At 71.8% G+C, this 46,548-nt stretch carries 36 protein-coding genes and 1 pseudogene (1 of these 37 only partly in view); 24 read left to right on the top strand and 13 right to left on the bottom strand.

Going from position 1 to position 46,548, the window contains the following annotated elements; translation table 11 throughout:
• The 5 genes from ACIQF6_RS31350 to efeU all read left to right on the top strand — a co-directional run.
• Positions 1 to 82, top strand: an 82-nt coding sequence (locus ACIQF6_RS31350) for an acyl-CoA dehydrogenase family protein (RefSeq protein WP_157882129.1), incomplete at its 5' end; no start/stop codon positions are given.
• A gap of 857 nt (positions 83 to 939) precedes the next feature.
• Positions 940 to 13,068 (top strand): hypothetical protein, encoded by a 12,129-nt coding sequence (locus ACIQF6_RS31345; RefSeq protein WP_400901063.1) that lies wholly within the window; start codon positions 940 to 942, stop codon positions 13,066 to 13,068.
• Between the two features lie 381 nt (positions 13,069 to 13,449).
• Positions 13,450 to 14,601, top strand: a complete 1,152-nt coding sequence (gene efeO / locus ACIQF6_RS31340) for an iron uptake system protein EfeO (protein WP_400901061.1) — start codon at positions 13,450 to 13,452, stop codon at positions 14,599 to 14,601.
• Positions 14,602 to 14,669: 68 nt separating this feature from the next.
• The gene (efeB, locus tag ACIQF6_RS31335) at positions 14,670 to 15,962 is read left to right on the top strand and encodes an iron uptake transporter deferrochelatase/peroxidase subunit (RefSeq protein ID WP_400901059.1); all 1,293 of its coding nucleotides are present in this window, start codon (positions 14,670 to 14,672) and stop codon (positions 15,960 to 15,962) included.
• A 51-nt stretch (positions 15,963 to 16,013) separates the two neighbouring features.
• Complete coding sequence (gene efeU, locus ACIQF6_RS31330; protein WP_400901057.1) at positions 16,014 to 16,862, top strand: iron uptake transporter permease EfeU; 849 nt, start codon at positions 16,014 to 16,016, stop codon at positions 16,860 to 16,862.
• 150 nt (positions 16,863 to 17,012) lie between these two features.
• On the opposite strand, the gene ACIQF6_RS31325 is transcribed toward efeU, so the two are convergent.
• Together ACIQF6_RS31325 and ACIQF6_RS31320 are read right to left on the bottom strand one after the other, a co-directional pair.
• Positions 17,013 to 17,366 carry a hypothetical protein gene (locus ACIQF6_RS31325; RefSeq protein ID WP_400901055.1) on the bottom strand — a complete coding sequence of 118 codons (354 nt, stop codon included), beginning with the start codon at positions 17,364 to 17,366 and terminating at the stop codon, positions 17,013 to 17,015.
• Positions 17,367 to 17,551: 185 nt separating this feature from the next.
• On the bottom strand, positions 17,552 to 18,136 hold the full coding sequence (locus ACIQF6_RS31320) for a TetR/AcrR family transcriptional regulator (protein WP_400901053.1): 585 nt from the start codon (positions 18,134 to 18,136) through the stop codon (positions 17,552 to 17,554).
• Positions 18,137 to 18,242: 106 nt separating this feature from the next.
• Here ACIQF6_RS31320 and ACIQF6_RS31315 point away from each other — a divergent pair, with 106 nt between their 5' ends.
• The gene (locus ACIQF6_RS31315; RefSeq protein ID WP_400901051.1) at positions 18,243 to 20,420 is read left to right on the top strand and encodes an MMPL family transporter; all 2,178 of its coding nucleotides are present in this window, start codon (positions 18,243 to 18,245) and stop codon (positions 20,418 to 20,420) included.
• Positions 20,421 to 20,484: 64 nt separating this feature from the next.
• On the opposite strand, the gene ACIQF6_RS31310 is transcribed toward ACIQF6_RS31315, so the two are convergent.
• The 3 genes from ACIQF6_RS31310 to ACIQF6_RS31300 form a co-directional block, all read right to left on the bottom strand.
• The gene (locus ACIQF6_RS31310; RefSeq protein ID WP_400901049.1) at positions 20,485 to 20,958 is read right to left on the bottom strand and encodes a hypothetical protein; all 474 of its coding nucleotides are present in this window, start codon (positions 20,956 to 20,958) and stop codon (positions 20,485 to 20,487) included.
• 283 nt (positions 20,959 to 21,241) lie between these two features.
• Positions 21,242 to 21,802: a dihydrofolate reductase family protein gene (locus ACIQF6_RS31305; RefSeq protein WP_400901047.1), complete on the bottom strand. Its 561-nt coding sequence runs from the start codon at positions 21,800 to 21,802 to the stop codon at positions 21,242 to 21,244.
• A 46-nt stretch (positions 21,803 to 21,848) separates the two neighbouring features.
• Positions 21,849 to 22,415 carry a dihydrofolate reductase family protein gene (locus ACIQF6_RS31300; protein ID WP_400901045.1) on the bottom strand — a complete coding sequence of 189 codons (567 nt, stop codon included), beginning with the start codon at positions 22,413 to 22,415 and terminating at the stop codon, positions 21,849 to 21,851.
• Positions 22,416 to 22,582: 167 nt separating this feature from the next.
• Here ACIQF6_RS31300 and ACIQF6_RS31295 point away from each other — a divergent pair, with 167 nt between their 5' ends.
• Entirely contained in the window at positions 22,583 to 22,870 is a 288-nt protein-coding gene (locus tag ACIQF6_RS31295; RefSeq protein ID WP_400901043.1) for a hypothetical protein, read from the top strand.
• 7 nt (positions 22,871 to 22,877) lie between these two features.
• On the opposite strand, the gene ACIQF6_RS31290 is transcribed toward ACIQF6_RS31295, so the two are convergent.
• Positions 22,878 to 23,864 (bottom strand): sigma-70 family RNA polymerase sigma factor, encoded by a 987-nt coding sequence (locus ACIQF6_RS31290; RefSeq protein ID WP_400901041.1) that lies wholly within the window; start codon positions 23,862 to 23,864, stop codon positions 22,878 to 22,880.
• 56 nt (positions 23,865 to 23,920) lie between these two features.
• Here ACIQF6_RS31290 and ACIQF6_RS31285 point away from each other — a divergent pair, with 56 nt between their 5' ends.
• The 6 genes from ACIQF6_RS31285 (at position 23,921) to ACIQF6_RS31260 (ending at position 29,721) form a co-directional block, all read left to right on the top strand.
• Positions 23,921 to 24,826 carry an RNA polymerase subunit sigma-70 gene (locus ACIQF6_RS31285; protein WP_400901039.1) on the top strand — a complete coding sequence of 302 codons (906 nt, stop codon included), beginning with the start codon at positions 23,921 to 23,923 and terminating at the stop codon, positions 24,824 to 24,826.
• 111 nt (positions 24,827 to 24,937) lie between these two features.
• Entirely contained in the window at positions 24,938 to 25,489 is a 552-nt protein-coding gene (locus ACIQF6_RS31280; RefSeq protein WP_400901037.1) for a dihydrofolate reductase family protein, read from the top strand.
• A gap of 226 nt (positions 25,490 to 25,715) precedes the next feature.
• Positions 25,716 to 26,954 (top strand): cytochrome P450, encoded by a 1,239-nt coding sequence (locus ACIQF6_RS31275; RefSeq protein ID WP_400901035.1) that lies wholly within the window; start codon positions 25,716 to 25,718, stop codon positions 26,952 to 26,954.
• 112 nt (positions 26,955 to 27,066) lie between these two features.
• Positions 27,067 to 27,237, top strand: coding sequence for a hypothetical protein (locus ACIQF6_RS31270; RefSeq protein ID WP_400901033.1), 171 nt, complete (start codon positions 27,067 to 27,069; stop codon positions 27,235 to 27,237).
• Between the two features lie 151 nt (positions 27,238 to 27,388).
• Complete coding sequence (locus ACIQF6_RS31265) at positions 27,389 to 29,137, top strand: MFS transporter (protein ID WP_400901031.1); 1,749 nt, start codon at positions 27,389 to 27,391, stop codon at positions 29,135 to 29,137.
• A complete protein-coding gene (locus ACIQF6_RS31260; protein ID WP_400901029.1) occupies positions 29,134 to 29,721 on the top strand; it encodes a MarR family winged helix-turn-helix transcriptional regulator in 588 nt (195 codons plus the stop codon). Before ACIQF6_RS31265 ends, ACIQF6_RS31260 begins: the two co-directional genes overlap by 4 nt.
• Before the next feature lie 26 nt (positions 29,722 to 29,747).
• Here the strand turns inward: ACIQF6_RS31260 and ACIQF6_RS31255 are convergent, their stop codons facing one another.
• Together ACIQF6_RS31255 and ACIQF6_RS31250 are read right to left on the bottom strand one after the other, a co-directional pair.
• Positions 29,748 to 30,230: a hypothetical protein gene (locus ACIQF6_RS31255; protein WP_400901027.1), complete on the bottom strand. Its 483-nt coding sequence runs from the start codon at positions 30,228 to 30,230 to the stop codon at positions 29,748 to 29,750.
• Positions 30,231 to 30,834: 604 nt separating this feature from the next.
• Complete coding sequence (locus ACIQF6_RS31250; protein ID WP_400901025.1) at positions 30,835 to 31,329, bottom strand: ricin-type beta-trefoil lectin domain protein; 495 nt, start codon at positions 31,327 to 31,329, stop codon at positions 30,835 to 30,837.
• 164 nt (positions 31,330 to 31,493) lie between these two features.
• On the opposite strand from ACIQF6_RS31250, the gene ACIQF6_RS31245 reads away from it, so the two are divergent.
• A complete protein-coding gene (locus tag ACIQF6_RS31245) occupies positions 31,494 to 31,688 on the top strand; it encodes a DUF1737 domain-containing protein (RefSeq protein ID WP_400901023.1) in 195 nt (64 codons plus the stop codon).
• Between the two features lie 6 nt (positions 31,689 to 31,694).
• Here the strand turns inward: ACIQF6_RS31245 and ACIQF6_RS31240 are convergent, their stop codons facing one another.
• The 3 genes from ACIQF6_RS31240 to ACIQF6_RS31230 all read right to left on the bottom strand — a co-directional run bounded on the left by ACIQF6_RS31240 (position 31,695) and on the right by ACIQF6_RS31230 (position 35,494).
• A complete protein-coding gene (locus ACIQF6_RS31240; RefSeq protein WP_400901021.1) occupies positions 31,695 to 33,029 on the bottom strand; it encodes a serine hydrolase domain-containing protein in 1,335 nt (444 codons plus the stop codon).
• The gene (locus ACIQF6_RS31235; protein WP_400901019.1) at positions 33,026 to 34,282 is read right to left on the bottom strand and encodes a helix-turn-helix domain-containing protein; all 1,257 of its coding nucleotides are present in this window, start codon (positions 34,280 to 34,282) and stop codon (positions 33,026 to 33,028) included. The genes ACIQF6_RS31240 and ACIQF6_RS31235 overlap by 4 nt, the downstream gene beginning before the upstream one ends.
• 444 nt (positions 34,283 to 34,726) lie before the next feature.
• A complete protein-coding gene (locus ACIQF6_RS31230) occupies positions 34,727 to 35,494 on the bottom strand; it encodes a hypothetical protein (RefSeq protein ID WP_400901076.1) in 768 nt (255 codons plus the stop codon).
• Between ACIQF6_RS31230 and ACIQF6_RS31225 the strand changes: the two are divergent.
• The 9 genes and pseudogenes from ACIQF6_RS31225 to ACIQF6_RS31185 form a co-directional block, all read left to right on the top strand.
• Positions 35,459 to 35,908: pseudogene (locus ACIQF6_RS31225) on the top strand (transcriptional regulator); the annotation flags it as partial. The gene ACIQF6_RS31230 and the pseudogene ACIQF6_RS31225 sit on opposite strands and share 36 nt — an antisense overlap.
• Before the next feature lie 337 nt (positions 35,909 to 36,245).
• Positions 36,246 to 37,652, top strand: a complete 1,407-nt coding sequence (locus ACIQF6_RS31220) for a family 2B encapsulin nanocompartment shell protein (protein WP_400901017.1) — start codon at positions 36,246 to 36,248, stop codon at positions 37,650 to 37,652.
• 217 nt (positions 37,653 to 37,869) lie between these two features.
• Positions 37,870 to 38,757: a hypothetical protein gene (locus ACIQF6_RS31215; protein WP_400901015.1), complete on the top strand. Its 888-nt coding sequence runs from the start codon at positions 37,870 to 37,872 to the stop codon at positions 38,755 to 38,757.
• A gap of 115 nt (positions 38,758 to 38,872) precedes the next feature.
• Positions 38,873 to 39,637, top strand: coding sequence for a DUF4239 domain-containing protein (locus ACIQF6_RS31210; protein ID WP_400901013.1), 765 nt, complete (start codon positions 38,873 to 38,875; stop codon positions 39,635 to 39,637).
• Positions 39,638 to 39,810: 173 nt separating this feature from the next.
• Positions 39,811 to 40,428 carry a hypothetical protein gene (locus ACIQF6_RS31205; protein ID WP_400901011.1) on the top strand — a complete coding sequence of 206 codons (618 nt, stop codon included), beginning with the start codon at positions 39,811 to 39,813 and terminating at the stop codon, positions 40,426 to 40,428.
• A 121-nt stretch (positions 40,429 to 40,549) separates the two neighbouring features.
• A complete protein-coding gene (locus ACIQF6_RS31200; RefSeq protein ID WP_400901009.1) occupies positions 40,550 to 42,001 on the top strand; it encodes an amidase in 1,452 nt (483 codons plus the stop codon).
• A gap of 181 nt (positions 42,002 to 42,182) precedes the next feature.
• The gene (locus ACIQF6_RS31195) at positions 42,183 to 42,635 is read left to right on the top strand and encodes a MarR family winged helix-turn-helix transcriptional regulator (RefSeq protein ID WP_400901071.1); all 453 of its coding nucleotides are present in this window, start codon (positions 42,183 to 42,185) and stop codon (positions 42,633 to 42,635) included.
• Between the two features lie 129 nt (positions 42,636 to 42,764).
• The gene (locus ACIQF6_RS31190; RefSeq protein WP_400901007.1) at positions 42,765 to 44,174 is read left to right on the top strand and encodes an MFS transporter; all 1,410 of its coding nucleotides are present in this window, start codon (positions 42,765 to 42,767) and stop codon (positions 44,172 to 44,174) included.
• 90 nt (positions 44,175 to 44,264) lie between these two features.
• On the top strand, positions 44,265 to 44,873 hold the full coding sequence (locus ACIQF6_RS31185) for a DJ-1/PfpI family protein (RefSeq protein WP_400901005.1): 609 nt from the start codon (positions 44,265 to 44,267) through the stop codon (positions 44,871 to 44,873).
• Between the two features lie 89 nt (positions 44,874 to 44,962).
• Here ACIQF6_RS31185 and ACIQF6_RS31180 read toward each other — a convergent pair whose 3' ends face one another.
• Positions 44,963 to 45,373: a nuclear transport factor 2 family protein gene (locus tag ACIQF6_RS31180; protein ID WP_400901003.1), complete on the bottom strand. Its 411-nt coding sequence runs from the start codon at positions 45,371 to 45,373 to the stop codon at positions 44,963 to 44,965.
• Positions 45,374 to 45,520: 147 nt separating this feature from the next.
• Here ACIQF6_RS31180 and ACIQF6_RS31175 point away from each other — a divergent pair, with 147 nt between their 5' ends.
• The gene (locus ACIQF6_RS31175) at positions 45,521 to 45,721 is read left to right on the top strand and encodes a hypothetical protein (protein ID WP_400901001.1); all 201 of its coding nucleotides are present in this window, start codon (positions 45,521 to 45,523) and stop codon (positions 45,719 to 45,721) included.
• A 131-nt stretch (positions 45,722 to 45,852) separates the two neighbouring features.
• Here the strand turns inward: ACIQF6_RS31175 and ACIQF6_RS31170 are convergent, their stop codons facing one another.
• On the bottom strand, positions 45,853 to 46,548 hold the 3' portion of the coding sequence (locus tag ACIQF6_RS31170; RefSeq protein ID WP_400900999.1) for a hypothetical protein. It continues 651 nt past the right edge of the window; 696 of the gene's 1,347 nt are visible here — the last part of the coding sequence; its start codon lies off the right edge, out of view; its stop codon occupies positions 45,853 to 45,855.

Below are 46,548 nucleotides of genomic sequence, written 5' to 3'. Positions count from 1 at the left end.
GATGCGGGACGCGAAGATCACCCAGATCTACGAGGGCACCAACCAGGTCCAGCGCATCGTCATGGCCCGCAACCTGCCCTAGCGGGCGGCCGGAGGGCACGAACCGGGGGCACGGGGAGACTCGCGCGGGCGGTTGGGCATGAACCGGTGGCGCGGGGAGACTCGCGCGGGCGGTTGGGCATGAACCGGTGGCGCGGGGAGACTCGCGCGAGCGGTTGGGCATGAATCAGGGGCGCGGGGAACTGCGCGAGGCGGAAGGCATCCGTCAGCAAGATCGCGACGCAGGGCAATGACCTGCACTTGATCGCGACCTTGCGGACGTGACTTGCGCTTGTCGCGCAGTTCCCCGCGCCCCTGTTTTCGCGCCCACCTGCTCGCGTGAGCCTCCCCGCGCCTCTGTTTTCGTGCCCGCCTGCTTGTGCGAGTCTCCCCGCGCCTCTGTTTTCGTGCCCGCCTGCTTGTGCGAGTCTCCCCGCGCCTCTGTTTTCGTGCCCACCTGCTTGTGCGGGTCTTGTCGTGTCGGTCGTTTTCGTGCCCGTCGTGCGTGGGTCTTGCGGTGTCGGTCGTTTTTGGGCCGGCCCGCGCGGGAGTCTCGCAGAGGCGGTCGTTTTCGGGTCTGCGTGCTCGTGCGGGTCGCGCCGAGGTGGCTGTTTTCGCGGCCGCCAGAGTGAATGCGATCAGCGGGTGGTCCATTGAGCGTATTTGACGGATTTTCAGACGAGATGCCCGCTTGTATGGTCGCGGTGAGTGATGACTCATGTGCATTGCGTGATGCCATGGCCCGCCCGACCGAGAGGATCCGTCATGAGACGCCGTCGACCCATCAGCGAGCGCGCGCCCGGACGCCATGGGCCGGCCGCGATCCGCGGCCGTCTCGCGGGGAAGGTGCTGCCGCTCGCTGTCGCGTTCGCCACGGCGACGGCGTCTCTCGTCGGGCTTGTGACGGTGCATCCGCCGGCGGCCGCGCGCCCCGCGGCCCCGGTGCCGGTGACGCTGTCCAAGACCGGTACCGACGTCGCCACCGGGAGTACGACCGACACCACGCACGGAGGCACCGTCCGGTGGGTGGTCTCCAAGACCAACCCGGGCACCACCCCGGTCGATGTGACGGTCACCGATGTGATCCAGGGCGGACCGGGCAGCACCCCGCAGAGCCAGACGTACGTGCCCGGCTCGCTCCAGGCGCCGCCCGGCTTCACCAAGCAGTGGTCGACCGATGGCGGCGCGTCCTTCACCGGCACCGATCAGGGCGTCGCGACCAACGTGGTCCAGGCCCACAACCCCGAGTTCTCGGCGCCCGCGACCGGCCTGGTGGTCCAGATCCCGCCGCCGTTCACCCCGGTCAACACGGCCACCGGCGGCGACGGCTTCACGCCGATCCTGTACACCGCCACGATCAACGGCGTCCGGACGCCCGAGATCTGGAACATCTACCACCACGGCTTCGCCGACCCGGCCAGCGTGGTCTGCACCGACCTGCTCACCAACGGCGGCTGTCCGGCCCCGGACGGATCCCCCGCCACCTGGCCGCAGGCGCTGAACTCCGCGGCCCCCGGGGCGACCACCGGTGACCTCGGCAGCACCCGCACCCCGACCTACGTGCAGATCGGCTCCAAGCTGTACTACGCCGCGATCAGCCGGGTCGCGTTCGCCGAGATCGGCGTCGGCTGCATCGACCTCCAGGCGCAGGCCAGCTGCGGCTTCACCGAGCTCCAGAACGGCACCGGACAGGTGGTGGGCGGCGTCGTCCAGGCACCGAACCAGCACCTCTACGTGGTCTCAGGAACCGGCGAGATCCTCTGCTACGATGCCGGCGCCAACGCCCCCTGCGGCACCTTCGACATCGGCCTGCCGCCCAACGAGGGCCAGGTCGCCTTCACCGGCGACTACGCCGGCATCATGCGGACCATCGACGGCAAGATCTACATCACCGACAATCAACTGTCCCCGCTGCCAACGGTGATGTCCTGCTTCGACCCGTCCACGAACGCCGCGTGCGCCGGCTGGGCCACCCCCAAGACCATCGTCACCCCGACCAACTCGGATGCCGTGGCCCGGGCCGACAACATCTTCGAGATGTACGACCCGGCGGGCACCGTCACCGGCGTCTGCACGATCGTCGGCGGCCTCTACCAGGAGGTCGACCCGGTCGTCGGCACCGTCACGTGCTTCGACCTGCTCGGCAACGCCATTGCCGCGCCGCCCGGCCTCAGCGCCCTGGTCAGCACCAATGTCGCCCTGGGCGAGGCCAACTTCCAGGTGCCGCTGACGATCACCGCCCCCAACGGGCACCTGGAGACCGAGTTCCCGTTCTGGATCTACCGGGGCATCACGCCGACCCTCAACAGCACCTCGTACTGCTACGACTGGACCACCCAGGCCCCCTGTGCCCAGTACGGCACCAACGGCGTCGTCAACGGCCCGCCCAACGTCAACGGCGGCAACACCAGCCCGTACGGCTACGCCTACGACGGCCAGTGCAAGTACGGCCTCGGCGACACCGGTTACCTGTTCTCGATCGACCCCGTCACCGGCGCCTCGCCCTGCCAGAAGACCCGGGCCCAGGGCACCCTCGACCCCGCCGCGTACTACTGCGACGGGCTGACGGGGCACGTCAGGTCGTACGGGGCGGTGAGTCTGCTCGGCATCGACCCGACCACCGTCGACTTCACCCAGTCCTCGGTGACGGTGCTCGCCGCGGACGGCACCACCGTCGGCACCTTCCCGTTCGACCCGGTGACCGAGAAGGCGGACATCTCGTCCGTCCCGATCGCCGACTCGCCGATCCAGGTGATCGCCAACCTCACCTTCACCGGCGGGGCGTCCTTCCCGCCCGGAGCGCGGATGGAGGTCACCTTCGACGGCGACGCGCCGCAGATCTGCTTCGAGACGACGGTGGCAGCCGACTGCTCCATCACCTCCGTCTCCGACCAGGCCTCCGCCGTCACCGACGGCCAGGCGCCCGTCCTCTCCAACACCGCCACCCTCCGGGTGGCCGCCGGCCCCGAGTGCGCCGCGGCGCTGACCATCGTGAAGGAGGTCTGCACCTCCACCAACCCGCTCGACTGCGGCTCGGGCGGCCCAGGCCCATGGGCGGCAACAACCACCCTCCCCCCGGGATCCACCGCCTACTGGCGCATCACCGTCACCAACGTGGGCCCCGTCGCCGTCAACGGCATCACCATCACCGACCCCGTCACCCCCATCTGCGCGGCGATCGCCGGCTCCTTCAGCCTGGCACCCGGTGACTCCCATCAGATCTTCTGCGATCTTCCGGGTGTCACGCAGACCACCACCAACACCGCCACCGCCACCTTCACGGGCCCGGACGGCACCACCGTGACCACGCCGCCGGCGGACGCGACCGTCGTCGTGCAGGGCGTCGGGGCGTTGACCCTCCAGAAGACACCGGATTCCCCCGGACCGTTCCGCCTCGGCGACACGGTCTCGTACACCTACACGGTGACCAACACCGGCACCGCGACCGTGCACAACGTGACGGTGACCGACGACCGAGTGACGCCGGTGACGTGCGACACGACGACGCTGGACCCGGGCCAGAGCACGCTCTGCCACGGCACGTACGTCATCACGGCGGCCGATGTGACGGCCGGTCAGGTGACGAACACCGCCCACGTGACCGGCACCACCCCCGACGGCGACCAGGTGGTGAGCCCGCCGACCAAGGCGGTCGTCCCGGTGGTCGGCGACGTGGTGCTGACGCTCACGAAGGCGGCGGACAGCCCCGGTCCGTTCCGCCTCGGGGACACCATCAGCTACACGTACACGGTGACGAACTCGGGCACGGCGCGAGTGGACAACCTCGTCGTCGTGGACGACCACGTCGTGACGGTGACGTGTGGCGCGACCTCGCTGAACCCCGGCGAGAGCACCACCTGCCACGGGACGTACGTCGTCACCGAGGCCGATGTGACGGCCGGTCATGTGACGAACACCGCGCACGTCGAGGGCACGGACCCGGTGGGCGACACGGTGCAGAGTCCGCCGGTCCAGGTGACCGTTCCGGTGATCGGCGAGGTGCTGCTGGTCCTGGAGAAGACTCCGGACAGCCCCGGCCCGTTCCGCCTCGGCGACACGGTGGCGTACACCTACACCATCACCAACAAGGGCACCGCGACCGTGCACGACCTGGCGCTGAGCGACGACCACGTGGGGTCGGTGACCTGCGACGCCACGACGCTGGACCCGGGTCAGAGCACGCTGTGCCACGGCACGTACGTCATCACGGCGGCCGACGTGACGGCGGGCCATGTGACGAACACCGCGCACGTGACGGGCACGGATCCGCAGGGCGAGGCCGTGGAGAGCCCTCCTGTCCAGGCCACCGTCCCGGTGATCGGCACCGCGGAGCTGACCCTCCAGAAGACTCCGGACAGCCCCGGCCCGTTCCGCCTCGGTGACACGGTCTCCTACACCTACACGGTGACCAACACCGGCACCGCGACCGTGCACAACGTGATCGTGACGGACGACCACGTGGTGTCCGTGACGTGCGACCTCACGACGCTGAACCCGGGCGAGATCACCCACTGCCACGGCACCTATGTGGTGACGGCGGCGGACGTGACGGCCGGTCATGTGACGAACACCGCGCACGTCGAGGGCGCGGATCCCGAGGGCCAGCTGGTGACGAGCCCGCCGGCCGAGGCGACCGTCCCGGTGATCGGCGAGGCCGTGCTGGTGCTGGAGAAGACCCCGAACAGCGCGGGTCCGTTCCGGCTGGGGGAGGTCGTGCCGTACACGTACACCGTCACCAACACGGGCACGGCCGCCGTCCACGATCTCACCGTGACGGACGACCACATCGCGCCGGTGACCTGCGACACGACGGTGCTGAACCCGGGCGAGAGCACGCTCTGCCACGGCCTGTACGTGGTGATGAGCGCCGATGTGGCGGCGGGTCACGTGACCAACACCGCTCACGCGAGCGGCACCGACCCGGAGGGCCAGACGGTGGTGAGCCCGCCGGCCGAGGCGACCGTTCCGGTGGTCGGCGAGGTGGTGCTGTCGCTCACGAAGGCGGCGGACAGCGCGGGCCCGTTCCACCTCGGTGAGACGGTCTCCTACACGTACACCGTCACCAACACCGGCACCGCCGCGGCGACCAACCTGGTGGTGAACGACGACCACGTTGCGTCCGTGACGTGCGGGACGACGACGTTGAACCCGGGCGAGAGCACGGTCTGCCACGGTTTGTACGTGGTCACGGCGGCGGATGTGGCGGCCGGTCATGTGACGAACACGGCGCATGCGGAGGGTACCGACCCGGAGGGTCAGACGGTGCCGAGTCCGCCGGCCGAGGCGACCGTCCCGGTGGTCGGCGAGGTGGTGCTGTCGCTCACGAAGGCGGCGGACAGCCCTGGCCCGTTCCGCCTCGGAGACACGGTTTCGTACACCTACACCGTCACCAACACCGGCACGGCGGCCGTGCAGAACCTGGCCGTGATCGACGACCACGTGGCACCGGTGACGTGCGACGCGACGGCGCTGAACCCGGGCGAGGGCACGCTGTGCCACGGCACGTACGTCGTCACGGCGGCGGACGTGGCGGCCGGTCATGTGACGAACACGGCGCATGCGGAGGGTACGGACCCGCAGGGCCAGGGCGTGAAGAGCCCGCCGGCCGAGGCCACCGTCCCGGTGATCGGCAGCGCGGAACTGACCGTCCAGAAGACGGCGGACAGCGCGGGCCCGTTCCACCTCGGTGAGACGGTCTCCTACACGTACACCGTCACCAACACCGGCACCGCGGCCGTGCACAGCCTGACTGTCGCCGACGACCATGTCGCGTCGGTGACATGCGGGGTGACGACGTTGAACCCGGGCGAGAGTACGACCTGCCACGGTTTGTACGTGGTCACGGCGGCGGACGTGACGGCTGGTCATGTGACGAACTCCGCGCATTCGGAGGGCACGGATCCCGAGGGTCAGACGGTGGTGAGTCCGCCGGCCGAGGTGACCGTTCCGGTGGTGGGCGAGGCGCTGCTGGCCATCGAGAAGACTCCGGACAGTGCGGGCCCGTTCCGCCTCGGTGACTCGGTTTCGTACACGTACACGGTGACGAACACGGGTACCGCTGCGGTGACCAACCTGGCTGTGGTCGACGACCATGTCGCGTCGGTGACGTGCGGGGTGACGACGTTGAACCCGGGCGAGAGCACGACCTGCCACGGTTCGTACGTGGTCACGGCGGCCGATGTGACGGCCGGCCATGTCACGAACACGGCGCATGCGGAGGGTACGGACCCGCAGGGCCAGGCGGTAACGAGTCCGCCGGCCGAGGCCACTGTCCCGGTGGTCGGTATCGCGGAGCTGACCGTCCAGAAGGCGGCGGACAGCGCTGGTCCGTTCCATGTGGGTGAGACGGTCTCCTACACCTACACCGTCACCAACACGGGGACGGCGGCGGTCAACAACCTCACGGTGAGCGATGACCACGTCGCGTCGGTGACGTGTGCGGTGACGACGTTGAACCCGGGCGAGAGCACGACCTGCCACGGTTCGTACGTGGTCACGGCGGCGGATGTGACGGCTGGTCATGTGACGAACTCCGCGCATGCGGAGGGGACGGATCCCGAGGGTCAGACGGTGGTGAGTCCGCCGGCCGAGGTGACCGTTCCGGTGGTGGGCGAGGCGTTGCTGGCCATCGAGAAGACTCCGGACAGCGCGGGCCCGTTCCGCCTCGGTGACACGGTTTCGTACACGTACACGGTGACGAACACGGGCACCGCTGCGGTGACCAACCTGGCCGTGGTCGACGACCATGTCGCGTTGGTGACGTGCGCGGTGACGACGTTGAACCCGGGCGAGAGCACCACCTGTCACGGTTCGTACGTGGTCACGGCGGCCGATGTGACGGCCGGCCATGTCACGAACACGGCGCATGCGGAGGGTACGGACCCGCAGGGCCAGGCGGTAACGAGTCCGCCGGCCGAGGCCACTGTCCCGGTGGTCGGTATCGCGGAGCTGACCGTCCAGAAGACGGCGGACAGCGCGGGCCCGTTCCATGTGGGCGACACCGTCAGCTACACGTACACGGTGACCAACCCGGGTACCGCTGCGGTGACCAACCTGACCGTCGCCGACGACCATGTCGCGTCGGTGACGTGTGCGGTGACGACGTTGAACCCGGGCGAGAGCACCACCTGCCACGGTTCGTACGTCGTCACGGCGGCGGACGTGACGGCCGGAAGCGTGACCAACACGGCGCACGCCGAGGGCACGGACCCCGAGGGTCAGACGGTGGTGAGCCCGCCGGCCGAGGCGACCGTCCCGGTGGTGGGCGAGGCGCTGCTGGTCCTCCAGAAGGCGGCCGACAGCGCAGGCCCGTTCCACGTGGGCGACACCGTGCCCTACACGTACACGGTGACGAACACGGGCACGGCCACCGTGACCAACCTGACGGTGACGGACGACCACATCACGTCCGTGACCTGCGACACGACCACGCTGACCCCGGGCGCCAGCACGTTCTGCCACGGCACGTACGTGATCACCGCGGCGGACGTCACGGCCGGTTCGGTGACCAACACCGCGCACGCGAACGGCACCGACCCGCAAGGTCAGTCGGTGCAGAGCCCGCCCGGTGAAGCCACCATCGAGATCGCGGGCGACGCCGCGCTGACCATCGAGAAGGTGGCGGAGAGCGCGGGCCCGTTCCACCTCGGCGACACGGTGACGTACACGTACACGGTGACCAACGCGGGCACCGCTGTCGTGACCAACCTGGTGGTGACGGACGACCACGTTGCCCCGGTGACGTGTGACTCGACCACGCTGAACCCCGGCACGAACACGCTGTGCCACGGCACGTACGTGATCACGGCGGCAGACGTCGCAGCCGGTCACGTGACCAACACCGCGCACGCGGACGGCACGGACCCGCAGGGGCAGACGGTCACCAGCCCGACGACCGAGGCCACCGTCCCGGTGGTGGGGGAGGGCGTGCTGACGCTGCAGAAGGTGGCGGACAGCGCCGGTCCGTTCCACGTGGGCGACACCGTGAGTTACACGTACACGGTGACGAACACGGGCACGGCGGCGGTCAGCAACATCACCGTGAGTGACGATCACGTCGCGTCGGTGACGTGTGCCGCGACCTCGTTGAACCCGGGCGAGAGCACGACCTGCCACGGTACGTACGTGGTGACGGCTGCCGATGTGACGGCTGGTCATGTGACGAACTCCGCGCACGCGGAGGGCACGGATCCGCAGGGTCAGACGGTGACCAGCCCGCCGGCCGAGGTGACTGTGCCGGTGGTGGGCGAGGCGCTGCTGACCATCGAGAAGGCGGCGGACAGCGCCGGTCCGTTCCACGTGGGCGACACCGTGAACTACACGTACACGGTGACGAACACGGGCACGGCCGCAGTGAACGCCCTCACGGTGACGGACGACCATGTCGCTTCGGTGACGTGTGCGGTGACGACGCTCAACCCCGGTGACAGCACGCTCTGCCACGGTTCGTACGTGGTGACGGCTGCCGATGTGACGGCCGGTCATGTGACCAACACCGCGCACGCGAACGGCACGGACCCGCAGGGCCAGTCGGTGACCAGCCCGCCCGGTGAGGCCACCGTTCCGGTGGTCGGCATTGCGGAGCTGGCCATTCAGAAGGTGGCGGACACCGCTGGTCCGTTCCACGTGGGTGACACCGTGAGTTACACGTACACGGTGACGAACACTGGGACGGCGGCGGTCAGTAGCCTTACCGTGAGTGACGATCATGTGGCGTCGGTGACGTGTGCAGCGACTTCGTTGAACCCGGGCGAGAGCACCACCTGCCATGGTTCGTACGTGGTGACGGCTGCCGATGTGACGGCTGGTCATGTGACGAACTCCGCGCACGCGGAGGGCACGGACCCGCAGGGTCAGACGGTGACGAGTCCGCCGGCCGAGGTGACTGTGCCGGTGGTGGGCGAGGCGCTGCTGACCATCGAGAAGGCGGCGGACAGTGCCGGTCCGTTCCACGGGGGCGACACCGTGAACTACACGTACACGGTGACCAACACGGGTACGGCGGCGGTGACCAACCTGGTGGTGACCGATGACCATGTCACGTCGGTGACGTGCGACTCGACCACCTTGAACCCGGGTGCGAGCACGCTGTGCCACGGTTCGTACGTGATCACGGCAGCGGATGTGACGGCCGGTCACGTGACGAACTCCGCGCACGCGGAGGGGACGGATCCGCAGGGCCAGCTGGTGACCAGCCCGCCCGGTGAGGCCACCGTTCCGGTGGTCGGCATTGCGGAGCTGGCCATTCAGAAGGTGGCGGACAGTGCTGGTCCGTTCCACGTGGGCGACACGGTGAGTTACACGTACACGGTGACGAACACGGGTACGGCGGCGGTGAACGCCCTCACGGTGAGTGACGATCATGTCGCGTCGGTGACGTGTGCCGCGACTTCGTTGAACCCGGGCGAGAGCACCACCTGCCACGGTTCGTACGTGGTGACGGCTGCCGATGTGACGGCGGGGCATGTGACGAACTCCGCGCACGCGGAGGGCACGGATCCGCAGGGTCAGACGGTGACCAGCCCGCCCGGTGAGGCCACCGTTCCGGTGGTCGGCGAGGCGCTGCTGACCATCGAGAAGGTCGCGGACGGCACGGGCCCGTTCCACGTGGGTGACACCGTGAACTACACGTACACGGTGACCAACACGGGTACGGCGGTGGTCAGCGCCCTCAAGGTGGTGGATGACCACGTCGTCTCGGTGACGTGTGCCGCGACCACGTTGAACCCGGGTGCGAGCACGCTGTGCCACGGTTCGTACGTGGTCACGGCGGCCGATGTGACGGCCGGCCATGTGACCAACACTGCTCACGCGAGCGGCACGGACCCGCAGGGTCAGTCGGTGACCAGTCCGCCTGGCGAGGCCACCGTTCCGGTGGCGGGCATTGCGGAGTTGGCCATTCAGAAGGTGGCGGACAGCGCTGGTCCGTTCCACGTGGGCGACACGGTGAGTTACACGTACACGGTGACGAACACGGGTACGGCGGTGGTGAACGCCCTCACCGTTGCGGACGATCACGTTGTGTCCGTGGCGTGTGCCGCTACGACGCTCAACCCTGGTGAGAGCACGACCTGCCACGGTTCGTACGTCGTTACGGCTGCCGATGTGACAGCGGGGCATGTGACGAACTCCGCGCACGCGGAGGGCACGGACCCGCAGGGTCAGACGGTGGTGAGCCCGCCGGCCGAGGCGACCGTCCCCGTGGCGGGCGAGGCGCTGCTGACCATCGAGAAGGTCGCGGACGGCACGGGCCCGTTCCACGTGGGTGACACCGTGAACTACACCTACACGGTGGCCAACACGGGTACCGCCGCCGTTCACGGCCTTACCGTGACGGACGACCACGTTGCTTCGGTGACGTGCGACTCGACCACGTTGAACCCGGGTGCGAGCACGCTGTGCCACGGTTCGTACGTGATCACGGCGGCGGATGTGACGGCCGGTCATGTGACCAACTCCGCGCACGCGGACGGCACGGACCCGGATGGCAAGCCGGTGACCAGCCCGCCCGGCGAGGCTACCGTTCCGGTTGCCGGCGTTGCTGAGCTGGCCATTCAGAAGGCGGCGGACAGTGCCGGTCCGTTCCACGTGGGCGACACCGTGAACTACACGTACACGGTGACGAACACGGGTACGGCGGTGGTGAACGCCCTCAAGGTGGTGGACGATCACGTTGCCTCGGTGACGTGTGACTCGACCACGTTGAACCCGGGTACGAGCACGCTGTGCCACGGTTCGTACGTGATCACGGCGGCGGATGTGACGGCGGGTCATGTGACGAACTCCGCGCACGCGGAGGGCACGGACCCGCAGGGCCAGACGGTGACGAGCCCGCCTGGTGAGGCGACGGTCCCAGTGGCCGGCGAGGCCTTGCTGACCATCGAGAAGACGGCCGACAGCGCTGGTCCGTTCCACGTGGGTGACACCGTGAACTACACGTACACGGTGACGAACACGGGTACGGCCGTGGTGAACGCCCTCAAGGTGGTGGATGACCACGTTGCCTCGGTGACGTGTGCCGCCACCACTCTCAACCCGGGTGCGAGCACGCTGTGCCACGGCAGCTATGTGATCACGGCGGCGGACGTCACGGCCGGTCATGTGACGAACTCCGCGCACGCGGAGGGCACGGGCCCGGACGGCCAACTGGTGACGAGCCCGCCCGGCGAGGCCACTGTCCCTGTTGCCGGCGTTGCTGAGCTGGCCATTCAGAAGGCGGCGGACAGCGCTGGTCCGTTCCACGTCGGCGACACCGTCAGCTACACGTACACGGTGACGAACACGGGTACGGCCGTGGTGAACGCCCTCAAGGTGGTGGATGACCACGTCGTCTCGGTGACGTGTGCCGCCACGACGTTGAACCCGGGTGCGAGCACGCTGTGCCACGGCAGTTACGTGATCACGGCGGCGGACGTCACGGCCGGTCATGTGACCAACTCCGCGCACGCGGAGGGCACGGACCCGCAGGGTCAGACGGTGACGAGCCCGCCTGGTGAGGCGACGGTGCCGGTGGTCGGCGAGGCCTTGCTGACCATCGAGAAGACGGCCGACAGCGCTGGTCCGTTCCACGTGGGTGACACCGTGAACTACACGTACACGGTGACCAACACGGGCACGGCGGTGGTGAACGCCCTCAAGGTGGTGGACGATCACGTTGCCTCGGTGACGTGTGACTCGACGACGTTGAACCCGGGTACGAGCACGCTCTGCCACGGTTCGTACGTGGTGACGGCGGCCGATGTGGCGGCCGGTCATGTGACCAACTCCGCGCACGCGGAGGGCACGGACCCGGATGGCAAGCCGGTGACGAGCCCGCCCGGCGAGGCCACCGTCTCCGTCGTGGGCGCTGCGGAGCTGAGCCTCCAGAAGGTGGCGGACAGCGCCGGTCCGTTCCACGTCGGCGACACCGTGAACTACACGTACACGGTGACGAACTCCGGCACCGCCGCCGTCAGCAATGTGACGGTGACGGACGACCATGTCGCGTCGGTGACGTGTGGCGCGACGACGCTGAACCCGGGGCAGAGCACGACCTGCCACGGCAGCTACGTGATCACCGCGGCCGATGCCGAGGCGGGTCATGTGATGAACAAGGCCCACGCGAGTGGTACCGATCCTTCGGGCAACCCGGTGGAGAGTCCTTCGGAGGAGGTGGACGTTCCGGTGGCGGGCCAGGCCCAGTTGTCCCTCGTGAAGAAGGCAGATGCCGCCGGCCCGTTCCGTGCGGGTGACACGGTGAATTACACGTACACGGTGACCAACACGGGTACGGCGGTCGTTTCCCAGGTGACGGTCTCGGACGACCGTGTCGCGGCGGTGTCCTGTGACGCGACGACGTTGAACCCGGGCGCGAGCACGCTGTGCCACGGCACGTACGTGGTGACGGCGGCCGATGTGGCGGCCGGTCACGTGACCAACACCGCGCACGCCGGCGGTACCGACCCCGAGGGCCGGCCGGTGGTGAGTCCTCCCGGCGAGGTGACGGTGGAGACGGTGCCGAGCGCGTCGTCGCTGTCGGTGGTGAAGCAGTCCGACGTGAAGGGCTCTGCACGCGCCGGTGACACGGTGACGTACACGTACACGGTGACGAACACCGGGTCGACGGTGCTGACGGACGTCGCGGTTCGCGACGACCGGGTGGCGTCGGTGGTGTGCGACGCGACGACGCTGGAGCCCGGTCAGAGCACGACCTGCCGCGGGACGTACCTGGTCACGGAGGAGGACGCGAAGGCGGGCCATGTGACGAACAGGGCGACCGCTTCCGGCCGTGACCCGGAGGGCCAGCTGGTGGAGAGCCAGTCGGTGGAGCTGTGCGTCACGGTGTCGGAGTGCCCGGAGAAGGAGGCCTGCGGAAAGCTGCCCCACCCGTCGGAGCCGCCGCACGGCGGCGGGAAGGGCCACCTGCCGGACACCGGTTCGCCGGCAGTGGTCGCGGCCGCGGGCCTGGCCGGTGGCGGTCTGCTCACGGTGGGCGGTGTGCTGCTCTACCGGGCACGCCGCCGCAGGGAGGAGGACCGGTTCGTGGGGTAGTGCCCGCGACGTCACCGCATGACCGGTGACACGGACCGCCCCCGGCGCCTTCGCGCCCCGGGGGCGGTCCCCTGTCGTTCGCGGCGCGCTGTGGGACGCGGGGCAGGGACGGGCGGTTCGGGGTGGTGGAGTTGACGTGGGGTCGGGGCGTGGCTCCGGTCACATCCGGGGGGTGGGGGTGGGTTTCGGGTGGGGGTGAACTGGGGTGGGGGGTGGGGAGGTTGGCCGGAAGGTGCAGGTCGGTGGGGTGGGGGTGGGGGGTGGGTGGTCTCGACCCCGGGTGATGGGGGATCTAAGGTATGCCTTAGCTTACTGAGCGGCGCCGGGGCCGAGTTCTCCGGTGGCCGTGGAGTCCGCCGTACCCTCGTCCCTGGAGTGAGCATGCCCGCCCGCCGTACGACTGCCGCGACCTTCCTCGTTCTCGCTGTGGCGGGTGCCGCGTTGGTGGGGTGCTCGAAGAAGGATGACGGGAAGGTGTCCGCGGACGGCAGCGGGCCGGTGCAGGTGACGGCGACGGACAGTTCGTGCGAGCTGTCGAAGACGTCGTTCCCGGCGGGGCACGTCGAGCTGGCGGTGGCGAACAAGGGCAGCAAGGTCACCGAGGTGTACGTGTACGCCGAGGGCGACAAGATCGTCACCGAGCGGGAGAACATCGGCCCGGGCACCAAGGTGAACATCAACGCGGAGATCAAGGCCGGCACCTACGAGGTGGCGTGCAAGCCGGGCATGGCCGGCGACGGCATCCGGCAGAAGATCACCGTGACGGCGGCCGCGGGTGCGCCGGCGAAGACGGACGACCGGCTGACGCAGGCGGTCGCGGACTACCGGAAGTACGCGCAGGAGCAGGCGGACGCCACCATCCCGGTGGTGGAGCAGTTCGCGGCGGCGATCACCGCGGGCGACGTGGAGAAGGCGAAGTCGCTGTACGCGTCGTCCCGGGTGGGCTGGGAGCGGACCGAGCCGGTGGCGGAGAGCTTCGGTGACATCGACCCGAAGACCGACGTCCGCGAGGACGCGCTGGAGGAGGGTCAGCAGTGGACCGGCTGGCACCGCCTGGAGAAGGCGCTGTGGGCGGACGGCAAGGTCGGCGACGAGGAGAAGACCCTCGCCGGCCAGCTGGTCAACGACCTGAAGGACTGGCAGAAGCGCATCCCGGACGCGGAGATCACCCCGACCGGCATGGCGAACGGCGCCAAGGAGCTGCTGGACGAGGTCTCCAAGAACAAGATCACCGGTGAGGAGGACCGCTACAGCCACACCGACCTGTCGGACTTCGCCGCCAACGTGGAGGGCGCCCGCCAGGCCTACGAGCTGCTGAAGCCGGTCGCCGCCGAGAACGACCCGACGCTGTCGAAGACCCTGGACACCGAGTTCGAGAAGATCACCGATCTGCTCGCCAAGTACCGCCAGGCCGACGGCACCTACACCTCGTACGACAAGGTGACCGACAACGAGCGCAAGACCTTCTCCGACGCCGTGAACGCGCTGGGCGAGCCGCTGTCGAAGCTGGCCGCGGCCGTCGTGGTGAAGTAAGGACAGCGTAAGCTAACCCGGGTCAGGGCCGGATCCGAGCAGGTCACGTGCGAGAGGGAACGTCACAGATGGACGCCGAGAACGAGCAGCAGGCGGCTCCCGCCGAGACCGGCGGGGCCCAGCAGCGTGCCGGGCTCAGCCGACGGGCCGTCATCGGCTGGGCCGGCGCGGGTGTCGCGCTCGGCGCGGCCGGGGTGGGCACGGTGGCTGCCGCGACCATGGGCAGCGACAGCACGGCCGCCGCGCCGCAGAACCAGGACGTGCCGTTCTGGGGCGAGCACCAGGCCGGGATCTCGACGCCCGTTCAGGACCGGCTGCACTTCGCCGCGTTCGACGTGATCACCGACGACCGCGACAAGCTGGTCGCGATGCTCAAGGAGTGGACCAAGGCGGCCGCCTCGATCACCGGCGGCCGCGAGGTCGGCGGCGGCGCGGTGGGCGTGCTCCCCGAGTCGCCGCCGGACGACACCGGCGAGGCGCTCGGCCTGCCGGCGTCCCGGCTGACGCTGACCATCGGCTTCGGCGCGACGCTGTTCGAGAAGGACGGCCAGGACCGGTTCGGCCTGAAGGCGAAGCGCCCGGAGGCGCTGGTGGACCTGCCGAAGTTCAAGGGCGACCGGTTGGAGGCGAACCGCAGCGGCGGTGACATCTGCATCCAGGCGTGCGCGGACGACCCGCAGGTCGCGGTGCACGCGGTCCGCAACCTGGCCCGGATAGGCATGGGCGTGGTGAACGTCCGCTGGTCGCAGCTCGGCTTCGGCAAGACCTCGTCGACCACGCCCGACAGCCAGACCCCGCGCAACCTGATGGGCTTCAAGGACGGCACCCACAACATCGCCGGGACGGACGCGGACGGCCTCGGCAAGCACGTGTGGGTGGCGCCCGGCGACGGCCAGGACTGGATGACCGGCGGCTCCTACCTGGTGGCGCGGCGGATCCGGATGACCATCGAGACCTGGGACCGCGCCTCGCTGCAGGACCAGGAGGACACCTTCGGTCGCACCAAGATCGAGGGCGCCCCGTACGGCAAGCAGAAGGAACGCGACGCGCCCGACCTGTCCGCGATGCCGGCCACCGCGCACGTGCGGCTGGCCCACCCGGACAGCAACGACGGGCTGATGATCCTGCGCCGCGGCTACTCGTTCACCGACGGCACCGACGGTCTCGGCCGCCTGGACGCCGGCCTGTTCTTCCTGGCGTACCAGCGCGACACCCGCAAGGCGTTCGTGCCGCTGCAGACCAAGCTGGCGGCGAGCGACAAGCTGAACGAGTACATCACGCACGTCGGATCCGCCCACTTCGCCTGCCCGCCCGGCGTCCGCAAGCCCGGCGAGTGGTGGGGCCAGACCCTGTTCGGCTGACCCCCGCCCCCGTCTCCCTCACGCCCCCACGCCTTACCGAGGAGAACCGCCGTGTTCGCCAACTACCTGATCGGCCTTCGAGAAGGCCTCGAAGCCAGCCTGGTGGTCTGCATTCTGATCGCCTACCTGGTCAAGACCGGCCGCAAGGACCGGCTCGGCCCGGTGTGGACCGGTGTCGCCGCCGCCGTCGTCGTCTCCATGGTGTTCGGCGCGGTGCTGCAGTTCGGCTCCAACCAGCTGTCCTTCGAGGCGCAGGAGGCGCTCGGCGGCAGCCTGTCGATCATCGCGGTCGGTCTGGTCACCTGGATGGTGTTCTGGATGAAGCGCACCGCCCGGCACCTGAAGAGCGAGCTGCACGGCAAGCTGGACGCCGCGCTCGCGATGGGCACCGTCGCGCTGGTCGTCACCTCCTTCCTGGCCGTCGGCCGGGAGGGCCTGGAGACCGCGCTGTTCATCTGGACCGCCGTCCAGGCCACCGGCGACGGCTGGAACCCGCTGGTCGGCGCGATCCTCGGCCTGCTCACCTCGGCCGTGCTGGGCTGGCTGTTCTACCGCGGCGCGCTCAAGATCAATCTGGCGAAGTTCTTCACCTGGACCGGCGGCATGCTGGTGGTCGTCGCCGCGGGCGTCCTCGCCTACGGTGTGCACGACCTGCAGGAGGCCGGCTGGATCCCCGGCCTGCACGAGCTGGCGTTCGACATCTCCTCCACGATTCCGGCCGACAGCTGGTACGGCACGCTGCTGAAGGGCGTGTTCAACTTCCAGCCGAACCCGACGGTGGTCCAGGTGGTGATCTGGCTGATGTACCTGGCGCCGACGCTGTACTTCTTCTTCCGCAAGCCGAAGGCCGCCGGCCCCGCGCCGAAGCCCGCCGCGTCGGTGGAGGCGAAGACCGCCTGACGGCGCGTCGCCCACGGACGAGCGAAGGGCCGAACGGCCGGACGGCCGAAGGGCCGAAGGGTCGAAGGGCCGAAGGGTCGAACGAACCGCCTGGTTGTCGCAGTTGATGCGGCAGCCGGGCGGTTCGGCGTTTCCGGGGGCGCGGTCCGGTCAGGCGGCGGGCCAGGTGCGGAGGACGAAGTCCACGGTGCGCAGCAGCTGTTCGGCCGGGGTGCCGTCGGCGGCGCGGACGGCGAGGCCGTGGGTGAGGGTGGTCAGGTAGTCGGCGAGCACGGCCGGGTCGGCGCCGGGCGCGAACTCGCCCGCCTCGGCGGCCCGTTCGAGGCGGGCACGGAGGGCGGCGCGCCCCTCGGCGCGGACGGCGGCGGAGCCCTCGCCGGTGGCCAGTGCGCCGTTCACCAGCAGGCAGCCCGGGCCCTCCTCGCGCGTCACCACGGCGACGGTGCCGCGCAGCAGCTGTTCGGCGACGGCCCGGCCGGTGGGCTGGTCGAGCGCCTCCCGCACGTGCCGGGCGGGCCCGCGGTGGTAGTGGTCCAGGGACTGCCGGAACAGCGCCTCCTTGTTGCCGTACGCGGCGTACAGGCCTTGTATCGCGGGGGAGATCGCTGATGCCCGTCAGGGTGGCCCGGATCGGGTCGATTTGGTCGGTGTGTCGATGTGGCGGGCCCTGGTGGGAGGGCGGTGTTCTGTCAGGGGAGTTGGCCGGGGGGGAGGGTGCTGATGCCGGCGGACAGGAAGGCCATGGCGGTGTCGAGGTGGGCCTCGGTGGGGCGGAGGTAGAGCTCGCAGACGACGGCGGCGGCGGTGGCGGCGACCATGCGGGGGGTGAAGTCGTCGGGGGCGTCGCCGCGTTCGGCGGCGAAGATGCGGGCGCCCTCCTGGATGGCCTCGGTCAGGCGGCTGTTGGCGACGGCGCGCAGCTGGGGGTTGCGGTCGAGCATGGTCTCCCAGAGGGCGTCGAGCTCCTGGTCGCCGGGGTTCTCGGCGAGGTCGGTGCGCAGCCAGTGCTCCAGTGCCTCCAGGGTGGTGGTGCCGGGTTCGCGGTGGTGGAGGGCGTGGCCGAGGCGGGCGGTGAACTCGGCGAGGTGGGAGGTAGCCAGGTCGAGTTTGGTGGGGAAGTAGAGGGTGACGGTCCGCGCCGACACCTCGGCCCGGTCGGCGATGTCGGCGATGGTGGTCGCCTCGAAGCCGTGCTCCGCGAACAGCTGGTAGGCCGCCCGCAGGATGGCCTCCCGCCGGCGGGCCTTGCCGCGTTCCCTCGCTCCCTCGGTCATGCGATGCATGGTAGCGGACGTTACCGGTGACGGTAATTTTGCAGCCGACTGCAAAGTTACCTTAGAGTGCAAAAATCCACACTGGTTTCGAGCACGAGGGGGCGCGATGGCGTCGGTCCTGTACGCATGGGGACGGTGGGCGGTACGCCGCCGCGGTCGGGTGATCGGCCTGTGGCTGCTGCTGCTCGCGACGATCGGCGCCCTCGGCACCACCCTGGCCGGGCCCACCAGCACCGAGTTCACCGTCCCCGGGATCGAGTCGCAGCAGGCCCAGGACCTGTTGGAGCGTCAACTGCCGGAGTCCGCCGGCGGCACCGCCCGCCTGGTGGTCGCCGCACCTGCCGGGCAGAGCCTGGACACCCCCGCCGCCAAGGCCGCGCTCCAGGACGGGCTGCGCCGGGCCGCCGCGATACCCGGCGTGGTGCATGTCGCCGACCCGTTCGAGAGCCGGACCGTCTCGCCGGACCTGCGGATCGCCTTCGCCGACGTGCAGTTCGACCGGCCCGCGCACGACGTCCCGCAGAGCGCCAAGGACGCGCTGGGCGATGCGGCCGCGCCGCTGCGCGAGGCCGGGTTGCAGGCCGAGTTCGGCGGCACCGTGATGGAACCGGCCGTCGAGGTCGGCGGCCCCGCCGAGGCGATCGGCGTGGTGGTCGCGTTCGCCGTGCTGGCCGTCGCGCTCGGCTCGCTGGTCGCCGCCGGGCTGCCGCTGCTGACCGCCCTGGTCGGCGTCGGCATCGGCGTGCTGGGCGCCGGGCTGTTCGCCAACGTGGTGGAGATGACCGGCACCGCGACTGTGCTCGCGCTGATGATCGGCCTGGCCGTCGGCATCGACTACGCGCTGTTCATCATCGCCCGGCACCGCGAGCAACTGGCCGAGCCCGGCAGCGAGATCGAGGAGTCGGCGGCCCGCGCCACCGCCACCGCGGGCAGCGCCGTGGTGTTCGCCGGCGCCACCGTGATCATCGCGCTGGCCGCGCTCGCCGTCACCGGCATCCCGTTCCTGACCGTGATGGGCCTGGCCGCCGCCGCGACCGTGCTGCTCGCCGTGCTGGTCGCCGTCACCCTGGTGCCCGCGCTGCTCGGGCTGCTCGGCGAACGCCTGCGGCCCCGGCCCCGGGTGAAGGCAGCGAAGCCGGCCGGCGCCTGGTCGGCGGCCTGGGCGCGCGCCGTCACCCGCAAGCCGCTGCTGGTGCTGCTGGCCGGCGTGGTCGGGCTGCTCGCGCTCGCGCTGCCCGCCCGCGACCTGCGGCTCGGCCTGCCCGGCAACGCCTCGCAGCCCGCCGCCAGCACCCAGCACAAGAGCTACGACCTGCTCAGCGAGGGCTTCGGCCCCGGCTTCAACGCCACCCTGGTCGCCGTCGTCGACGCCACCGGCATCCCCGCCGAGCGCCGCGAGGCCGTGCTCACCGACCTGCACGCCTCGCTCTCCGCCGACCCGGGCGTCGCCGCCGTCGGCAGGCCCGTGGCGAACGCGGACGGCAGCACCGTCGCCGTGCCCGTCGTCCCCCGCACCGGGCCGGACGACAGGGCCACCGGCGACCTGGTCGACCGGCTGCGCGCCCACAAGGCCGGCGTCACCGCCGACGGCGGCACGCTGTACATCGCCGGGGCGACCGCCGCCGCGATCGACGTGTCCGGCAAACTCGCCGACGCGCTGCCGCTGTTCGTCGGGCTGATCGTGGTCCTCGCGCTGGCCCTGCTGACTGTCGCGTTCCGTTCGGTGCTGGTGCCGCTCAAGGCGGTGCTCGGGTTCCTGCTGTCGGTGGCCGCCGCGCTCGGCATCACCGTGTGGGTGTTCCAGGACGGGCACCTGAACGGCCTGCTCGACATCCCGTCCGCGGCGCCCGTGACGAGTTTTCTGCCGGTCCTGCTGATCGGCGTGCTGTTCGGCCTGGCGATGGACTACGAGGTGTTCCTGGTCAGCCGGATGCGCGAGCACCACCAGCACACCGGCGACGCCGCCGGGGCCGTCACGCACGGCGTCGCGCGCAGCGGACGGGTCGTCACCGCCGCCGCGCTGATCATGGTCGCGGTGTTCGGCGGCTTCGTGTTCAACCACGACCCGATCATCAAGTCGATCGGATTCGCGCTCGCCGTGGGCGTGTTCATCGACGCCTTCGTGGTCCGGATGACCCTGGTGCCCGCCGCGATGGCCCTGCTCGGCAGCCGCGCCTGGCGCCTGCCCGGGTGGCTCGACCGGATCACCCCGGATGTCGACCTGGAGGGCGCGAGCCTTCCGGTGGCCCCGGAGCGTTCGGAGTGCGTCGCCGAACGGGTCTGACGGAACGGAACGCGGGCCGGGCCCGGGAGAGGGGACTCCCGGGCCCGGTTCGTGCGTGCTCGGCTCAGCAGGCGACCGTGGCGTTGACGGTCACCGGGGACGGGCCCCAGCCGAACTTGGTGACGGCGAAGGTGCCGCTGACGGTGGAGCCGCACGCGACGGTGCCGGTCGGGCCGGTGACGGTGACGGTGCTCGCGAGGAAGTTCACGTTCTGGGCGGTCGAGCCGAGCGAGGCGCCGCCGGCGACCTGGCCGGAGAGGGTGGTGGAGAGCACCTGGGGCTGCGGCGGGAAGTCGGGGCTGGGCGGGCCGGCCAGGCCGACCCGGCCGAGGAACTGGACGCTGTCACCGGTGATCGCGGCGCAGACCTGGGTCGCCAGCCCGGACTGGAGCGACCACGGGCTGCAGGTCTCCGCGGTCGTGGTGGCGGTCGTGGTCGCGGCGGTGGTGGCGGCCTGGGCGGGAGCGGCCATCAGGGCGCCGGCGGTGGCCGTGCCTGCGGCGAGCAGGGTCAGGCCCTTCAGCGAACGGCGGTTCATCGCGCGTTCTCCTTCATGTGGTGGTGCCCAGCTGGGGCACGTGCTACTGAACTGTCACATGTGAAATGTCACAGGTGCATGACTTAAGTTGCCACAAGTTCGAATGCCTGGCGGGCCTTCAGGGAAGGAAATGGTGCGCTCGGCCGGAAAATGACCATGGATGGCGGGATCGTGCGGCGATTGCCGACAGTTGGTGAAGTCCTGATGTCGCCTCCCCCCGGGAACCCCGCCGGTCGTTCGGGCAAGGTTTCCCGGGGGGAGTGGCGGCACCGGCCGCGCGCCGCTACGCCGCGGCCGGCCCGTACACCATGTGCACGGTGCCGCCGGCGAACGCCCGGCAGGACAGCAGCGTCAGCTCGATCGGGTCGGCGGTCTCGTCGAACAGGCGGATGCCGTTGCCGCGGGCCACCGGGTGGACGAACAGGTTCAGCTCGTCGAGCAGGCCCGCCGCCAGCAGCCGGCGCACCACCGAGATCGAACCGGACATGCCGATCGGGCCGCCCTCCTCCTGCTTCAGCGCCCGGACGCCCTCGATCAGGTCGCCCTTCAGGACCTCGGAGTTGCGCCAGGTGAAGGAGAGGTCCTGGTGCGAGACCACGACCTTGCGCATGTCGCCGAGCGACTTCGCGAAGCCCGCGTCCTCACCGCCCGCGGCCTCCCGCTCCGGCCAGGCGCCCGCGAAGATGTCGTACGTGGTGCGGCCCAGCAGCAGGGTGTCCGACACCCCGACCTGCGCGCCCACCGCCGCGCCCACCTCGTCGTCGAAGTACGGCAGATGCCACTGCTCGGGGCTGCCCACCACGCCGTCGGCGGAGATGAACAGGCCCGCGGTGATCTTCCTCATTGCTCGATGCTCCTTGGTCGGTGACGCCTGATCAGGTGAGGGACGACTACTCGGCGGCGGACGCGGGCCCGTACACCATGTGCACGGTGCCGCCGGCGAACGCCCGGCAGGACAGCAGCTTCAGCTCGATCGGGTCGGCGGTCTCGTCGAACAGCCGCAGGCCGGCGCCGCGGGCCACCGGGTGGACGAACAGGTTCAGCTCGTCGAGCAGGCCCGCCGCCAGCAGCCGGCGCACCACCGAGACCGAACCGGACATGCCGATCGGGCCGCCCTCCTCCTGCTTCAGCGCCCGGACGCCCTCGATCAGGTCGCCCTTCAGCTGCTCGGAGTTGCGCCAGGTGAAGGAGAGGTCCTGGTGCGAGACCACGATCTTGCGGGTGTCGCCTATCGCCTTGGCCATCCCGGCCTCCTCCCCGCCCGCCTCCTCGACGGCCGGCCAGGTGCCCGCGAACACGTCGTAGGTGGCGCGGCCCATCAGCACGGTGTCCGACGCGCCCAGCAGCTCACCCACCGCCGCGCCCAACTCGGCGTCGAAGTACTTGAAGTGCCACTGCTCGGGGGACTCCACGACGCCGTCGGCGGAGATGAACAGACCGGCGGTGATCTTCCTCATGGGTGGTGCTCCTTGCTGGTTCCGGTGTGCGTTGCACGCTTGCAACCGGTCAGACGGAGCTCGCGCGCCGGACTCATCGGTCCCGGCGAAGAAATCCGAAAAACTTTTCTTCGGCCCGCTCGTCGCCCCACCGATGAGTCCGCGAGCGCCGACCGGTCAGCACCGGCATGCCCACCGATGACACCGTCGAGTTCGACGTCCCCCCGGAGCACGCCGCCCGCCCGGCCCCGGAAGAGCGGTTCGCCGCCCTGCTGGCCGCCCACCACCCGCCCGTACGGATCGCCCTGCTGGTCGAAGACCTGCTGCGGCCCGCCCCCGGCGACCTCCAACGCCTGTGCAGGCTGGGAGTGCTCGGCCGGCGGGCGGGCCACCAGGTGGTGCTGCGCGGCGTCGGCCCCCGGCTGAGAGCGCTGCTCGACCTCACCGGGCTGGCCGACACCCTCCCCGAGGGCTGACGCCGTGTCAGCGCCGCGGATCCTCCGTCAACCGCATCGGCAGACCCCACAGCGGGAACAGCCGCTCGACATCCATGTGATTGGACATGGTGGCTATCCGGCCGTCCACCACCTCCAGCACCATGATCGCCCACGGCGTCCAGCCGTTGCCGTCCTCCGCCGCCCGGTACTGCGCGAACGCCGGCGAACCGTTCGCCTCCACCGGCACCAGCCGCGAGTTCATGCACCCGCGACCCGGACCGCGCCACCACACCTCGAGCTCGTCGAGGCCCCGCAGCCACATCCGGAACGGCGGCATGTTCAGCACCGCGTCCTCGTGCAGCAGCCGCTTCAACCCCTCGATGTCGAACGACTCGAACGCCTGCACATAGCGGGCCAGCAGCGCACGCTGCGCCTCGTCCAACGGCTTGAACGTGTCACCCGCTGCCGAGCCGCCGTCCGCCAGCGTCGCCCGGGCCCGCTGCAGGGCGCTGTTCACCGACGCCACCGACGTCTCCAGCAACTCCGCCGTCTCCGCCGCCGACCAGGCCAGCACCTCGCGCAGGATCAGCACCGCACGCTGCCGGGCCGGCAGCTTCTGCAACGCCGAGACGAACGCCAGCCGGATCGACTCCCGGCCCACCGCCACCTCCGCCGGATCCCCCGCCAGCACCCGCCCGTCCGGCACCGGGCCCACCCAGATCTGCTCCTCCAGCTGCGTCAGATCCGGCGCCGCCGTCGAGCACGGCGACGTCAGATCCATCGGCCGGGCCCGCCGCTGCGCAGCCGGACCCATGTCCAGACACACATTGGTGGCGATCCGGTACAGCCACGTCCGCAACGCCGCGCGCCCCTCGAACCCGTCGAACTTCGACCAGGCGCGGACCATCGTCTCCTGCACCGCGTCCTCGGCCTCGAAGGCCGACCCCAACATGCGGTAGCAGTACGCCGTCAGCTCCCGCCGGAACGGCTCCAGCCGCTCCGCAACCCCGTCACGATCCATGATCACTGGCACGACCGACACCGTAGACGGCGGCACTGACAGTCCGACCCCTGCGCCATCATGACCAGGTGGAACTCGACGCGCACAGAAGCGAACTGACGGCCCATTGCTACCGGATGACCGGCTCCTTCCAGGACGCCGAGGACCTGGTCCAGGACACCCTGCTGCGCGCCTGGAACGCCCGCGACCGCTACGACCCCACCCGGGCCTCGGTCCGCACCTGGCTGTACCGGATCGCCACCAACGCCTGCCTCACCGCCCTCGAAGGCCGGGCCCGCCGCCCCCTGCCGTCCGGACTCGGCGCCCCCGGCGACGACCCCGGCGCACCCCTGACCCCAGCCCCCGAGGTGCCCTGGCTGCAACCCTTTCCCGACGGCCGGTACGACATCGAGGCCCGCGCCGGACTGCGCCTCGCCTGGGTCGCCGCCGTCCAACTGCTGCCCGCCCGGCAGCGCGCCGTCCTGATCCTGCGCGACGTCCTCGCGTTCACCGCCGCCGAAGTCGCCGAACAGCTCGACACCACCGTCGCCGCCGTCCACAGCGCACTCCGGCGCGCCCGTTCCACCGTCGCCGCCGGATCGCCCGACGCCCTGCGCGAATCGGACGCCCCGGCGCAGCGGGCCGCCGTCGACCGCTACCTGGCCGCGTTCGAAGCCGCCGACGTGCCCGCCCTGGTCGAGCTGCTCGCCGCGGACGCCGTGCTCGAAATGCCGCCGCTGGCACTCTGGTTCCGCGGCCCGCAGGCCTACGGCGCCTTCATGGCCCGGCTGTACCGCCTGCGCGGCACCGACTGGCTGGCCCGCCCCGCCCGCGCCAACGGCCAACCCGCCTTCGCCGCCTACGTGCTGGACGGCGGGCGGCACCGGCTGCACAGCGTCCAGGTGCTCGACCTGGCCGGCGCGCTGATCACCCGCAACACCGTCTTCACCGACCCCGCCACGCTGCGCACCTTCGCACTGCCGGAGACGATCTGAAGATTTCCCCGCCGACGGCGACGAGTTCCGGCCGCGCCGCCGGTACATACCGGCGAGCGCTGCCGGAACCTCGGCGGCCACCGCACCGACGCAAGGAAGGACGGACGCGCCATGAGCGTCATCGTCATCGGCTTCACCACCCTGGACGGCCGGACCGCCGACCCGGACGGCTCCGACGGAACCCCCGGCGGCGGCTGGATGTTCCGCCACGGACCGGAACACGTCTCCGGCGACAAGTTCCGCCTCGGCGCCACCCTCGACAACGGGGTCCTGCTGCTCGGCCGCCGCACCTGGCAGCACTTCGGCGCGCTCTGGCCCGCCCGCGACGACGCGTTCTCCACCCGGATGAACGCCGCCGCCAAACTGGTCGCCACCCGCACCCTCACCGACACCTCCGCCTGGGCCAACTCCCGCGTCCTGGAAGGAGATCTGCTCACCGCCGTGAAGGCCGAGCAGCGCGACGTCATCGTCACCGGCAGCGTCGGCGTGGTGCACCGGCTGATCGCGGCCGACCTGGTCGACGAGTACCGCACCCTCACCGTCCCGGTCGTGCTCGGCACCGGCTCGCGACTGTTCCCCGACGGCGCGCCCGCCGCCGACCTGCGCTGCGTCGAGGCCGAGCAGGTCGGGCCGATGCTGTACGCCCGCTACCGGCGCAGCTGACGGACCGCCGGGCTCCGGCCGGGGACTGCCCGGCCCCCGGAGGGGCGCCGGGCTCCCCGGCCGGGGGCTCTCGGGCCTCCGGCCGGGGGCTCTCGGGCCTCCGGCCGGGCGCGTGGTGGCTGCGGCCGGAAACCCGACCCGGCGCGGCGGGACGACAGGTACAGTCCGAGACGATCGCGCGTTCGATCACGGACGACCCCAACCGACCTGCCGGAGGCACTTCCTGATGGACAATCAGCGCTGCCCGTTCCGCCTCGACACCGCCGGAAACGACCTGCCCGCCGAAGCCGCCGCGCTGCGCGCCCTCGGGCCCGCCACCCCCGTCGAACTGCCCGGCGGCGTCCCCGCCTGGTCCGTCACCGACCCCGCCCTGATCAAGCGCCTGCTCACCGACCCCCGGGTCTCCAAGGACGCCCACCAGCACTGGCCCGCCTACATCAACGGCGAGATAGCCGAGGACTGGCCGCTGCGGATGTGGACCGACGTCCGCAGCGCCCTCACCGCCTACGGGCCCGAACACGGCCGGCTGCGCCGCCTGATCAGCCCCGCCTTCACCGCGCGGCGGATCCGCGCCCTCACCCCCGAGATCGAGCGGATCACCGCCGAGCTGATCGACCGGCTCGCCGCGCACCCGCAGGACGACGTGGTCGACCTGCGCGAGGAATTCACCTGGGTGCTGCCGCTGATGGTGGTCAACACCCTGCTCGGCGTCCCCGAGGAGCTGCACGACGCGTTCCGCTCCACCGTCGGCCGGCTCTTCGACACCGACGCCACCCCCGAGGAGTCCGTCCGCAACGGCGAGGCCGTCTACGTCCAGCTCGCCAACCTGGTCGAGGCCAAGCGGCAGGCCCCCGGCGAGGACGTCACCACCGCGCTCATCCAGGCCCACGACGAGGAGACCGGCACCGGCCTCACCGAACGCGAACTCCTGGACAGCCTGCTGCTGTTGATCGGCGCCGGCCACGAGACCACGGTCAACCTGCTGGGCAGCGCGATCACCGCCCTGACCGCCCACCCCGAACAGCTCGACGCCCTGCGCAAGGACCCCGCCCGCTGGCCGGACGCCGTCGAGGAGACGCTGCGCCTGCGCCCGCCGGTCGCCAACATCCTGCCGCGGTTCGCCACCGAGGACCTGCACGACGAGGCCAGCGGCATCACGTTCGCGCGCGGCGACCTGCTGGTGATCAACTTCACCGCCACCGGCCGGGAGGAGGCCCTGCACGGCCCCGACGCCGACCGGTGGGACCACACCCGCGCCACCCGCCGCGACCACCTCTCCTTCGGCCACGGCACCCACTACTGCCTCGGCGCCGAACTCGCCCGCCTGGAGGCCCGGATCGCCCTCGCCGCGCTCTTCGACCGCTTCCCGCAGCTCGCCCTCACCACCCCCGCCGCCGAACTGCCCCGGCTGGAGTCGTTCATCTCCGACGGCCCCCGCGAACTCCCCGTCCGGCTGTACGGCTGAGTGGGGCGCCGCGTCCGGCTGCACGGCTGAGCGGAGCGCCGCCGACCTGCGGGGGCGGGGAGTGCGTGGCAGGCTGACACCACTCGAAGCCACCCAATCACAGGGAGTAGTCATGGGTATCGGCGACAAGTTCAAGGACAAGGCCAAGCAGGCGGAGGAGCAGGCCAAGCAGCGGGCCGGCCAGCAGCAGCCGCAGCAGGACGACGACCAGCAGCGGCAGGGACAGCAGCAGGGCCAGCAGAACCTGGACGACCAGACGGACGACGTCGAGGACCAGCAGTAGCGGCTTCCCGGGCTCCGGCTCCCGGCACGGACTTCGCGCCGGGAGCCGTGTCGTGTCGTGCGGTCGCCGGGGCTGGTCGACGGCGTCGGTCCGGAGTAATTTAGTTCACATCAGCTAATTATCATTCTGGCTTCCAGGGGTGGGGCGGGAGATGGCCGACGTGAGCAAGGGACCGGGCGGGCTGGGGCGGATCGGGGTGGAGCATCCGCGCTACAAGTGGATCGCGCTGTCGAACACCACCCTCGGGATGCTGATCGCCACCATCAACTCCTCGATCGTGCTGATCTCGCTGCCCGCGATCTTCAACGGCATCCACCTGAACCCGCTGCAGCCCGGCAACGTCAGCTACCTGCTGTGGATGCTGATGGGATACATGCTGGTCACCGCCGTGCTGGTGGTGACGCTCGGACGGCTCGGGGACATCTGGGGGCGGGTGCGGATCTACAACGCCGGCTTCCTGATCTTCACCGTCACCTCGGTGATCCTCTCGCTCGACCCGATGGGCGGCGCCGGCGGCGCGCTCTGGCTGATCGGCTGGCGGGTCGTCCAGGCCGTCGGCGGCGCGATGCTGATGGCCAACTCGGCGGCGATCATCACCGACGCGTTCCCGGCCCGGCAGCGCGGCATGGCACTCGGCGTCAACATGGTGGCGGCGATTGCCGGTTCGTTCGTCGGACTGGTGCTGGGCGGGCTGCTCGCCGAGTGGAACTGGCGGTCGATCTTCTGGGTCAACGTCCCGATCGGCATCATCGGCACCGTCTGGGCCTACCGCTCGCTGCACGAGACCGGCGTCCGCCGCCCCGGACGGATCGACTGGTGGGGCAACATCAGCTTCGCCGTCGGCCTGACGGCACTGCTCGCCGCCATCACCTACGGCATCCAGCCCTACGGCGGCCACACCATGGGCTGGACCAACCCGTGGGTGCTGGCCGGGCTGATCGGCGGCACCGCCGTACTGATCGCGTTCTGCGTGATCGAGACCAGGGTCGCCGAACCGATGTTCCCGCTGCGGCTGTTCCGCGACCCGGTGTTCGCCGGCGGCAACCTCGCCACCCTGCTCGGCTCCGTCGCCCGCGGCGGCCTCCAGTTCATGCTGATCGTCTGGCTTCAGGGCATCTGGCTGCCGCTGCACGGCTACGACTACGCCGACACCCCGCTGTGGGCCGGCATCTACCTCGTCCCGCTGACCGTCGGCTTCCTCGCCGCCGGCCCGATCGCCGGGCACCTCTCCGACCGGTTCGGCGCCCGGCTGTTCGCGGCCGGCGGCCTGGTGGTGATGGCCGCCTCGTTCGCCGGACTGCTGCTCCTGCCCACCGACTTCGGCTACCTGTGGTTCGCCCTGCTGGTGTTCCTGAACGGCCTCGGCGGCGGCCTGTTCGCCGCGCCGAACACCGCGCTGGTGATGTCCAGCGTCCCCGCCGCCGACCGGGGCGCCGCCTCCGGCATGCGGGCCACCTTCCAGAACGCCGGCATGGTGCTGTCCATCGGCGTCTTCTTCTCGCTGATGGTGGCCGGCCTGGCCGGCTCCCTGCCGGGGACGCTGACCGGCGGACTCACCGCCCAGGGCGTCTCCCCGGCGGACGCCCACGCGGTGGCGGGGCTGCCGCCCGTCGGCACGCTGTTCGCGGCGTTCCTCGGCTACAACCCGATCCGCGAACTGCTCGGCCCGCACGTGCTGTCCACGCTGCCCGCGGCCAACGCGCAGACCCTGACCGGCCGCGAGTTCTTCCCCCACCTGATCTCCGGCCCGTTCCACGACGGACTGATGGTGGTGTTCGCGCTGGCCATCGCCATGTCGCTGGTCGCCGCCGTAGCCTCACTGCTGCGCAGCCGCACCGGCCGGCCCGGGCCGGAGGGCGCGGCCGCCGAGGATTCCACTGTGGCGCAGGAGGCGGCATGAACGGCACGGCGAAGTACAGGAGTTCGGCGAGCGAGGGCCCGGTGCGGGGGAGACCGGCGAGCGACGGTTCGACGAGCAACGGTGCGGCGGGCGGGGGCTCGGCGCGCGAGGGTGCGGCGGGCGGGGGCTCGGTGCGTGAGGGCGGGACGGCCGTGGGTGGGCTCGACCCGGCTGCGGTGGTTCGGCTGCGGCTGGTGGTCGCGCGCCTGCACCGGCAGCTCGCGCAGGCGTCCGATCGGCGGGACTTCACCTTCGCGCAGCTCTCCGCGCTGGCCCGGATCGAGGCGCACGGCCCGATCCGGCTCGGTGAACTCGCCGCCCGGGAACGGGTCGCCGCTCCGTCGATGACCCGGACCGTCGCCCCGCTGGTCGCCTCCCAACTGGTCACCCGGCTGCCCGATCCGGACGACGGACGCTCCGCGCTGGTCGAACTCTCACCGGAGGGAGTCGAGTTGCTCGCCGAGATCCGCGAGCGCCGCTCGGAGGTGCTGGCCCGCCGCACCGCCGACCTCGACGCGCGCGAGCGTGCCGTGCTGCTGGAGGCGCTGCCGGTGCTGGAGCGGCTGGTGGCGTTCGAAGACTGAGCCGGTCCGGCGGAGTCGACGGCGCGTCAGCACCAGCGGGCCGAACCCGGTGAGTGACGCCGCAGGTACGCCGACTCCCCGAACCGCCAGCGGCGCACCAGCAGGCCCAGGCCCGCCGTCATCGCCATGACGCCCAGCCAGGCCAGGAAGGCGTCCGTCCGCCAGGTCCGGTCGTCGTGCGGCCGGTACACCGTGCCCCGGAAGTCCACTCCGGCCGCCTGCTCTCCGGCGCGGCGCACCCCCAGGTCGCCGTCCGCGAGCTGGAGGGTGGGCAGTTGCTGCCGGGTGTCGTCCGGGACGAAGCTGCCCGCGACCCCGCACATGGTGTTCCGGCCGCCGCACTTGCGCGGCTCCTCCTGCGTCACGGTGAAGAAGCCCGGCCGGCCCGCCCCGTGCGCCACCTGCCAGCCCGCCCGGCTCCGGACGGTCTCCATCGCTGTGAAGACGCCTGCGAGCAGCAGCACACCCAGCCCGAGCATCGAGACCCGGCGGACCCATCGCGCCGTCACGCCCATTCCATCCCCCAGTTGTCGGAGCGTCATGATGCCACGCCGAAGGCCGTGGATCATCCGATCGCTCGACAGAATGATCGGCAGTTCGCTGCACCGGTCCCGTGCCGATGCTCGCCATCTCCCGGAGTCGGAGACCGCTCTGACGCAGATACTGGTGCGGGAGCACGAGCCGAGGGTCCGACACGCCGGCGCAGCGGTCCTGTTCCTGCTGGCCGCCGCCGCACAGCGGTGGGAGCAGCGCCCCGCGCGCCGCCGCGCCCCCCGGAAGCGGACGGTCCGGGACAGGCTGGGGACCGGCGCCGTCGCCGAGACGAAGCGCCGTGTGCTGCCGAAGTGAGATCCGGGCCGGACCTCCGTGCCCGACCCGCCGGTGGGTGCGGCGGGTGGGACGGCGGGGCAGCGTCACCAGGGTTGCGGTGGGGGCGGTGTCCGGCAACCCCATTCGGGGGGAATGGCCGGGGGAGCGTCGGCCTGGCCGGAGTCGTTCGGCCGTCTGCGCGAAAGGGCCGGGGGATCAGGACGTCTGTGCGGCACTCAGCGGCGCGGGTGCGGCGGGCGGGTGGGCCGCTTGGTGCAGGCCGCCGCACCGGCCGGGTGGGTGCTACTTGACCAGGTACCAGCTCTGGTAGGGATTGTTCCGATTGCAGCCCTCCTCGTGGTAGAGGTACGGGCTGTTGTTGCCGTTGTCCAGGCAGGAGCGGACGGCGAAGTTGAAGAACTGGGTGCCGATCGCGCCCTGCGTCATCGCCCAGATCTGGTACGGGTCCTGGCTGTTGCAGGACTTCATCTGGACGCTGGAGGAGCTCATCGCCCGGATGCAGCGCCCGCTGCTGTCGTTGCGGAGCTGGACGTTCGGATAGCCGGTGTCGGGGGCGCCGGACGCGACCTTCCAGCGCAGGTTGGCCGCCGAGGTGCTGTACGTGGTCGAGCTCAACTCGTAGCTGCCGTAGACGCTGCCGAGGTGGTGGTCGATGAACTGTTCGCTGCCGATGACGATGTTGTCCTCGTTCACGTAGGCGTTGGCCGTGCCGGAACCGGCGACCAGGGAGACGAGTGCCGCCGCCGTGCCGAGCGCGGCCGCAAGACGCAGCTTCATTGCTCTGACCCTCCGTGGGGGATGGGGGCCTGGATCTGCCTCCACGCTAGCGGCGGGCCCCCGGCCTGCGGCAGCGGCGGGCGGTGCGCGGACGGAGTGTTCGGGTGCGGCGGAGCGCCCCCTCGGTGAGGAGGGGGCGGGCGGGGGAGTGAGATCCTGTGGGGATGAGCACGCTTTCAAGCACGCCGCCGGACGGACTGCCCCGCTACCGCGTCCTGACCGGCCCGGACGACGCCGCGTTCTGCCACCGGGTCAGCGAAGCGCTCGACCTGGGCTACGAGTTGCACGAGGGGCCCGCCGTCACGTTCGACGGCGAGCGGGTCATCGTGGCGCAGGCGGTGCGCTGGCCGCGGTCGTGACGGCCGTCAGCCGGCGGGCAGCAGCCGGCACGGGTGGAGCAGGTACGGCCCGAGCAGGCCCGCGCGGTCGCCGTTCTTGTAGGCGGCGGCGCGGCCGGCCAGCCCGCCGTCCTCGGCCCGGAGTTCCACGCCGAACGACGGGCTGTTCAACCGGGCGTCGGCGGTGGGGAGTTGGAGGTCGGTGCCGAGCCGGACGTCCCAGCGGTCGGAGGCGATCGCCGGGACGGTGGCCGGCGCGAGATCGGCGAGCGTGACGCGGACCCGACGGTCGGGCAGGACGTCGAGACGCAGCGGGATCTCGCCGTCCGGGGACTCGACGTGGCCCGCCCAGCTGCCCGGGGCGAGGGTGAAGTCCCGGGTCCGGTCGGAGGCTGGCGCGAGGTGGCCGGGGTCGAACTCGGGGGCGAGGCCGGCCATCAGATGGAGGACCACGGCGTCGCGGGCCGCCTTGTCGGTGGAGTTGGCCAGGACGGCGAGGGAGAGCTCGCGGTCGGGCAGGTCGATCATCATGGCGGCGACGCCGCCCATGCCGCCGCCGTGGCTGGAGATCACCGAACCGCCCTCGCGCTGGACGACCCGGCCGAGGCCGTACCCGAGACGCTCGTTGATGGGCGGGCCGTCCAGCACCGCCGCCGCCGTGGCCGGCCGGAGCAGCCCGGCGGAGCGGCGGGCGAACAGCGCGATGTCCCCGGCCGTGGCCCAGCCCGCCCCCGCGGACGGGTGACTGGTGAGGCAGTCCGGCAGGACGCGACCGCCGGCGGTGTAGCGCTCGGCGACCGGGGCGGGGCCGGCGTAGGCGTCGGCCAGGTCGAAGGACGTCAGGCCGAGCGGCTCGGCGATCTGCTCCCGCAGGTAGGTGCGCAGGGGGAGGCCGGTGGCCTGTTCGACGAGTCGGCCGAGCTCCCGGTAGCCGTGGTTGGAGTACTCGAAGTCGCTGCCCGGCGCCCGCACCTGGCGGCGGTAGAAGGCCGGGTCGATCGGCAGCGGGGCAGCGCCGTAGTAGAAGTCGTAGTACCCCGGGAACCCGCCCCGCTGCTGCATCAGCTGACGCGGCGTCGGCACCGCCGCCCACGGGTGCGTGCCGGGCAGCGGCGCGTCCAGGTCGATCAGGCCGCGGTCGGCGGCCAGGCAGACCGCGAGCGCCGTGAACGGCTTGGTGACCGACGCGAGACCGTAGACGGTCTCCGGGGTCGCGGCGCGGCCCGCCGCGACGTCCGCCAGCCCGTAGGCCCGTGCGAACACCAACTCCTCGCCCTGCGCGACGGCCACGCTCACCGACGGACACCCGTGCGCCGCCAACACCTGCCCGCAGAACTCGTCCAGCCCGTCGAACACGCTCATGCCCTCCCCGTCCAGCGGAAACCGTTCCTGGACGGATGATAGTCGGCGGGTTCCGGAACTGCCGTGACGGGAGCGGCTGTTGGGAGCGCCTCGGGCGGGGCGCCGGGGGGTCGGGTGGCGCGGAGGGCCACCTCGAGTTCGAAACGGGCGTCGGGGGAGCCGAGGGACGGGCCGAAGAGGCGGTGGACGCGGTGCAGGCGCTGCCGGGCGGTCTGGGGGTGGATGCCGAGGCGGGCGGCCACCTGCGGGGCGGTGCCGCGGCCGGTCTGGAGCCAGGCGAGGAGGGTGGCGGCCAGCCGGTCGCGCTGTTTGGGGGTCAGCGGGGCGAGCGGGGCCAGGCGGCGTTCGGCGATCAGGCGGACCAGCGCCGGGTCGGTGAGCAGGAGGAGGTCGGCGAGGCGGTCGCGGCAGTCCACCGGCCGGTCCGGCGCCTGCGGCAGCGACTCGCGGACCAGGCGGGCCCAGCGCAGCGACTGCGCGGCCCGGTCCGGCGGGACGGGCGGGCCGATCACCGCGCCGCGCCCGTGCAGGGCCGCCGCGATCCGCGGGTCGGCCAGTGCGGTCGCCGGGTCGGGCAGCAGCAGGTGCGGCTGCGGGCCGTCCAGGTCGGCCAGCACGTGATCGGGGAGCCGGCCGCCACCCCTGGGCCGGGAGCCGAACGAGATCACCCGGGCCAGTGGTTGACGGGGCGTCGGCGGTGGCGCGGGCGGACGGTGGTCGAGCGAGACGCCGGCCAGCAGGGCGGGCAGCGGCCAGTCCGCGGAGTGCGCGGCGGCGGCGAGGTCGGCCGAATCGGCGGCGGCACCCGACAGCAGCAGGTCGAGCAACCGCTGCCGGGCCCGGCCGAGCGCGCCCGCGCGGTCGGTGCGGGCCTCCAGATAGCCCTGGACGCCGGCCGCCGCGACCTCGTCGATGTGCGCGAACACCGCCTCGGCCAGCGTGACCAGCTGCTCCGGGCCGAGACCGCGGCGGCGGGCCACCCGGGCGTACCGCCGCCAGGCGATCCGGGCGCCGAGGCGGAACGCGGCCTGGAGGGCGTCCAGGCTGCGGCCCTCGGCGAGTTCGCCCCGGCCGAGCGCCCGGTAGACCCGGACCTGGCGCGGGCCGGGGCCGGGCAGGCCGGCCACCCGGTCGGCGAACTCGGCGAGCGCGGTCTCCACGCCCTGCTGGATTCCGGCGCCGAATTGGCCGGAGAGCGGGCGGGCGAATTCCGGGACGGCGGACCGGATCTCCCGGATGATCTCGGCCGTCAAGGATTGCTGCTCCGCCCTGAGTTCGGCCGATAAATCGCGCGGAAGTCCCTCCCAGGGCCCAGCCAATTCCGATCCTCCCGGTAGCGATAATCCGTTTCACCGGCGTCCCGTGAACACCCGGTGGCGGTCGGCGACAGGGGGAGTATGCGGCGAAGGCACCCACCGGTCAATAGGCCCGACGCGCGCATGCGGGCCCCGTCGGGGAGGCAGGACGGGCGGAAACGCTTCTTGGCGGGGCAGTTCCGGGGGAGTGGTGAAGCCAATTTCCGGCGGCCGTCGATGTCCTTTGCCTGCCATGGAGCGAGCAAGGGGTGACGGATCGTCGGTCGAAGGGGCGGAATTCCGGGCCGGGCCGAAAGCGGCGGCCGGGGAGGGGTGCGGCCGGAATGCCGGAAAAGCGCGGTGGAGTCGGCGAACTCGCTTGCTGTGCAAGCGGGTTGGGCGTCATTCAAGGGCTACGGGGGTGCCCAGGCGCGGTGCCGGCAGCAGGGTGACGGCGAGGGACGCGACGGCCAGCGCGGTGATCGCGGTGGCGGGGGAGGTCCGTTCGGCGACGGCGCCGGCCAGGGCGGCCCCGACGCCCTGCATGGCGAGCATGCCCGAGCCGTGCAACCCGAAGGCGTGGCCGCCGAGTTCGTCCGGAGTCAGGGCCATCAGGCGGTCCTGGAAGATCAGGCCGGTCGAGTAGCCGACGGCGGCGACGGCGACGGCCGCGAGCAGCACGCGCAGGCCCGGATGCAGCGCGAACAGCAGGAACGGCGCGGCGAGCGGCAGACACAGCGGAACGCCGAGCCGGGCCTGCCGCGCCCTGGGCAGGAAGCGGCCTACGGCGACGTCCCCGGCCGGCATGCCGACCGCCCCGGCGGCGAACAGCGGCCCGGCGTCCTTCGGCGCGTAGGGGACGTACAGCGACTCGCAGCCGACCACCAGCCCGTTGGACACCCAGAGCGCCAGGTAGACCGGCCGGCGAGGACGCGAGGACCACAGCCGGGCGTTGGTCCGCCAGGTCTCCGCGATCGAGGCGCCCCCCGCCGGCCGCGGCGGCCGGGCGGCGAGCCCGAACCGGGCGGCGGCGGCGGTGAGCAGGTACAGGCCGGCGCCGGTGAGCAGGACGCCGCGTGGGGACAGCGCGGTCAGCAGCGCGCCGCCGAGCGCGAAGCCGCGGATCTGGACGGCGGCGGGAGTCGCCTGCAGATCACCGCGGGCGACCACCCGCCGATGGAACTCGCCGGGGCGAGCCTGCTGTTCGTCCCCGTGACGCCCCGGCGGAGCTGGGTGTGCTGGGACACCTCGGCGGTGGACGTGGGCGGCCGCGGGTGCGACCGGTACGCCGTGGTCCACCCGTGCTCCGGCGTACTGGCCGAGGCCGGCCGGGCCCGCGCCCCCGAGGCGCTGGGCCGGCTGCTCGGCCCGGCCCGGGCGGACGTCCTGGTGCTGCTGGGCGCTCCGAAGACCACCACCCAGCTGGTCGCGCTGACCGGGCAGGGCCTGGGCTCGGTGGGCCGGCACCTGAAGGTCCTGTTCGACGCCCGGCTGGTGCGGCGCAGGCGCACCGGGCGGTCCGTGCTCCACTTCCGCACCGACGCCGGCGAGGTGCTGGTGCGGGCCCAGTCCGAGACCGATTGACAGGGTGTCAATTCGGCTTGGTGGGGCGCACTGTGGCGCGCGGGACGGGTGGTTCGCGGTCAACCTGAGTTGCCGTGATGTCATCCGGATGGCAAACCGGACGGCGGCACTCCCAATCCTCACGGGGGGAAGATTCACCTGATCGGGTGCACCCTCGGCCCCGTGGGCGGTCCCGGGCGTGGCGAAGATCTACTGTTCGGGAGGCGGTGGGCGGCACGGCGACCAGAGGTCCCTCCGATTCCCCAGCCATCCCCTTTCTCTTTGCCAAGACCCCAACACACCCACGAATCTGACGCTACGTCAGCTGTCGTGGCGAGACGAAGGAGAGCCCGGCCCAATGTCCGTGGACAGCAGCCCGGAGACTCAGCAGGCGCAGCGCCAGCAGACCAGCCTCACCACCGCCGCCGCACGCAACCTGGCGACCACCACCAAGTCCGCGCCGCAGATGCAGGAGATCACCTCCCGCTGGCTGCTGCGGATGCTGCCCTGGGTGCAGACCTCCGGCGGTACCTACCGGGTCAACCGGCGCCTGACCTACACGGTCGGCGACGGCCGGATCGAGTTCATCCAGACCGGTGGCGACGTCCGGGTCATCCCCCGGGAGCTCGGTGAACTCGCCCTGCTGCGCGGCTACGAGGACGACGACGTGCTGTCCGCGATCGCCGACCGGTGCGTCCAGCGCGAGTTCCGGGCCGGGGAGACCCTGGTCGAGCGCGGCACCCCGTCCGACAAGATCCACCTGATCGCCCACGGCAAGATCAACCAGATCTCCAGCGGCAAGTACGGCGACGACGCGGTGGTCGGCGTCCTCGGCGACGGCGACCGGTTCGGCGAGAACGCCCTGCTGGACGCGGACGCCAGCTGGGACTACACCGCCACCGCCAAGACCTCCGGCACCCTGCTCACCCTCACCCGGGCCGACTTCCAGGCGGTGCTCGGCCAGTCCGAGAGCCTGCAGGAGCACATCCGGAACTTCGCCAGCCTCCCGCTGCAGAAGCAGAACGAGCTCGGCGAGGCCGAGATCGCGATGTCCGCCGGCCACGAGGGCGAGCACCTGCTGCCCACCGCGTTCGTCGACTACGAGCTCAAGCCGCGCGAGTACGAGCTGTCCATCGCACAGACCGTCCTGCGGGTGCACTCCCGCGTCGCGGACCTCTACAACCAGCCGATGAACCAGATCGAGCAGCAGCTCAAGCTCACCGTCGAGGCGCTCCGCGAGCGCCAGGAGCACGAGCTGATCAACAACCGCGAGTTCGGCCTGCTCTCCAACTGCGCCTTCGACCAGCGGATCCAGACCCACGCCGGCCCCGCCACCCCCGACGACCTGGACGAGCTGCTCAGCCGCCGGCGCGACTCCGAGTTCTTCCTCGCCCACCCGAAGACCATCGCCGCGCTCGGCCGCGAGTTCAACTCGCGCGGCCTGTACCCGGACACGGTCGACATCCAGGGCCACAAGGTGCCGGCCTGGCGCGGCGTCCCGATCCTGCCGTGCAACAAGATCCCGATCACCCCGGAGAACACCAGCTCGATCCTGGTGCTGCGGACCGGCGAGGACAATCAGGGCGTGATCGGCCTGCACCAGACCGGCATCCCGGACGAGTACCAGCCCAGCCTGTCGGTCCGCTTCATGGGCATCGACGAGAAGGCCGTCATCAACTACCTGGTCACCGCGTACTACTCCGCGGCCATCATGGTGCCGGACGCGCTCGGCGTGCTGGAGAACGTGGAGATCGCCGTCCGCTGAGGCAGCCGCCGAAGGCCGATTCCAGGAAGACCACGGTGGACCGCCGAAGGCCGTAACCAAACGGCGGTCCACCCAGTTGAGGGTACGTCGGATTGATCATGCAGTTCCGTTTCTGCGGCGGAACGGCACCGATCCTCCGACGTGCCCTCGACTGCGCTCCGGCTCGAAGCCGTACCAGTTCGATCGTCCACAGCCACAGGAAGGTTGGACCACGCCCATGCAGCGGAACGACCGGCCGCCGGGGAGCGGCGGGACAGCGGCGGAGACCTTACCCACCCCCGCAGCACGCCGCCGAGCCCGGGCGGCCGAAGCCAGGGCGATAGGGCTGCGGACGGCCGGGGCGCTCGCCGGGGTCGCCGTGATGTGCGCGGTGCTCACCGGCGCCACCCGGACCGCCGCCACCGACACGACCGGGTACGAGCGGGACGACGGGCATCGGCTGGAGATCTGCGTCCACGTGCACACCGCCGTCGACGCCGCCGGGGCCCGCGTCGAGGTGGACGCCGAGGGCGGGGTCGACGTCCCGCTCCCGCTGCACCCGCAGCAGGGGGGGAGGAACCGGCAGGGGGACGAGGGGAACAAGGGGGATCGGGGGAACGCGGGGGGCCGCGGTCACGGCGGGGGACACGACCAGGGCGGGGACCACCAGGGCGGGGACCACCAGGGCGGGGGCCATCGGGGCGGGGACGGCGACGGGGACGGGCACCACTGCCACCCGAGGCCGACACCCACGCCGACGCCCACACCCCGGCCGAGCCCGACGCCGAGTCCGACCCCCACCCCGTCGCCGACTCCCGTGCCGACTCCTCCGCCCGCGCCGACCCCGCAGCCGCCCGCGCCGCCGGCACCCCGGCCCGCGCAGCCCGCGCCCACCCGCAGCGCCGCGCCGATCGCGCCCGCGCCGCCGACGCCCGAACCGCCCCGGCCCGCGCCCACGGCGTCCGTCCACCTGCCGCCGCCGCTGGTGCACGCCACGCCGCCCGCGCGCCACGGCAGTTCGACCACCACCCGGATGCTAGTGGTCACCGTCCCCGCCGTCGTCGCCGTCGCGGCGCTGCGCCCGGGCGGGAAGTCCCGGGCCGCCGGGCGCCGCGGCCGGTCCTGACTCCCGGCCCGGCCCCGCCCCGGTCCTTCGCTCCTCGCCGTCTGATCTCTGATCGTCGTCAAGTACCCCTTCATTCCGTCGAGTTGTCGAGTCCGACAACAGGAGAGGATTCGTCATGTCCGAATGGGTGGCGCTCGCCATCGTGATGGCCGGCGCGTGCCTGGTCGTCGTCGCGGTCGTGCTGCTGAGGCACCGCAAGGTCGATCTGCACGAGGACACCTCGGAGACGCCCGACGTCATCGAGTACATCACCATGATGATCGGCGTCGTGTACGCCATCGTGCTGGGCCTGGCGATCGCCGGCGTCTGGGAGTCCCGGTCGTCCGCGCAGGACGACGTGCAGCGCGAGGCCCAGTCGCTGCACGAAGTCAGCGCCCGGGCCGAGGTGTTCCCCGCCGACTACCGGGCGGCGGTGGTCAAGGACGTCGACACCTACGTCTCGTTCGTGGTGGACACCGAGTGGCACCACATGCGCACCCACGGGGAGCTCTCCCCCGAGGGCACCGACCTGCTCGCCAAGCTGCGCACCGACGTGGCGTCCCGGGCCCCGCAGAACGACATCGAGGCACAGGCCTACCAGGCGATGATGGACAAGATCGCCACCGTCGACGAGGCCCGCAGCTCCCGTGGCGGCAACACCGGTCCGACCATGCCCGGCGTGGTCTGGTTCGGGCTGATCATCGGCGCCGTGGTCACCATCGGCATGCTGTTCGCCCTGCAGATCCGGCGCTCCGGACGGGAGTTGGTGCTGGCCGGCACGTTCAGCGCGCTGATCGGCTTCCTGCTGTTCCTGATCTGGGACTTCGACGACCCGTTCGGGCGCGGCCTGTCCGTGACCACGCAACCGTTCCTCGACCTGTTCCCGTCCCTCAACCAGTAGGCCGAGTGGCAGAGATGGGGAACATCTGCCCGCCCCCGGCCGATTCGCGCATTACGCTGACCACGGCCGCCCACGAGCAGTCAGGTGCTCGGGCGGCCGACGGGGAGACCGCGCTGCGCGCCGCCACCGGCGGTGCGGGCGCGGCGGCACAACGTGCAACGGGGAGGCACGGCATGGGGGCGCAGGACACCGACGGGCGGCACGGCGGCGAAGCTCATGCGGGGGCGCGGGCCGGGGCCGGTCAGGCCGGGACGGGTGCGGGGAGCAGGTACGCGCGGGTGGAACGGGAGCGGCGCTTCCTGCTCGCCCGGGTCCCCGCGCCCGGAGCCGTCACCTGCGCCCGGCTGATCACCGACCGGTACGTGGACGGCACCCGGCTGCGGCTGCGCCACGTCGAGCGGGTCGACACGGGGGAGTGCGCGCACAAGCTCACCCAGAAGATCCCGGCGCCGCCCGGCGCCACCGGCCCAGTGCAGGGCCTGATCACCAACCTGTACCTGTCCGGCGAGGAGTACGCCCTGCTGCTGGACGCCCTGCCCGGGCGGGAGCTGACCAAGACCCGGCTGAGCGTCCCCCCGCTGGGCGTGGACGTGTTCGACGGCCGGCTGCTCGGGCTGGTGCTGGCGGAGGCGGAGTTCGAGACCACCGAGGACGCAGAAACGTTCGTGCCCCCGGCGGGCTGTCTCGCCGAAGTCACCGACGACCCGCGCTTCACCGGCGGCTCGCTGGCCCGCGCCGAGCGGGCCGAGGTGCGCGACTGGCTCGCGGACTACGGGCTGCTGCTGGCCTGAGACTCCCCGCACCGGCCCGATTGCCTTTGGAGGGACGGGAATTGACGGATATTCGGGCAACGCTCCTGTTGTGCGAAATTCTGTTTCGTGCCCCGTCCGTCAGGTAGGTACCGTCCGGTTCATGGAATGGATGCTCAAGTCGGCCGAAGAACTCACCGCTGCCCTGCGCGCCGGCGAGGTGACCTCGGCGGAACTCACCGACGAGGCGATCGCCCGCATCGAGCGGGACGACAAGGCGATCAACGCGATCTGCGTCCCGGACTTCGAACGCGCCCGCACCGCCGCAGTCGGCGCCGACCGGGCGCGTGCCCGCGGCGAGGACCGGCCGCTGCTCGGCGTCCCGGTGACGGTGAAGGAGTCCTACGACGTCGCCGGGCTGCCCACCACCTGGGGCCTGCCGCAGTACCGGGACTTCGTGCCGGCCGAGGACGCGGTGCAGGTGTCGAGGCTCAAGGCCGCCGGCGCGGTGGTGCTCGGCAAGACCAACGTGCCCAAGGGGCTGCAGGACATCCAGAGCTTCAACGAGATCTACGGCACCACCAACAACCCGTGGAACCACAGCCGCACCTCGGGCGGCTCCTCCGGCGGATCGGCGGCGGCGCTGGCGGCCGGCTTCGGCGCGCTGTCCATCGGCTCCGACCTGGCCGGCTCGCTGCGCACCCCCGCGCACTTCTGCGGCGTCTACGCGCACAAGCCGAGCCTCGGGCTGTCGGCGATGCGCGGCATGGTCCCGCCGCCCGGGCCGGCCCTGCCGGCCGAGCACGACCTCGCCGTGGTCGGCCCGATGGCGCGCACCGCCCGTGACCTGACGCTGCTGCTCGACGTGATGGCCGGGCCGGACCCGCTGACGCACGGTGTGGCGTACCGGCTGGAGCTGCCGCCCGCGCGCCACGAACGGCTGAGCGACTTCCGGGTCCTGGTGCTGGACGAGCACCCGTTCATCCCGACCGGGTCCGCCGTGCGGGCGGGCCTGGACCGGGTGGCAGGCGCGCTCGCGGCCGGCGGCGCCCGGGTCGACCGGCACAGCGCGCTGCTGCCCGACCTCGCCGATGCCGCGGCGCTCTACATGCAGTTCCTGTTCTCCGGCTCCGCCGCGCACTTCCCCGTCGAGGCGGTCGAGCGGCTGCGGGCCCTCGCCGCCGACCTGGGCGCGGACGACCGGGGCCTCGACGCGGCCCGGCTGCGCGGCCTGGTGCTCAGCCACGGCGACTGGCTGAGGATCGACCACCGCCGCGAGCAGCACCGGCACGGCTGGCGGCAGTTGTTCGCCGAGTACGACGCCGTGGTGTGCCCGATCACGCCCACGCCCGCGTACCCGCACGACCACGACCCCGACCCGCTGAAGCGCCGGCTGGACATCGACGGCGTCGAGCGACCGTACTTCGACCAGCTGGTCTGGGCCGGCGTCGCCACCATGCCCGGCCTGCCCGCCACCGCCGTGCCGACGGGGCCGTCCCCCGAGGGACTGCCGGTGGGCGTGCAGATCATCGGCCCGAGGTTCGAGGACCGCACCCCGCTGCGGCTGGCCGAGCTGCTGGAGCGGGAGATCGGCGGCTTCCGGGCACCCAAGTGAGCCTTCGGGGCCGGTCCGGGCCGGGCCGGTCCCGGTGCTCCCGGTGCTTTCGGTGCTTTCGGAGTTTCGGGCGTACCGTGCGCTCTCGGCGGTTCCCGGCGTTCCCGAGCGGGTCGAATGTACAGGCAAACTGTACATTTGGCGGCCGGGAACCTAGGCTGGCCCCATGAGTGCTGCCCCCATGAGCGACGGCCCGGAGGCCGCGCCGTCCGCCGTGCAGGCCTCGCAGCTGGTGCGGTCGGTGATCGGCCGGCTGCGCCGGCGCATCCGGGCCGCCGCCGGAACGGGCGACCTGACGCTCACCCAGGCGTCCGCGATGGGACGGCTGCTGGACAGCGACGGCCAGGGCCTGACCACCAGTGACCTGGCCGTCGCCGAAGGCATGCGCCACCAGTCGATGGCCACCACCATCGCCGCCCTCACCGCGCAGGGCCTGGTGGACCGCCGCCGCGACCCCGAGGACGGCCGCCGGATGCTGATCGTGCTCACCGCCGAGGGCCGCCGCCGCGCCGAGGACGGCCGACGGGCCCGGGGCGAATGGCTCGCCGCCGAACTCCAGGCCAAGTGCACCGAGGCGGAACGGCAGACGGTGATCGCGGCGATGGCCGTGCTGGAACGACTCGGCCACGACTGACCGGGCCCGCCCGACCCGTCCACCGGGGCTGCCTGCCCCGTCCGTTGTGGCCGCCCGCCCCGTCCGTTGTGGCCGCCCGCCCCGTTCTCCGGGCCCGACCGGTCCGATCCGACCCTTTGGGGGCTGTCCATGAGCGACCGCAGCACCGCCGAACGGAGCGAGGCCGCCGACCGGGCGCCGGCCCTCGACCGCCGACTCGTCCCGCCGATGGTGCTGGGCTCCGTCCTCAACCCGATCAACTCCACCATCATCGCCGTCGCACTGGTCCCGATCGGCGTCGCGCTCGGGGCCTCGCCCGCGCAGACCGCCTGGCTGGTGTCCGCGCTGTACCTGGCCACCGCGCTCGGACAGCCCGTGGTCGGCCGACTGATCGACCTGTTCGGCCCCCGCCGACTGTTCCTGTCCGCGACCAGCCTGGTCGGAGTGGCCGGCGTGGTCGGCGCCCTCGCCCCCAACCTCGGCGTGCTGATCGCCTCCCGGGTCGTCCTCGGCTTCGGCACCTGCGCGGGCTACCCCGCCGCGATGGCCCTGCTGCGCGCCGAGTCCGGGCGCACCGGACGGGACACCCCCGCCGGCGTCCTCACCCTGCTCGCCGTCGCCAACCAGACCGTCGCCGTGGTCGGCCCGCTGCTCGGCGGCCTGCTCACCAGCCTCGGCGGCTGGCGCGCCACCTTCGCGCTGAACGTCCCGCTGTCCGTGCTCGCCGTCGTCCTCGGCGCCGTCCGGCTGCCCCGCACACCGGTGGATGCCACCCCCGAACGGCGCCCCGCCGGGCTCGCGCAGCGCATCGACCTGCCCGGCATGGCGCTGTTCGCCGCCCTGCTGCTGACGCTGCTGCTGTTCCTGATGAACCCCCACCCCGACCTCTGGTACCTCCCGGTGATCACCCTCGCCGCCGCAGCCGCCTTCACCGTCCGGGAACGCCACGCCGCCGAACCGTTCATCGACGTGAAGGTGCTCGGCGGCAACACCCCGCTGCTGCTCACCTACGCCCGCGCGCTCGCCGCGTACATCGGCGCATACGCCTTCCTGTACGGCTTCGCCCAGTGGACCGAGGAAGGCTTCGGCCTGACACCGCTTCAGGCCGGACTCGTCCAGGCCCCCACCTTCCTGGTCGGCATCGGCGTCTCCATCGCCGCCGGCCGGCGCGGCGGCATCCGCGCCACCCTGCTGATCGGCGGAATCGGCCAGGTCGCCGCCTGCGCCCTGATGCTCGTCCTCGGCGCGCACAGCCCACTGTGGGCACTGCTGGTGCTCGCCGTGGTCTTCGGCATACCGCAGGGCGCCAACGGACTCGCCCTCCAGAACTCCGTCTTCCAGCAGGCCGACCCCACCCGCACCGGCTCCTCCGCCGGCCTGCTGCGCACCTTCGCCTACCTCGGCTCGATGGTCGCCGCCGCAGCCACCGCCGCCGCGTACGGCGCGCACGCGGGCACCGCCGGGATGCACCGGCTGGCGATGGTGATGCTGGCCGCCGCCGTGCTGTTCCTGCTGCTCACCGTCTTCGACCGCAACCTGCGCAGTACGGCCGCCGGTTGACGGTTGACGGTTGACGCCCGCAGATCGACGGTCGACCCCGGTCGGCGGGTCGGGGAGACTGGGGGCTCGCACCCCTCGGGAGGAACTGTGATGCAGGTAGCCGTGGTCACCTTCGACGGTTTCAACGAACTCGACAGTTTCATCGCCTCCGCGCTGATCAACCGCTGCCGGCGGGACGGCCTGGAGGCCTTCATCACCACGCCCGCACCCGTGGTCACGTCCATGAACGGCGTCGAGGTCACCGGACAGCGTCCGATGGAGTTCGTGACCGAGGCCGACGTCGTGCTGATCGGCAGCGGAGTGAAGACCCGTGACGTGATCGCCGACGACCGGCTGATCTCGCGGCTGCCGCTCGACCCCGATCGACAGCTGATCGGCGCACAGTGCTCGGGCGCGCTGGTGCTCGCCCGGCTCGGACTGCTGAACGACATGCCCGCCTGCACCGACCTCACCACCCGGCCCTTCGTCGAGGCCCGCGGCGTGACGGTGCTGGACACGCCGTTCCACGCCGAGGGGAACATCGCCACGGCGGGTGGCTGCCTGGCGTCCCAGTACCTCGCCACCTGGGTCGTCACCCGCACGCTCGGGGAGGACGCCGCCCGCGACGTCATCGGGTACGTGGCCCCGGTCGGCGAACAGCAGGAGACGATCGCCCGCAACCTCCGCGCCGTGCAGACCGGCGAACCCGCGAGGGGCTGACGTCCCGCGTGGCGCGTTGGGCTGACGCCCTGTCTGCTGTTCGCCGGCCCCGTCGTGCGGACCTGCCGTGGGTCTCGCCGCCGTGCCGCCTAGCGGTCGGCGCGCCCGCCGGTGGCGGCGAGGCCGTCCATGTAGTCGCGGGCATGGACGATCAGGCCGTCGCGGACCCGCATCACCAGGAGGCCGGCGATGGCGAACTCGCCGTGCCCGCCCGTGATCTCACCCCGCACGGTCTGCTCGACCACCAGTACCTCCGGATCGGTCGACCGGTGCACGGCGGTCTCCGTCACCTCCGTCGGCCGGGCGGGAGTCGCCGCCCACGCGGCCTGGTATCCCGCCCGGACCGCCTCCCGCCCCTCGTACCGGGCCGGAAACCCGGGGAAGCGGAACGGGAACTCGTGGACGGCGTCCGGCGCGTAGAGGTCCGCGAGCGCATCGGCGTCCAGCGCCAGCATGGCCTGCCGGTAGCGGGCCAGGATGTCCAGCAGCGGTTCGGTCATGGCGGTGCCCCCCAGATGGGTTGTTCGTGATGGATCGGGTGCAGCGTATGCCTGTCTGACCGTGCGTCACCCGGAAACCTGACAGCTCCGCGAGGATCGGCGCGGCGCGCGTCCGGCCTCTCGGTGCGGGGCGGCACCATCGCCGTCATGGAGCAGGGGCGACGCGTCGCGGACCGGTTCGGGCTGTTCCGCGCTTCCGGTCCCGCCGGTGACATGCCGCGGAAGTCGGTGGTGCTGCTCGGCGGCGACGAGCGGGCGTCCTGGCTGGTGACGGTGCCCGCTGCGGCAGCCGTCGTAGAGCTTCTGGACAGCCCGCTGCTGGGGGCCCGGCGATCCCACCCCGCGTGAGGCGATGCTCGTCCGCCGGTGCGCGGTCGGCGTCGCCGGCGACCTCGGCGTCCGGGCGGGGTCGATCCGGGCCCGGGCCGCGCGCAGCCCGGGCGTGGCCGGACCCGGCGGCCCCGCGAAGGCCGGCCGGCTCAGGCCTTGGACCAGCCTCCTCCGGTGGCGGCCGGGCGGCGTTCCTGCTCGGCCGCCCGCTGGGACGGGACGTCGGGGAGGAGGGCGAGGGCCTCCGCGGCGCGGCCGTGGTCGATCAGGTGCCCGGCGATGTTGCGGGCGGCCTCCGGTGCCCGGGTGCCGCAGGCGGGCAGCAGGGCCGCGGCCTCGTCGAAACGGGCGCCGGCGGCGAGCAGACCGGCGTGGGCGGCGGCGCGCTCCGCGGGGGAGAGGCCAGGGGTGGCCATCAGGTCGGCGACGGCCTCGTCGGTGCGGCCGAGTTCGCTCAGCAGCCACTGGCGGTTGGACGGCACCCAGCGCGCGTTCCGGTCGAGGAACTCCGGGCTGCGATCCGTCAACAGCGCCAACGCCCGCTCGTGCAGGCCGAGTTCGGCGAGTTCGAGGACGACCGGCTGGAGCAGGCTCAGGTCTTCGTCCTCGAACGTGCCGTGGGCCGCCGCGATCGCCTCGTCCACCCGGTGCAGTGCGAGCAGCAGTTCGACCAGCAGGGCCCGGGCGGCAGCGGAGGTGGATGCGGAGTCGAGCCGCTCGCGCAGGAAGGCCTCCGCCTCCGCCGCCCGGCCGGCGTCCCGCAGCGCATCCACGTAGGCCTGCTGCGCCGCGTACGCGTGCCCGCCGAGGACGAGGTCGCGCAGCTCGGGGAGCCGGCCGTGCCG

It is taken from the genome of Kitasatospora sp. NPDC092948, from assembly GCF_044754805.1.
In the GTDB taxonomy this organism is placed as follows: Bacteria; Actinomycetota; Actinomycetes; order Streptomycetales; family Streptomycetaceae; genus Kitasatospora.
This window is presented reverse-complemented; position numbering and strand designations above follow the sequence as displayed.

Excerpts from the sequence above, each read along its gene's own strand:
- efeO (WP_400901061.1), top strand. The coding sequence starts at position 13,450 with ATGCCCGCCCGCCGTACGACTGCCGCGACCTTCCTCGTTCTCGCTGTG.
- efeB (WP_400901059.1), top strand. The coding sequence starts at position 14,670 with ATGGACGCCGAGAACGAGCAGCAGGCGGCTCCCGCCGAGACCGGCGGG.
- ACIQF6_RS31320 (WP_400901053.1), bottom strand. The coding sequence starts at position 18,136 with ATGACCGAGGGAGCGAGGGAACGCGGCAAGGCCCGCCGGCGGGAGGCC.
- ACIQF6_RS31315 (WP_400901051.1), top strand. The coding sequence starts at position 18,243 with ATGGCGTCGGTCCTGTACGCATGGGGACGGTGGGCGGTACGCCGCCGC.
- ACIQF6_RS31310 (WP_400901049.1), bottom strand. The coding sequence starts at position 20,958 with ATGAACCGCCGTTCGCTGAAGGGCCTGACCCTGCTCGCCGCAGGCACG.
- ACIQF6_RS31305 (WP_400901047.1), bottom strand. The coding sequence starts at position 21,802 with ATGAGGAAGATCACCGCGGGCCTGTTCATCTCCGCCGACGGCGTGGTG.
- ACIQF6_RS31300 (WP_400901045.1), bottom strand. The coding sequence starts at position 22,415 with ATGAGGAAGATCACCGCCGGTCTGTTCATCTCCGCCGACGGCGTCGTG.
- ACIQF6_RS31295 (WP_400901043.1), top strand. The coding sequence starts at position 22,583 with ATGCCCACCGATGACACCGTCGAGTTCGACGTCCCCCCGGAGCACGCC.
- ACIQF6_RS31280 (WP_400901037.1), top strand. The coding sequence starts at position 24,938 with ATGAGCGTCATCGTCATCGGCTTCACCACCCTGGACGGCCGGACCGCC.
- ACIQF6_RS31275 (WP_400901035.1), top strand. The coding sequence starts at position 25,716 with ATGGACAATCAGCGCTGCCCGTTCCGCCTCGACACCGCCGGAAACGAC.
- ACIQF6_RS31270 (WP_400901033.1), top strand. The coding sequence starts at position 27,067 with ATGGGTATCGGCGACAAGTTCAAGGACAAGGCCAAGCAGGCGGAGGAG.
- ACIQF6_RS31265 (WP_400901031.1), top strand. The coding sequence starts at position 27,389 with ATGGCCGACGTGAGCAAGGGACCGGGCGGGCTGGGGCGGATCGGGGTG.
- ACIQF6_RS31260 (WP_400901029.1), top strand. The coding sequence starts at position 29,134 with ATGAACGGCACGGCGAAGTACAGGAGTTCGGCGAGCGAGGGCCCGGTG.
- ACIQF6_RS31250 (WP_400901025.1), bottom strand. The coding sequence starts at position 31,329 with ATGAAGCTGCGTCTTGCGGCCGCGCTCGGCACGGCGGCGGCACTCGTC.
- ACIQF6_RS31245 (WP_400901023.1), top strand. The coding sequence starts at position 31,494 with ATGAGCACGCTTTCAAGCACGCCGCCGGACGGACTGCCCCGCTACCGC.
- ACIQF6_RS31240 (WP_400901021.1), bottom strand. The coding sequence starts at position 33,029 with ATGAGCGTGTTCGACGGGCTGGACGAGTTCTGCGGGCAGGTGTTGGCG.
- ACIQF6_RS31220 (WP_400901017.1), top strand. The coding sequence starts at position 36,246 with ATGTCCGTGGACAGCAGCCCGGAGACTCAGCAGGCGCAGCGCCAGCAG.
- ACIQF6_RS31215 (WP_400901015.1), top strand. The coding sequence starts at position 37,870 with ATGCAGCGGAACGACCGGCCGCCGGGGAGCGGCGGGACAGCGGCGGAG.
- ACIQF6_RS31210 (WP_400901013.1), top strand. The coding sequence starts at position 38,873 with ATGTCCGAATGGGTGGCGCTCGCCATCGTGATGGCCGGCGCGTGCCTG.
- ACIQF6_RS31205 (WP_400901011.1), top strand. The coding sequence starts at position 39,811 with ATGGGGGCGCAGGACACCGACGGGCGGCACGGCGGCGAAGCTCATGCG.
- ACIQF6_RS31200 (WP_400901009.1), top strand. The coding sequence starts at position 40,550 with ATGGAATGGATGCTCAAGTCGGCCGAAGAACTCACCGCTGCCCTGCGC.
- ACIQF6_RS31195 (WP_400901071.1), top strand. The coding sequence starts at position 42,183 with ATGAGCGACGGCCCGGAGGCCGCGCCGTCCGCCGTGCAGGCCTCGCAG.
- ACIQF6_RS31190 (WP_400901007.1), top strand. The coding sequence starts at position 42,765 with ATGAGCGACCGCAGCACCGCCGAACGGAGCGAGGCCGCCGACCGGGCG.
- ACIQF6_RS31185 (WP_400901005.1), top strand. The coding sequence starts at position 44,265 with ATGCAGGTAGCCGTGGTCACCTTCGACGGTTTCAACGAACTCGACAGT.
- ACIQF6_RS31180 (WP_400901003.1), bottom strand. The coding sequence starts at position 45,373 with ATGACCGAACCGCTGCTGGACATCCTGGCCCGCTACCGGCAGGCCATG.
- ACIQF6_RS31175 (WP_400901001.1), top strand. The coding sequence starts at position 45,521 with ATGGAGCAGGGGCGACGCGTCGCGGACCGGTTCGGGCTGTTCCGCGCT.